Source organism: Streptomyces sp. NPDC050560, from assembly GCF_044457285.1.
In the GTDB taxonomy this organism is placed as follows: domain Bacteria; phylum Actinomycetota; class Actinomycetes; order Streptomycetales; family Streptomycetaceae; genus Streptomyces.
In genome coordinates, this window is record NZ_JBITGT010000008.1 from 304,819 (window position 1) to 362,489 (window position 57,671).

Annotated in this window: 44 protein-coding genes (1 of these 44 running past the window's edge); 21 read left to right on the forward strand and 23 right to left on the reverse strand. The window is 74.1% G+C overall.

Going from position 1 to position 57,671, the window contains the following annotated elements:
* Window positions 1–166 precede the first annotated feature (166 nt).
* Window positions 167–1,087, reverse strand: a complete 921-nt coding sequence (locus tag ACIBIW_RS20665; protein ID WP_399338145.1) for an EamA family transporter — start codon at window positions 1,085–1,087, stop codon at window positions 167–169.
* A 216-nt stretch (window positions 1,088–1,303) separates the two neighbouring features.
* Between ACIBIW_RS20665 and ACIBIW_RS20670 the strand changes: the two genes are divergently transcribed.
* The 4 genes from ACIBIW_RS20670 to ACIBIW_RS20685 all read left to right on the forward strand — a co-directional run bounded on the left by ACIBIW_RS20670 (window position 1,304) and on the right by ACIBIW_RS20685 (window position 6,770).
* Window positions 1,304–2,908, forward strand: coding sequence for an APC family permease (locus ACIBIW_RS20670; protein WP_399338401.1), 1,605 nt, complete (start codon window positions 1,304–1,306; stop codon window positions 2,906–2,908).
* A 100-nt stretch (window positions 2,909–3,008) separates the two neighbouring features.
* Entirely contained in the window at window positions 3,009–3,908 is a 900-nt protein-coding gene (locus tag ACIBIW_RS20675; RefSeq protein ID WP_399338147.1) for an LLM class flavin-dependent oxidoreductase, read from the forward strand.
* Between the two features lie 49 nt (window positions 3,909–3,957).
* Entirely contained in the window at window positions 3,958–4,656 is a 699-nt protein-coding gene (gene pdxH, locus ACIBIW_RS20680; RefSeq protein ID WP_399338149.1) for a pyridoxamine 5'-phosphate oxidase, read from the forward strand.
* Between the two features lie 716 nt (window positions 4,657–5,372).
* On the forward strand, window positions 5,373–6,770 hold the full coding sequence (locus ACIBIW_RS20685) for a PAS domain-containing protein (protein WP_399338151.1): 1,398 nt from the start codon (window positions 5,373–5,375) through the stop codon (window positions 6,768–6,770).
* Window positions 6,771–6,941: 171 nt separating this feature from the next.
* On the opposite strand, the gene ACIBIW_RS20690 is transcribed toward ACIBIW_RS20685, so the two are convergent.
* Window positions 6,942–7,706 carry an SIS domain-containing protein gene (locus ACIBIW_RS20690; RefSeq protein ID WP_399338153.1) on the reverse strand — a complete coding sequence of 255 codons (765 nt, stop codon included), beginning with the start codon at window positions 7,704–7,706 and terminating at the stop codon, window positions 6,942–6,944.
* Between the two features lie 238 nt (window positions 7,707–7,944).
* On the opposite strand from ACIBIW_RS20690, the gene ACIBIW_RS20695 reads away from it, so the two are divergent.
* Together ACIBIW_RS20695 and ACIBIW_RS20700 are read left to right on the forward strand one after the other, a co-directional pair.
* Window positions 7,945–8,637, forward strand: coding sequence for a metal-dependent transcriptional regulator (locus ACIBIW_RS20695; RefSeq protein ID WP_399338155.1), 693 nt, complete (start codon window positions 7,945–7,947; stop codon window positions 8,635–8,637).
* Window positions 8,638–9,347: 710 nt separating this feature from the next.
* Window positions 9,348–10,205 carry an alpha/beta fold hydrolase gene (locus tag ACIBIW_RS20700; RefSeq protein ID WP_399338403.1) on the forward strand — a complete coding sequence of 286 codons (858 nt, stop codon included), beginning with the start codon at window positions 9,348–9,350 and terminating at the stop codon, window positions 10,203–10,205.
* Between the two features lie 99 nt (window positions 10,206–10,304).
* Here ACIBIW_RS20700 and ACIBIW_RS20705 read toward each other — a convergent pair whose 3' ends face one another.
* The 3 genes from ACIBIW_RS20705 to ACIBIW_RS20715 form a co-directional block, all read right to left on the reverse strand.
* Window positions 10,305–11,870, reverse strand: a complete 1,566-nt coding sequence (locus tag ACIBIW_RS20705; RefSeq protein ID WP_399338405.1) for a transporter — start codon at window positions 11,868–11,870, stop codon at window positions 10,305–10,307.
* Between the two features lie 101 nt (window positions 11,871–11,971).
* Window positions 11,972–12,748 (reverse strand): ABC transporter ATP-binding protein, encoded by a 777-nt coding sequence (locus tag ACIBIW_RS20710; RefSeq protein ID WP_399338157.1) that lies wholly within the window; start codon window positions 12,746–12,748, stop codon window positions 11,972–11,974.
* 260 nt (window positions 12,749–13,008) lie between these two features.
* The gene (locus ACIBIW_RS20715) at window positions 13,009–13,701 is read right to left on the reverse strand and encodes a bifunctional DNA primase/polymerase (RefSeq protein ID WP_399338406.1); all 693 of its coding nucleotides are present in this window, start codon (window positions 13,699–13,701) and stop codon (window positions 13,009–13,011) included.
* A gap of 501 nt (window positions 13,702–14,202) precedes the next feature.
* On the opposite strand from ACIBIW_RS20715, the gene ACIBIW_RS20720 reads away from it, so the two are divergent.
* Together ACIBIW_RS20720 and ACIBIW_RS20725 are read left to right on the forward strand one after the other, a co-directional pair.
* Window positions 14,203–15,591 (forward strand): transcriptional regulator, encoded by a 1,389-nt coding sequence (locus tag ACIBIW_RS20720; protein WP_399338159.1) that lies wholly within the window; start codon window positions 14,203–14,205, stop codon window positions 15,589–15,591.
* A 394-nt stretch (window positions 15,592–15,985) separates the two neighbouring features.
* Window positions 15,986–17,671, forward strand: coding sequence for a hypothetical protein (locus tag ACIBIW_RS20725; RefSeq protein ID WP_399338161.1), 1,686 nt, complete (start codon window positions 15,986–15,988; stop codon window positions 17,669–17,671).
* A gap of 79 nt (window positions 17,672–17,750) precedes the next feature.
* On the opposite strand, the gene ACIBIW_RS20730 is transcribed toward ACIBIW_RS20725, so the two are convergent.
* The gene (locus ACIBIW_RS20730) at window positions 17,751–19,049 is read right to left on the reverse strand and encodes an ABC transporter substrate-binding protein (RefSeq protein ID WP_399338163.1); all 1,299 of its coding nucleotides are present in this window, start codon (window positions 19,047–19,049) and stop codon (window positions 17,751–17,753) included.
* Window positions 19,050–19,229: 180 nt separating this feature from the next.
* Between ACIBIW_RS20730 and ACIBIW_RS20735 the strand changes: the two genes are divergently transcribed.
* The 4 genes from ACIBIW_RS20735 (at window position 19,230) to ACIBIW_RS20750 (ending at window position 22,130) form a co-directional block, all read left to right on the forward strand.
* Window positions 19,230–19,679 carry a hypothetical protein gene (locus tag ACIBIW_RS20735; RefSeq protein ID WP_399338165.1) on the forward strand — a complete coding sequence of 150 codons (450 nt, stop codon included), beginning with the start codon at window positions 19,230–19,232 and terminating at the stop codon, window positions 19,677–19,679.
* Window positions 19,680–19,762: 83 nt separating this feature from the next.
* Window positions 19,763–20,635: a formyltetrahydrofolate deformylase gene (gene purU, locus ACIBIW_RS20740; protein WP_399338167.1), complete on the forward strand. Its 873-nt coding sequence runs from the start codon at window positions 19,763–19,765 to the stop codon at window positions 20,633–20,635.
* Between the two features lie 450 nt (window positions 20,636–21,085).
* Window positions 21,086–21,460 (forward strand): STAS domain-containing protein, encoded by a 375-nt coding sequence (locus ACIBIW_RS20745; protein WP_399338168.1) that lies wholly within the window; start codon window positions 21,086–21,088, stop codon window positions 21,458–21,460.
* A 151-nt stretch (window positions 21,461–21,611) separates the two neighbouring features.
* Window positions 21,612–22,130, forward strand: coding sequence for an EF-hand domain-containing protein (locus ACIBIW_RS20750; RefSeq protein WP_399338170.1), 519 nt, complete (start codon window positions 21,612–21,614; stop codon window positions 22,128–22,130).
* On the opposite strand, the gene ACIBIW_RS20755 is transcribed toward ACIBIW_RS20750, so the two are convergent.
* The 5 genes from ACIBIW_RS20755 to ACIBIW_RS20775 all read right to left on the reverse strand — a co-directional run bounded on the left by ACIBIW_RS20755 (window position 22,114) and on the right by ACIBIW_RS20775 (window position 26,868).
* Complete coding sequence (locus ACIBIW_RS20755) at window positions 22,114–22,647, reverse strand: hypothetical protein (RefSeq protein ID WP_399338172.1); 534 nt, start codon at window positions 22,645–22,647, stop codon at window positions 22,114–22,116. The genes ACIBIW_RS20750 and ACIBIW_RS20755 overlap by 17 nt on opposite strands.
* Before the next feature lie 5 nt (window positions 22,648–22,652).
* The gene (locus ACIBIW_RS20760) at window positions 22,653–24,362 is read right to left on the reverse strand and encodes an alpha/beta hydrolase (RefSeq protein ID WP_399338174.1); all 1,710 of its coding nucleotides are present in this window, start codon (window positions 24,360–24,362) and stop codon (window positions 22,653–22,655) included.
* Window positions 24,359–24,781: an amino acid ABC transporter permease gene (locus tag ACIBIW_RS20765; RefSeq protein ID WP_399338176.1), complete on the reverse strand. Its 423-nt coding sequence runs from the start codon at window positions 24,779–24,781 to the stop codon at window positions 24,359–24,361. The genes ACIBIW_RS20760 and ACIBIW_RS20765 overlap by 4 nt, the downstream gene beginning before the upstream one ends.
* Window positions 24,782–24,985: 204 nt before the next feature.
* A complete protein-coding gene (locus ACIBIW_RS20770) occupies window positions 24,986–25,423 on the reverse strand; it encodes an ATP-binding protein (RefSeq protein WP_399338178.1) in 438 nt (145 codons plus the stop codon).
* Window positions 25,424–25,857: 434 nt separating this feature from the next.
* A complete protein-coding gene (locus tag ACIBIW_RS20775) occupies window positions 25,858–26,868 on the reverse strand; it encodes a GlxA family transcriptional regulator (RefSeq protein ID WP_399338180.1) in 1,011 nt (336 codons plus the stop codon).
* Window positions 26,869–27,058: 190 nt separating this feature from the next.
* Here ACIBIW_RS20775 and ACIBIW_RS20780 point away from each other — a divergent pair, with 190 nt between their 5' ends.
* Entirely contained in the window at window positions 27,059–28,300 is a 1,242-nt protein-coding gene (locus ACIBIW_RS20780; protein ID WP_399338408.1) for an MFS transporter, read from the forward strand.
* A 51-nt stretch (window positions 28,301–28,351) separates the two neighbouring features.
* Here the strand turns inward: ACIBIW_RS20780 and ACIBIW_RS20785 are convergent, their stop codons facing one another.
* Window positions 28,352–29,620, reverse strand: coding sequence for a flavin-containing monooxygenase (locus ACIBIW_RS20785; RefSeq protein WP_399338182.1), 1,269 nt, complete (start codon window positions 29,618–29,620; stop codon window positions 28,352–28,354).
* Window positions 29,621–29,789: 169 nt separating this feature from the next.
* Here ACIBIW_RS20785 and ACIBIW_RS20790 point away from each other — a divergent pair, with 169 nt between their 5' ends.
* Both ACIBIW_RS20790 and ACIBIW_RS20795 read left to right on the forward strand, forming a co-directional pair.
* Window positions 29,790–30,437 (forward strand): GNAT family N-acetyltransferase, encoded by a 648-nt coding sequence (locus tag ACIBIW_RS20790; protein ID WP_399338184.1) that lies wholly within the window; start codon window positions 29,790–29,792, stop codon window positions 30,435–30,437.
* Window positions 30,438–30,445: 8 nt separating this feature from the next.
* Entirely contained in the window at window positions 30,446–31,369 is a 924-nt protein-coding gene (locus ACIBIW_RS20795; protein WP_399338186.1) for a GNAT family N-acetyltransferase, read from the forward strand.
* A gap of 80 nt (window positions 31,370–31,449) precedes the next feature.
* Here ACIBIW_RS20795 and ACIBIW_RS20800 read toward each other — a convergent pair whose 3' ends face one another.
* The 5 genes from ACIBIW_RS20800 to ACIBIW_RS20820 all read right to left on the reverse strand — a co-directional run bounded on the left by ACIBIW_RS20800 (window position 31,450) and on the right by ACIBIW_RS20820 (window position 37,014).
* Window positions 31,450–31,926 carry a nuclear transport factor 2 family protein gene (locus ACIBIW_RS20800; protein WP_399338188.1) on the reverse strand — a complete coding sequence of 159 codons (477 nt, stop codon included), beginning with the start codon at window positions 31,924–31,926 and terminating at the stop codon, window positions 31,450–31,452.
* 502 nt (window positions 31,927–32,428) lie between these two features.
* Window positions 32,429–33,121, reverse strand: coding sequence for a pyridoxal 5'-phosphate synthase (locus ACIBIW_RS20805; protein ID WP_399338190.1), 693 nt, complete (start codon window positions 33,119–33,121; stop codon window positions 32,429–32,431).
* 59 nt (window positions 33,122–33,180) lie between these two features.
* A complete protein-coding gene (locus ACIBIW_RS20810; protein WP_399338410.1) occupies window positions 33,181–34,635 on the reverse strand; it encodes an amino acid permease in 1,455 nt (484 codons plus the stop codon).
* 193 nt (window positions 34,636–34,828) lie between these two features.
* Window positions 34,829–35,785, reverse strand: a complete 957-nt coding sequence (locus ACIBIW_RS20815; RefSeq protein ID WP_399338192.1) for a hypothetical protein — start codon at window positions 35,783–35,785, stop codon at window positions 34,829–34,831.
* Window positions 35,786–36,366: 581 nt separating this feature from the next.
* Entirely contained in the window at window positions 36,367–37,014 is a 648-nt protein-coding gene (locus ACIBIW_RS20820; protein WP_399338194.1) for a TetR family transcriptional regulator, read from the reverse strand.
* A gap of 383 nt (window positions 37,015–37,397) precedes the next feature.
* Between ACIBIW_RS20820 and ACIBIW_RS20825 the strand changes: the two genes are divergently transcribed.
* Together ACIBIW_RS20825 and ACIBIW_RS20830 are read left to right on the forward strand one after the other, a co-directional pair.
* Window positions 37,398–38,375 (forward strand): VOC family protein, encoded by a 978-nt coding sequence (locus ACIBIW_RS20825; RefSeq protein ID WP_399338413.1) that lies wholly within the window; start codon window positions 37,398–37,400, stop codon window positions 38,373–38,375.
* Between the two features lie 194 nt (window positions 38,376–38,569).
* On the forward strand, window positions 38,570–40,972 hold the full coding sequence (locus ACIBIW_RS20830) for a PQQ-binding-like beta-propeller repeat protein (RefSeq protein WP_399338196.1): 2,403 nt from the start codon (window positions 38,570–38,572) through the stop codon (window positions 40,970–40,972).
* A 106-nt stretch (window positions 40,973–41,078) separates the two neighbouring features.
* Here the strand turns inward: ACIBIW_RS20830 and ACIBIW_RS20835 are convergent, their stop codons facing one another.
* Window positions 41,079–41,750, reverse strand: coding sequence for a hypothetical protein (locus tag ACIBIW_RS20835; RefSeq protein ID WP_399338198.1), 672 nt, complete (start codon window positions 41,748–41,750; stop codon window positions 41,079–41,081).
* A gap of 144 nt (window positions 41,751–41,894) precedes the next feature.
* The gene (locus tag ACIBIW_RS20840) at window positions 41,895–43,925 is read right to left on the reverse strand and encodes a serine hydrolase domain-containing protein (protein ID WP_399338200.1); all 2,031 of its coding nucleotides are present in this window, start codon (window positions 43,923–43,925) and stop codon (window positions 41,895–41,897) included.
* Window positions 43,926–44,109: 184 nt separating this feature from the next.
* Between ACIBIW_RS20840 and ACIBIW_RS20845 the strand changes: the two genes are divergently transcribed.
* The gene (locus tag ACIBIW_RS20845; protein ID WP_399338202.1) at window positions 44,110–45,354 is read left to right on the forward strand and encodes a sensor histidine kinase; all 1,245 of its coding nucleotides are present in this window, start codon (window positions 44,110–44,112) and stop codon (window positions 45,352–45,354) included.
* Window positions 45,339–45,983 carry a response regulator gene (locus ACIBIW_RS20850; RefSeq protein WP_399338204.1) on the forward strand — a complete coding sequence of 215 codons (645 nt, stop codon included), beginning with the start codon at window positions 45,339–45,341 and terminating at the stop codon, window positions 45,981–45,983. Before ACIBIW_RS20845 ends, ACIBIW_RS20850 begins: the two co-directional genes overlap by 16 nt.
* A 236-nt stretch (window positions 45,984–46,219) precedes the next feature.
* Here ACIBIW_RS20850 and ACIBIW_RS20855 read toward each other — a convergent pair whose 3' ends face one another.
* From ACIBIW_RS20855 to ACIBIW_RS20870, 4 genes are all read right to left on the reverse strand, one after another.
* Window positions 46,220–46,408, reverse strand: coding sequence for a hypothetical protein (locus ACIBIW_RS20855; protein WP_399338206.1), 189 nt, complete (start codon window positions 46,406–46,408; stop codon window positions 46,220–46,222).
* A gap of 235 nt (window positions 46,409–46,643) precedes the next feature.
* Entirely contained in the window at window positions 46,644–49,595 is a 2,952-nt protein-coding gene (locus tag ACIBIW_RS20860; RefSeq protein WP_399338208.1) for a BTAD domain-containing putative transcriptional regulator, read from the reverse strand.
* Between the two features lie 156 nt (window positions 49,596–49,751).
* On the reverse strand, window positions 49,752–51,290 hold the full coding sequence (locus ACIBIW_RS20865) for a CehA/McbA family metallohydrolase (protein WP_399338210.1): 1,539 nt from the start codon (window positions 51,288–51,290) through the stop codon (window positions 49,752–49,754).
* A 178-nt stretch (window positions 51,291–51,468) separates the two neighbouring features.
* A complete protein-coding gene (locus ACIBIW_RS20870) occupies window positions 51,469–53,445 on the reverse strand; it encodes an N-acetylmuramoyl-L-alanine amidase (protein ID WP_399338212.1) in 1,977 nt (658 codons plus the stop codon).
* Window positions 53,446–53,785: 340 nt separating this feature from the next.
* On the opposite strand from ACIBIW_RS20870, the gene ACIBIW_RS20875 reads away from it, so the two are divergent.
* Window positions 53,786–55,492, forward strand: a complete 1,707-nt coding sequence (locus ACIBIW_RS20875; protein WP_399338215.1) for a serine/threonine-protein kinase — start codon at window positions 53,786–53,788, stop codon at window positions 55,490–55,492.
* A 119-nt stretch (window positions 55,493–55,611) separates the two neighbouring features.
* Window positions 55,612–57,671, forward strand: partial view of a bifunctional FO biosynthesis protein CofGH gene (locus ACIBIW_RS20880; protein ID WP_399338217.1) — the 5' portion only. Its footprint extends 556 nt past the window's final position; only the first 2,060 of its 2,616 coding nucleotides appear in the window; its start codon is at window positions 55,612–55,614; its stop codon lies off the right edge, out of view.

The following is a 57,671-nucleotide window of genomic DNA, read 5'->3' on the forward strand; positions in this document are numbered from 1 at the left end:
GGGGGCCCGGGCGCATGTTTCCGGCCCCGCCACCCCTTGCGTCGTGGGGGGCCTCGGCCCCGGTGGGGGGTCTGTGCGCGGTACGTGGGTGTGGGCTTGGGTGCGTTGGCGGGCCTCGGGCCCAGTGGGGTGGGCGTCACAGATGGGGGCGTGGGGGAGGAGGAGATCAGTGGCGTTGGGTTTTTACTGCGCCCATGCTGGCTGTGATGACCAAGGTGATGGCCAGGGCGTCCGTGGGGGCGAGGGACTGGTTCAGGACCAGGAAGCCCGCTGTGGCGGCGATGGCCGGTTCCAGGGCCATCAGGACGGCGAACGTGGGGGCCGGGAGGCGGCGTAGGGCCATCAGTTCCAGGGTGTACGGCAGGACCGACGAGAGGATCGCCACCGCGCCGCCCAGGGCGATCGTGGTGGGGTCGGTGAGCCTGCTGCCCGCCGCCGCCACGCCGATCGGCAGGGAGAGCACCGCCGCCACCCCCATCGCCATGGCAAGACCGTCGGCCTGCGGGAAGCGGCGGCCCGTACGGGCGCTGAAGAGGATGTAGAGCGCCCACATCGCGCCCGCCGCGAGGGCGAAGCCGGCGCCGAGCATGTCGAAGGCGGTGAAGTCGCCGCCGCCGAGCAGGGCCACGCCGCCGAGGGCGAGCGCCGCCCAGAGCACGTTCACCAGGCGGCGGGAGGCGATCACGGAGAGGGCGAGCGGGCCGAGTACCTCCAGGGTGACCGCCACGCCCAGCGGGACGCGGGCCGCGCCCTGGTAGAAGAGGTTGTTCATGGCGGCCATGACGACGCCGAACGCCAGCACCGTCCCCCAGTCCGCGCGCGAGTGCCCGCGCAGCCGGGGACGGCACACCGCGAGCATCACCACGGCGGCCACCAGGAGCCGCAGCGCCACCACCCCTGCGGGTCCGGTACGGGGCATCAGGGAGACCGCGAGCGCGCCCCCGAACTGCACGGACACACAGCCGGACACCACCAGCGCCACGGGCCCTAGCCCACCGCGCCGCCCGCCCTCCGCGCCGTCCGCGCCCCCCTCCGACACCACCACGGGCGCGGCAGCCTCGGCCCCGCCCGCCAACCGCTCACTCATCCCCTCACGTCCAATCCACTAAACTCCACGTGCAATATAGTGCACCCCCATGCCGACTCCCACCCCGCCACCGTAGAAGCCCAGAATCCGCCCCCCACCACCGCAGCCAAGGTTCACCCCCCACCCCTCCAGGGAACCCCTTCCCCCGTGCCGAACACCCCCCGAGCCCCCCAATCCCCCCAGTCCTCCCACCCCCTCCAGACCCAGGAATCGCGCCTGCGCAAAGACCTGGGCTTCTGGGCCCTCACCTCCATCGGCTTCTCCAACATCGTCGGCAGCGGCTGGCTCTTCTCCGCCCTCTACGCCGCCCAGACCGCCGGCCCCGCCGCCCTGATCTCCTGGGTGGCCGCCGGCCTGCTCTGTGCCCTGATCGCCCTGGTGATGGTCGAACTCGGCGCCACCCGCCCGGAGGGCGGCGGCACCGTGCGCTGGCCGCTCTATGCCAACGGCCGCCTCGTCGGGACGATGATCGGCTGGTCGGTGCTGCTCTCCGTGGGCGGCACCGCGGCCGAGATCAGCGCGATCATGCAGTACGCCGCCCACTACATCCCCGGCCTCTACGAGGACGGCGGCATCACCGCCTCGGGGCTCGGCGTGGCCGCCGCGCTGAGCGTCGTGCTCACCGCCCTGAACTGGTTCGCGGTGCGCCTCTTCGCGCGGCTGAACAACCTGGTGTCGCTGCTGAAGATCGTGATCCCGGTGGTGACGGTGGTCGCGCTGTTCCTCTCCGGCACCCACGGCGGGCGCCTCACCGACCACGGCGGCTTCGCCCCGTACGGCTACGCGGCCTGCCTCACCGCGCTCGCCGGCGGCGGCATCGTGTACTCCGTCAACGGCTTCCAGGCCCCCCTGGACTTCTCCGGCGAGGCCCGCAACCCGCGCCGTACCGTGCCCGCCGCCGTCCTCACCGGCATCGGGCTCGCCGTCGCCCTCTACCTGGCGCTCCAGCTCGCGTTCCTCTTCACCGTGCCCGAGTCGCTGCTCGGGCACGGCTGGCAGGGCGTGAACTTCGACTCGCCCTTCGGGCAGCTCGCGCTGATCCTCAACCTGCACTGGCTCGCCACGCTGCTCTACGCGGACGCGGTGCTGTCGCCCGGCGGCTCGGCGTACGTCGGCGTCGCGATCGACGCGCGCCACACCTACGCCCTCGCCAAGAACGGCCTGCTGCCGCGCTTCTTCATGCGCATCGACCCCCGCCAGGGGATGCCGCACCGTGCGCTGCTGCTCAACCTGGCGGTGATCGTCGTCTTCATGCTGCCGTTCCGCGGCTGGCAGGACATCGTCAGCGTGATGGGCGACATGTACCTGCTGATCTACTCGTCGTCGGCGGTCGCCGCCGCGGCCTTCCGCGCGCACGACCGGCGCAGGGGCGTCGCGGGGGCGGTCGGACGGGTGCCGGGGGTGCAGTGGATCGCGCCGCTGAGCTTCGTGGTCGCGAGCGAGTTCGTGTACTGGTCGGGCTGGCACGACCTGCGGCTCGCACTGCCCCTCGTGCTCGCGTCCGTGCCGCTCTTCCTGTTCCTGCGGGACTCCGGGTCGTCCGGCGGCGGCGGCGCCGCGCGCGGCCGCGACCTGGCGGCCGAACTGCGCAAGGGCGCCTGGCTGGTGGTCCACCTCGGGGCGCTGACCCTGCTGTCCTGGCTCGGCACGTTCGAGGGCTCGGGGCGGCTGCGGGCGCCGTACGACTCCGTGGCGGTGGGCGCGGTCTCGCTCGCGGTCTTCGTATGGGCGCGGCGCTCGGGCGCCGCGCACCTGCGCGACACCGCCGGTTCCGAGCCGCTGCCCGGCGGCGCAGCGGCCGCGGCGGGCCCGGCCGTGTGAGGCGGGCGGCGCCGCCGTGTGAGATCGACGGGGAAGGGAAGTTGAAAAGGGTACGAACCGCGCCCGCGCGCAGCGCGCCGACCGCGGACGCGTCGCCCCCGTGAACACGCACCACCAGAAGGACGGCACCATGCGCATCGGCATCGCCCTACCGAACACCACCACAGGCACCACGGGAGCGCTGATGCTCGACTGGGCGCGGCGGGCGGAGGAGCGGGGGTTCGCGTTCGTGTCGACGATCGGGCGGATTCCCTACCCGTCGTACGACTCGCTGACCGCGCTCGCCGCCGTGGGCGCCGCGACCAGCCGCATCGGGCTCGTCACCAACGCGGTCCTGGCGCCGACGTACCCGACCGCGGTGCTGGCGAAGATCAGCGGGACGGTCGCCCAGCTCACCGGCGACCGGCTCACCCTCGGGCTCGGCGTGGGCGCGCGCGAGTCCGACTACGCGGCCGGGGAGCGTGACTGGGCGGGCCGCGGCGCCGTCTTCGACCGGCAGCTCGCCTACCTGGACGCGGCCTGGCGCGGCGAGCCCGTCGAGGACGGCGACTTCCCCGGCGAGCGCAGGCCCGTGGTGCCGCCGGGGCGGCCGGTGCCCATCCTGATCGGCGGGCACGGCCCGCGCGCGGTGCGCCGTACCGCGCGCTGGGCCGCGGGCTGGACGGGCGCGGGCGGCGGCCCCGCGCGCGCGGAACCCACCGTCGGACAGGTGCGGGCCGCCTGGCGGGAGGCGGGCCGCGAGGGCGAGCCGCGGCTGCTCGGGCTCGCGTACTTCGCCGCCGACGAGCGCCACGAGGCCGAGTCCGACCGCTATGTGCGCACGTACTACGCGTACGCGGGGGACCACGGGGACACCATCGCGCGGGGCGTGGTACGCGGCCGGGACCAGGTCAGGGGCATCGTGCGGGACTTCGAGGCGATCGGCATGACCGAGCTGACGTTCACCCCGACCGTCGCCAGGATCGAGGAGGTCGACAGGCTGGCGGACCTGGTGCTGTAGCGGGCGGCCTCCCGACCGCCGCCGCGCTCGGGTACGGCAGGATGACGGCGTGACAGACCGCGCCCGTGCCGCAGCCCAGAGCCCGAACGACCGCCCGGACATCTCCGCGATGCGCGCCCAGTACGAGGCCGAGGGGCTGGCGGAGGAGGATCTCGCGCCGGAGCCCGCGGAGCAGTTCGGGCGCTGGTTCGAGGACGCCGCGCGGGCGGCCGGGCGGCGGGTGCTCCACGAGCCCAACGCGATGGTGGTCTCGACGGTGGACGCGGCCGGGTTGCCCAGCTCGCGCACCGTCCTGCTGAAGCACTACGACAGCCGCGGCTTCGTCTTCTACACGAACTACACCTCGCGCAAGGCCCGCGACCTGGCCGCGAACCCCCGGGTGGCGCTGCTCTTCCCCTGGCATCCGATCGGCCGCCAGGTGCTGGTGACGGGGGTGGCGGAGCGCACCGGGCGGGACGAGACGGCCGCCTATTTCAGGACCCGTCCGCACGGCTCCCAGCTCGGCGCCTGGGCGAGCGAGCAGTCGGCGCCTGTGGCCTCGCGCGAGGCGCTCGACCGGGCGTACGAGGAGCTTGCGGCGCGCTACCCGGAGGGCGAGTCGGTGCCGGTGCCGCCGCACTGGGGCGGCTTCCGGGTGGCGCCGGACACCGTGGAGTTCTGGCAGGGCCGGGCGAACCGGCTCCACGACCGGCTGCGCTACGAGGCCCGGGAGGGCGGCGGCTGGACGGTGACACGGCTCAACCCCTGAGGGGCGGCGGCGCCGGGGGCTTCGAGGACGGCCCTCGGCAGGGGGCGGCGGGCGGCCCCGGTGCGATACGGGGTCGTTCCCGTGTGGCACGCAGTGGCGGCCGCCGGGAACGCAGACGACCCGCGGACCATAGTCCCCCCGTCGCAACGGGGAGAACCGGCCGGACGTACCGGCGATCCGCGGGTCGGGTGACTGCGTGAGATTGGCCGGCTGCGCACCAAGGTCATGCGCTGGTCCGGCACCGCACTGAGTGTGATGACGGGCCGCTAGCCCGCAGTCACCTCTCGCGTCCGGTATGCATACATCTGCCGAACCACCTCCTTTCCCGAGTGGTGCCAGCCTAGGCACGCCCCCCGGCGTCGCTCAAGGGGTTTTGTGCGACTGCTCCGTCGCCGGTCGCACGGCCTTTCCCCGCGGTGGACGGTTGTTCATCGAGGGTGAACGGAGCCATCATCGGGGGTGGCGGACGCCCGCGGCCCCCGGCCACCCCGGGGCACACACGTGCGCCGCAGAGCAGGACGGCCGGACGGAGCGTGACCACGCGGCCCCTCGTGACAGGGGGGCCGGGGGGCCCGGCCGGGGCAAGCCGGAGAAACCTCCGGAGAACCCCGGCGAACTTGCGGGAACCCGATGTGGGTTGCGTCACGTTCGAGTTGAATGAGGCGGGGCGCGGCACACCGTGCCTGATGTGGAAACGGCCCGGCAGGGGGTGCCTGGTGAGTGCTTCCCGGCGCAGTGGGACCACCGACGAGGTCGGCCCGTCAGAGCCGGAGCGGGACGGCGGCGATCTGCTGGCCGCGCTGCTCGACGGCATGGACGCGGCCCTGTGCGCCTTCGACGCGGACGGCGTGCTGACGCACTGGAACCGCGAGGCCGAGCGCATCCTCGGCTGGACGGCCGCCGAGGCCGTGGGGCGCCGCGGCTTCGCCGGCTGGGCGGTGCGCAGCGCCGACGCGGGCGAGGTGGAGCGCAGGCTGCTGTCCGCGATGCGCGCGCCCGGCCGCCAGGTGCACGAGTTCGCGCTGCTCACCAAGGACGGCGGCCGGGTCCTTGTGCGCACCCAGTCCGCGGCCGTACGGGGCGCGGACGGCGAGCCCGCGGGCGTGTACTGCGCCTTCAGCGAGGTGCACGCGCAGATCGACCTGGAGCGCTCCATCGCGCTCAGCGAGGCCCTGTTCGAGGACGCCGCCTGGGGCGTGGTCCTCGTGGACGCCGACCTGCGCCCCGCGGTGGTCAACGCGCACGCGGCCCGCGCGCTGGGCACCGGCCGCACCGCGCTGCTCGGCAGGCCGCTCGGGGAGCTGATCCCGCAGGGCGTCGAGGAGTTGGAGAGCGCCCTGACGCATGTGCTCGCGGAGGGGGCGCCGCCCGCGCCCGCCGAGATGTGGCTGACGGTGCGCACCCCCGAGGGGGAGCGGCGGCGCTGCTGGCGCAGCGGCTTCCTGCGGCTCGCCTCGCCGCTCGCGGAGGAGCCCGTGCCGCTCGGCGTCGGCTGGCTCTTCCTCGACGTCACGGAGGCCAAGCTGGCCCAGCAGGAGGCCGACCAGCTCCGCTTCCGCGCCAACCAGCTCCACCGCGCCGCGCGGGCCGCCGCCGAGTGCGAGGACCCCGCGGAGGCGGCGGCGGTGCAACTCGACTTCGCGCTCGCGGGCTTCGCCGACCACGCCCTGGTCGACCTGCTGGCGCCCGGCGAGGAGTACAGCCCCGACAGCGGCCCCGTACGCCTCGTGAGGACCCTGATGACGCCGTCGGGCGACCCGGGCCCCGCCGTGGCCTCAGGCGCCGCGGGGCTGCCCGTGGGGTACGGCTCCGGGCACCCCGCGGTGCAGAGCGTGGAGCGCGAGGGCTCGGTGCGCGCCTCCGCGCCCGCGGCGGGCGTGGACGCGCCGGGGCGGCAGGAGGCGGACTGGGCGGCGGCGCGCCAGTGGCCGGAAGACGCCGCGCACGCGCTCTGCGCGGTGCTGCGCAGCCGCGGCAGGACGCTGGGCGTGGTGACCTTCCTGCGCGGCCGGAGCCGCACCCGCTTCGAGCGCGCCGACGCCGTCTACGGCGAGAGCGTCGCCGCCCGCGTCGCGGTCGCCCTCGACCTGTCTCGCCGCCGCACGGCCGACTGACACCCGCCCGCTCGCGCTACGCGCGAATACCGGCCGCGGCGGCGGCACTCGTCGGTATGCGTTGCGGCCTGTGTGTTGCGGCATGTGTACGGAACGCGCGCGCACGCGCGCGTGGGGCCGGGCGGGCGGTACGCGCGCGTGGGGCGCGGCCGGGGCGGGACGGGGCCGCGCTCAGCGCCGGTAGAAGATCCGGTCCCCGTACTCCTCCATGACCTGCTCGTTCCACGCCGTGCCGCCGTCCACGTTCCCGGAGCGCAGCAGCGGCGGCTCCGTGCCGCGCTCGGCGAGCAGCCCCGCGGCCGTCGCCAGGGTGGCCTGGAGGAGCGCGCTGGTGACGACGGTGGAGGCGGGGGCGAACGGGGCCGCGACGCCCTCGGCGGTCAGCACCGTGTCGCCGATCGGGATGCCGCTGTCGAGCACCACGTCGGCGTGGTCCTTCAGGAAGGTCCCCGAGGCGTGCCGGGACTCGGTACGCGACGCGTACGAGACCGAGGTGACCGCGATCACCCGCAGCCCGAGGGAGCGCGCCTTCAGCGCCATCTCGACCGGGAGCGTGTTGCGCCCGGAGAGCGAGATGACCACCAGCACGTCGCCCGCCCGCGCGGGGCTCGACTCAAGGGCGGCGGAGGCCAGCCCGCCCACCCGCTCCAGGGCGGAGCCCAGGGTGGCGGGCATCACGTCCACGCCCACGGTGCCCGGCACGTTCAGCAGGTTCATCAGCGCGAGCCCGCCCGCCCGGTAGACGGTGTCCTGCGCGGCGAGCGAGGAGTGCCCGGCGCCGAACGCGAACAGCCTGCCGCCCGCCTCCACGGTGTCGGCTATCAGCGCCGCCGCGGCGCGCATGTTCTCCGACTCCGCGTCCCGTACCCGCTGGAGCAGGGATATCGCGGCGTCGAAGAAACGCCCGCCCAGTTCCGAAGCCACGCTGTCCGCCATGCCGCCCCGCCCCTTCTCGGTCGATGTCGCCCACACGCTGCGGCCCACCGCCCCGCCCTGTCAAGGTCCAGACCAATCGCGGAGCGTATCGGGGAGACCCCCGAGCGTCGTGCCCCGGAGCGGAACCGGGGCCGGGAAACCTGTCTGGGCCCGGATGTCACTGGGATGCGTCAGTATGGGGGGCAGGGCGCGCACAGTCCGGTGCGTCGCACCGGCACGGCTAAATCGAGGGGCACGTATGTCCGGACTGATCGACACCACGGAGATGTACCTCCGCACCATCCTTGAGCTGGAAGAGGAAGGTGTGGTCCCCATGCGCGCCCGGATCGCCGAGCGGCTCGACCAGAGCGGGCCCACGGTGAGCCAGACGGTGGCCCGCATGGAGCGCGACGGCCTGGTCGCGGTCGCGAGCGACCGCCACCTTGAGCTGACCGACGAGGGCCGCCGGCTGGCCACCCGCGTCATGCGCAAGCACCGCCTCGCGGAATGCCTGCTCGTCGACGTGATCGGTCTGGAGTGGGAGCAGGTGCACGCGGAGGCGTGCCGCTGGGAGCACGTGATGAGCGAGGCCGTGGAGCGCCGCGTCCTCGACCTGCTGCGCCACCCCACCGAGTCGCCGTACGGGAACCCGATCCCCGGCCTTGAGGAGCTGGGTGAGGAGGACCAGGCCGACCCGTTCCTCGACGAGGGCTTGGTCTCCCTCGCCGACCTCGACCCGGGCGCCGACGGCAAGACGGTCGTGGTGCGCCGCATCGGCGAGCCGATCCAGATGGACGCCCAGTTGATGCACACGCTGCGTCGCGCCGGTGTCCAGCCGGGCTCCGTCGTCAGCGTCACCGAGGGGCCCAGCGGGGTGCTCGTCGGCAGCAGCGGCGAGGCGGCCGAGCTGGAGACGTCCACCGCGTCGCACGTGTTCGTCGCCAAGCGCTGACGTCCCGCGCCGGGGCCCGCCCCACGGCGGCGGCCCCGGAGCGGCACCCCCCACCCGCCACGCGCCTGTGCCTCGACGGAATTCGGCCGATTCGGCGCCCCCGGGGGCCCCGTTGGGCCGTATCGCGTGCAAGGCTTGGTGCGACAGGCATATGACCTGAGGATGACTCCGGCGGTGCTGCGCACCGGTCCTGCCGCGCGCTCGGGAGGGGGTAGGGGGATGTGCCGTGAGGTCCAGCGCTTACGACCCGTCAGGGCCGTGCCCACCGCGCCCGTGGCGGCCACGTCCGGCGGGCACCGGGCGGCGCGCTGTGCCGGGCGGCCGGTCTTCCCGTGTGAACGGCGAGAAGGTCCCGGCTCCGTGCGGTGCCGGGACTTCTCCTCCCCCTTGCTGACCCGGAGCCCCGAGCGCCCAGGGTCACTCCCGTCGGGCCAATTTCCCCGAGCGGCCCGCCTCCCGCTGAAGATCTCCCCCCGGCCGCGTCCGCCAACCCTTGACCATGGTCACTCGAACGAGGGGTGCTACTGCCGGAACCCCCGATATCGAAAACAGGTTCGATAGCGTGGTGGTTGTTCCCGGACAGGCGGCGCGTTACCGCCGCCCCGGGGCGCGCAGGGCGACCGGTGCCCGCTTCGCAAGGCCCGGTAGCGGGCGTGGATGACGTGGACCAGAGCACGAGCGGCGAGGAACTTCCCCAGGGGGTGCCATCGATGGCGCGGCGTATCGACGTGCGGGGCGCGGACGGCCTTGGCCTCGCGGCCTGGGAGTTCGCCGAGGGGCCCAAGCCCGACGACGGGCGGCGCCGCGGCGTCCTGCTGCTGCACGGCCTCATGGGCAGGGCCTCGCACTGGGCGGCCCCCTCCCGCTGGCTCGCCGAGCGGCATCGCGCGGTGGCGCTCGACCAGCGGGGTCACGGCAGAAGCGGTGAGCCGGGTCCCGGCGGCTATACGTCGGAGGCGTTCGTGGCCGACGCGGAGGCCGCGCTCGAACAGCTCGGGCTCGCCCCCGCGGTGCTCGTGGGGCACGCGATGGGAGCGCTCACCGCCTGGCGCCTCGCCGCCCGCAGGCCTGATCTGGTGCGCGGCGTGATCAGTTGCGACATGCGGGCCTCCGCGCAGTCCGCCGCCTCCCAGCGGGAGTGGGAGAAGTGGGTCGCCTCCTGGCCGGTCCCCTTCGCCACGCTCGCCGACGTACGGAAGTGGTTCGGCGAGGACGACCCCTGGGTGGAGCGGCCGAGCGCGGCGCGCGGGGAGTTCTACGCCGAGGTGATGGCGGAGTCCTCCGACGGCTGGCGCCCCGTCTTCTCACCGGAGCGGATGGTGGAGGCACGTGCCTCCTGGTCGCGTGACGCGCACTGGGACGAGCTGGCGAAGATCTCCTGCCCGGTCCAGGTGCTGCGCGGCGTGGACGGCGAGCTGGGCCGCGCGGAGGCCCAGGAGATGGTGCGCGTGCTGCCCAGGGGGGAGTACGCGGAGGTCGCGGGCGCGGGCCACCTCGTGCACTACGACAGGCCGCGGGAGTGGCGGGCGGCCACCGAGCCCTTCCTCGACCGGGCGTTCGCCGACTGAGACCCGCCCGCACCCCGCGCCCGCGCGCCCGCCCGTGCCCACCGCGCCGCCGTGCTGCGCGCCCCGCGCCCGCGCGCACCCCGCGCCCGTCCCGCACTCCTACCGGGTGACCGCCGTCAGGATCTCCGGCAGCCGCTGCGCCGTCCACCGCGCCGCCACCCGCAGGCCGCCCCAGCCGCACAGCGCCCCGTAGCAGGCCCCCACCGGCAGCAGCAGCCAGGTCAGCCGGGTGCCGGAGGACGCGTGCAGCCAGATCGTGCCGGCGATGAGCGGCGCGCAGAGCACCGCGGACGCGAACATCCCGCCGAAGATCGAGACCGCCGCGAGCATGCCCTGCCCCGGCGCCACGTTCTTGTACCCGCTCTGCGGCATCGCGTACGGCACCCGCGCCGAGGCACACGCCCCCGTCGCCACCAGCGCCCCGAGCAGCGCGTAGGACAGGCCAAGCACCTCGGGCAGCGCGCCCAGGTCGCCGAGCAGCCCCGTCGTCAGCACCGTCACGAGCGTCGCGTACGGCAGCGTGACCAGCACCGTGGCGCTCGCCCTGCCGAGCAGTTCCAGATACGCGTCGCGGGGCGACGAGACCGTCATCGCGATCATCCAGAACGCCGACGTGTCCTGCCCGAACTGGTTGTACATCTGCGCGCCCAGCATCCCCGCCGCGAAGCACGCCAGATACGGCGACGAGGAGTTCTGCACCGCGTTGAGCACCGGCACGATCAGCCCGATCGCCAGTGCCGTCACCCACGCCGCCTTGGTCTTCGGGTCCCGCCACACATAGCGCAGGGCGCGCTCCATCGACGCGCCGACCCTGCCCGGCGGCAGCAGCCGCGCGAGCCCCGCGCCGGAGCGCCCGCCCCGGCCGCGCGCCCCCTCGGCGGTCTGGAGCGTGGAGCCGTCGGGGGCGGTCATCAGCCGGGTCAGACCACGGCGCCAGTACCCGAGCAGCGCCACCAGCAGCGCCACGGCCAGCAGGAACTGCGCCGTGCCCGCCCCGTAGGAGCCGTCGGAGAACGCGTCGACGGAGCCGAGCGCCGACGCGGGAGGCAGCCACCGTATGACGTCCGCGACCGGGTCGAGACGGCCGAGGCCCGCAGAACCGAGGCGCTGCGCGCCGAAGTTGAGCACCTGGGCGCCCACCGCGATGACCAGGCCGCTCAGCACCGCCAGATCCTTGCCCCTGCGGGAGCTGAGCAGCCGGATGTTGGCGACGGCGACGGACCGGGACAGCGCCACACAGCTCAGCAGCAGCACCGCCACCGCGGGCACCGCCAGCACCGCGGCCGCCGCGCCGTGCGCCACGGTGACCGCGGCTCCGGCCGCGAGGCAGAGCGCGAACAGCGGCCCGATGCCCACGAGCGACGCCACGAGCAGCGCCCGGACGAGCGGCTGCGGGCGCAGCGGCAGCATCACCAGGCGGCCCGGGTCCAGGGTCTCGTCGCCGCTCGGGAAGAACAGCGGCAGCACCGCCCAGCCCAGCGCGAGCAGCATCGCGAGCAGCAGCGCGAGCGACCCGGCGCCCGAGACCCCGCGCAGCGCGATCAGCCCGATCAGTTGGAGCACGGCGAACAGCACCACCACGACCGCCGAGACCACGTACGCGGCCTTGCGCCCCGAGGAGCGCCGCAGGCCGTTCACGAGCAGGGCCAGCTTGAGCGACACCATCACCGCGGTGAGCGACGGCACCCGCGGGCCGCCGGAGCCCTCCGCACCGGCCGCCGGGGCCCCGCCGCCGGTCTCCGCCGCGGGCGCCCTGTTCCCGGCGCTCACGCGCCGCTCCCGCCGCCGAGCCAGTCGAGCGAGGAGCCGCGGTCGCGGCCGGTGGCGCCGACGAGGCCGAGGAAGGCGTCCTGGAGCGAGGACGCGTCGCCGCGCACCTCGGCCAGCGTGCCCTGCGCGCGGATGCGGCCCGCGGCGAGCACCGCGACCCAGTCGCACAGCGACTCCACCAGCTCCATGACATGGCTGGAGAAGACGACGGTGGCGCCCGATCCTGTGAAGCGTTCGAGCACGCCCCTGATGGTCTGCGCGGAGACCGGGTCCACGCCCTCGAACGGCTCGTCGAGGAAGAGGACTTCGGGGTTGTGCAGCAGGGCGCAGGCCAGCCCGATCTTCTTGCGCATCCCGGTGGAGTAGTCGACGACCAGCTTGTGCTGGGAGCCCGCCAGGTCCAGTACGTCGAGCAGTTGCACGGCGCGCTTGTCGGCCTCGGCGCCCGGCAGGCCGCGCAGCCGCCCGGTGTAGCCGAGCAGTTCGCGCCCCGACAGCCGCTCGAACAGCCGCAGCCCCTCGGGCAGCACCCCGATACGGGCCTTGACCGCCGCCGGGTCCCGCCACACGTCGCGGCCCGCTACCTCGACCGTCCCCGCGTCGGGCCGCAGCAGCCCGGTGACCATGGAGAGCGTGGTGGTTTTGCCCGCGCCGTTCGGCCCCACAAGGCCGATGAAGCGGCCCGCCGGCAGTTCGAGATCGATCCCCGCCACAGCGGTCTGCTGCCCGAACGTCTTCCACAGCCCCTCGACCCGGACCGCGACTCCGCTCATCCCCCGTGCCCCTTTCCCTGGATTTCCCCAGATTTCCCCTGGTTTCCCCAGGCTCCCTGCACCCGTGCCACCGTGTACCCGTGGCACCGCCGCGCCCGTCGCTCTGGTGATCCCCCTGCCCGCGTCGGCCCGGCACAACCCCGGCCGCTTTCGGCCGACCGGGGCCGGGGCGCAGCCGCGTCACCGCCGCGCGCCCGGTGGGAGCGTAGTGCGGTGCGATCCGGTCCTGGACGAGGCACGGGCGGCGCGGCCCCGGTTCCCTACCGGGGGCAGGCGTACCGCAGCGTCGGCGCGATGTGCTCCGCGTCCGGCAGCCAGTGGGCGGCGGCGGAGGGCGGCAGCGCCCACTGGACGACGCCGCGCCCGCCGACCCGGGTCGGCGGGGCCGCCACCCAGCCGCCCTCGCCGCGCACCACGAGACCCCGGCGCGGCGAGGGACCGCCACCGGCGGCGCGTGGGCGCGGGGGGCGCGCGGGCGTGCGCAGCCGTGCGCCGGTGCCGGGCAGGACGAGGAACTGCGTCCGGCCCGTCGGCGTGTGCAGGACGGGGCCGAGGGCGATCCCCATGCGGTCGAGACGGGCCAGCGCCAGGAGGCCGGCGTCCTCCGGGACGTCGAGCACGTCGAACGTCCGCCCCGTGGGCAGGAGCACGGATGCCCCAGGGCGTTCCGCCCAGAGTCTGCGCGCCCCGCTCGCGCTCCCCGTCACCAGCGTGGGCCAGTCCCCGGCCACCGGGTGCGCGCCGGGCGCGGGGCAGTGCGCGACACCGCAGGAGCACCGCGGGACGCCGTCCACCATCTCAAGGCGGGTCCCCGGGAGTACGTCCCAGTGCCACCGGCGCACGTAGCCCGCGGCGGCCTCCGCCATGTCCGCGGCGCCGGAGCGGGGGAGCGCGGCGGCGTCGGGGCCGCCGCGCCCCTGTGCGTTCGGGACCGCGGCGGCGGGCAGCCGCATGGCGGGGATCTGTCCTGGAGAGATGACGGCTTCGGTGACTCCTGGGGATTCTTCCACGCACTCCTCAACTTCCTTTGTCACGCGGGGTTACGGCCCCGGGACGCGCGGGGGAGGAGCATCGTTCCTCCGGTCGGGGCGCATGGGTGCACGTCCGGGGGCGCGTACGGGCGGCGGGCCCGGGCGCCGGGTAGCCATACACCTGGCGGGGAGCCGCCGCCGTACCGGGTGAGGCACGGCGGTCCGGGACTCCGCCCGGGGGCTCCGTGGGGAACGGGGGCCGTGTCGGCGCCCGTTCCGTTCGGAGTTCTTACCCGGGTATTTCACGTATGTCCCGCATTGGGTGTTTGTCCGCTGGGCATCGATGGACCCGGGAAGCCTCTTCGGTGACCGCCGAGGGGTTCCCCTCGTCCGTGACGGCGATCCCCTGGGAGCGCCGGGCCGTGCGGGGACACATACCGACCGGTGCAGGGCAGGCACCGCAGCCTCAGGGGGTAGGACGCCATGGCCGCAAGGCCGCTCGTGGCGCGGCAGCCGAACGAACGGTTGCAGGCGCTCATCCAGGAAGCCGCGTGCTCCAACGCGGGACTGGCCCGCCGGGTCAATCTCTGCGGCGCGGAGCGCGGGCTCGATCTGCGCTACGACAAGACATCCGTGGCCCGCTGGCTGCGCGGCCAGCAGCCGCGCGGGCGGGCGCCCGCGATCATCGCGGAAGCCCTCGGCCGCAAACTCGGCAGAACGGTCACCATCGACGAGATCGGCATGGCCAACGGCAAGAACCTCGCCTCCGGGGTGGGGCTCGCGTTCTCCCCGACCGTGCTCGGCGCGATCGAGCAGGTCTCGGAGCTGTGGCGCAGCGACGTGGGGCGGCGGGACTTCCTGACCGGCTCGACGGTGGCCGCCTCGGCCCTCGTGGAGCCCAGCAGGGACTGGCTGATCTCCATGCCGGACGCGCAGGTCGCGCGCTCGGCGGGGCCCCGGGTCGGCCCCTCCGACGTGGCGGCGCTGCGCGCCATGACCGAGGCGCTGGTCGCGCTCGACCACCAGTACGGCAGCGGGCAGGTGCGGCCCGTCGTCGTGCACTACCTCAACAGCGTCGTCTCGGGGCTGCTGTCCGGCTCCTACCGGGAGCCGGTGGGGCGCGACCTCTTCGCCGCCGCCGCCCGGCTGACCGAACTGGCCGGGTACATGGCCATCGACACCGGGCAGCCCGGACTCGCCCAGCGCTACTACATCCAGGCGCTGCGGCTCGCCCAGGCGGCGGGGGACCGCGGTTACGGCGGCTATGTGCTGGCGGCCTCCATGAGCCATCTCGCCGCGCAGTTGGGCAACCCACGGGAGATCGCGCAGCTCGCGCGGGCCGCCCAGGAGGGCACGCGGGGGCGGGTCACGCCGCGCGCCGAGGCCATGTTCCACGCGGCGGAGGCGCGCGGGCACGCGCTGCTCGGCGACGCGCGCGAGACCCACGCGGTGGCGGGGCGGGCGCTCGCGGCGATGGAGCGCGCGGCGACGCTTGAGGACTCGGGCGACGACCCGGCCTGGATCGCGCACTTCGACGAGGCGTACCTGGCCGACGAACTCGCCCACTGCTACCGGGACCTCGGCCAGGCGGACGCCGCGGCCCGCTGCGCCGGCGAGGCGCTTGAGGGCCATCCGGAGACACGGGCGCGCCGCCGCGCGATCGGCTACGTCCTGCTGGCCTCGGCGCAGGTCCAGCAGCGCGAGGTGGAGGCGGCCTGCCATACGGGCCTGCGCGCGGTGGACCTCCTCGCGTCCCTGCGCTCCAACCGCGGCTCCGAGTACGTGGAGGACCTCCAGGAACGCCTCCAGCCGTTCAAGGAGGAGCCGGTGGTACGGGAGTTCGCGGCGAGGTTAGAACTCCAGGCGGCGTAGGCCGCGCAGGGGCGAAGCCGACGCGCGTGATCCTGGGGCCCTTCCTTGGGCGGGAGGGGCCCCAGGGCCACCCTGAGGACCCCGGGGCCGCCCTGAGCCTTCACAGCCACCGTGGGCCCTCGCCGCAGCCACCGTGGGCGTTCAACTCCGGCTCGGGGCGCGGGGGGCCCGCTCCGGGCGTCGTGAAGCGAGGCGGAGGCGGGGGCGCGGGGGCCGTTCCGCCCGTGACGAACGCCACTTGCCGGCCGTGGGCCGTGCCCCTCACTTCGGGTGCTGCCGCGGGCCGGGCCCGCCCCCGCGCGCGTACCACCAGAGCCGTATGGCCCTGGCGAGCCATCACCGGGTAGCGTGACCCGTCGTTCGAGAGGTCCCCCTTGGCTACATAGGAGTCCCGGTGACGCAGAGCGGACAGGGTGACGATCCGCGGCATCCCCAGGCACGGCAGGCACGTGAAGGCATCGTGCTGCCCGCCGACGGAAGCGCCCCCCTGATGCCCGGCACCGCCGGTGTCCCCGCCCCGGCCGCGCCCGCCGCACCCGGCGCCGCGCCCGCGGAGGGCAGCCCCTGGGGCGGACCGTGGGGCCCGGATGCCGGGGCCCCCGGCACCCACGGCGGCGCCGTACCCGGGCAGTCCTGGGGCGGCGGGCAGTGGAACGACGCCGGGTACGCGGGCGAACTGCCGCCCGAGGCCCCCGGGCAGCAGCCCGGCGTCCCCCCGGCCCCGCACGCGGCGCCCCTGCCCCCCGCCGCCGAGGCGCCCCAACTGCCGCCCGTCCCCGAGCCCATACCGGGGCCCCCGGGCCACTACGACTACGGCATGCCGCAGCAGCAGGGCGCGTACCAGCAGGACGCCTACCAACAGCTCCCGTACCAAGGGGACCAGGGCGACCAGGGCTACCCGTCGCTCCCCGCGCCGCGGCAGGGCGGCGCCCGGCACCGCGCCCCCGCGCAGCCGCCCGGGGGCCACGCGGACGAGGCCGCCACCCAGTACATACCGCCGGTCGGCGGCGGCGCGCTGCCGCCCGAGATGCCGGCCGCCGCGGACCACGGCGCCGACGCCACCGCCTACCTCGGCCGGGTCCCCGGCCACGCCAAGCACTCGGCGCCGCCCCAGCAGCCCGCGCAGCCGTACGCCCCCCAGCACTCCGACAGCGAGGCGACCCAGTACCTCGCGCCGGTGCAGGGCGCGGGCCCCGACGAGCAGCCGACGCAGTACATCGCCCCGGTGCCCACGCAGCCCGAGGGCCCCAGGCAGCCGCCGCCCGAGTTCGACAGCCTCTTTCGCACCCAGGCGCCTGGAGGGGGCGACGGCGGCTCCACCCAGCAGTTGCCCCGCTTCCAGCCCCCAGGACCCCAGGGCGGCCCCGGGCCGCACCCCGGATACGGCGCGCCGGGCCAGGACGACGGCGCGGGCCGCGACGGCGGCGGGCGCGGGCGCCGCGGCGGCGGTGGCGGGCGCTCCAAGGGCCCGCTGATAGCCGTCGCCGGGGTCGCCATCGTGGTCCTCGGGGTCGGCGCCGGGGCCCTGTTCAGCAGCGGCGGTGACGACGACGGCAAGGACGACAGCAAGACCGTCTCCGCGACCGCGCCCGCGAGCGAGGACGCGTCCCCCTCGCCCGACCCGGCGAAGACGCAGGCCACCGCGCTCGACGAACTGCTCGGCGACAGCAACAGCAGCAGGGCCGCCGTGATCAAGGCCGTCGGCAATGTGAAGAGCTGCACCGACCTCGCCCAGTCCGCCAAGGACCTGCGCGGCGCCGCCAAGCAGCGCTCGGGACTCGTCACCAGGCTCTCCAAACTCTCCGTCGACCGGCTGCCGGGACACCAGGCGCTGACCGACGCGCTCAACGACGCGTGGAAGGCGTCGGCGAGCGCCGACAACCACTACGCGGCCTGGGCCGACCAGGTCGCGGGCAACAAGAAGAACTGCCCGAAGGGCCACGCCCGCAACACCTCGCAGGCCGGAAAGGCCAACACGGCAAGCGGCGACGCCACCAAGGCCAAGAACACCGCCTCGAAGCTGTGGAACACCATCGCCGAGAAGTACGGGCTCACCAGCAGGCAGCCGTCCCAGCTCTGAACCCCCGCCGAGCCGCGCCACCGGGCCCCCACCCCGGTGGCCGGGACCGCCCCGCCGCGGGCCCGCCCGGCCCGTGCCGTCAGAACGCGTCCTCCAGCGTCTTCTCCATGTTCACGAACCCCTTGTGCACCGGCACGAGGCGCCCGTCGCGCACCACCTGGTAGGTCACGTCCGCGTTGACGAGGCGGGGGAAGCCCTTCGCCGCGATCAGGTCCTCGAACCGCCAGCCGAGGCGCGGCGTGAGCCCCCCGGTGCCGACCCTGAGGCCGTTGTCGAAGGAGTGCCGCAGGGCCTCGGGGGTGACCTCGTCCTTGCCGAGGGAGCCGATCGCCTCGCGCAGCACCGTGTACGCGATCCACGTGGTCTGCACCCCGGCGTCCGCCGTGTCGATCCTGTTGTCCCCGAACGCGTACTCGTTGACCACGTCGCGCATCGGCTTCCAGCGCGCGTCGCCGATCACCGGGTACCAGCCGGTCACGTACGCGCCCTCGTACGGGCTGTTCGCGCCGCCCGTGCGGTCCACCGCTGACTGGTCGACGCTGCCGAACACCGAGGCCACCTTGACCTTGTCGAACTGGTTCCTGGTGCGCCGGAACGAGTCGAAGAAGGTGTCGTTGCGGTCGCCGAGCGACACGGAGACACAGCCGTCGCCCGTGCCCTCCTCGGTGGCCGTCTTCAGCGCCTCCGCGGACTGGGCGGTGTACTCGGAGGCGTCCTCGGGGGCGCGCAGGTCCGTCGCGGGGCCGTGGCCCTCCGCGTCGAGCCCCGAGTCGAGCAGCCGCGGCAGGTCCTGGCCCGCGGTGGTGTCGGGCCGTACGAGCGCGACCGGGCCGCAGGTCTTGGCGAGCTGCCGCCCGTTGCCCGCGACCAGCGCGGCGAGGCCGCCGTTGACCGGGTACGACAGCGGGCTCGTGTACTCCTCGTCGGTCAGGCCGTAGCCGCCTATGTAGGGAATTCCCGCGTTTTCCAGCGGGCTCAGGAAGGCGCGGCTGTACTGGCTGTACGATCCGACGACCGCCACGACCTTCTCGTCCACCGCGCGCTGGGCGCACGCGGCGGCGCCGTCCGACTGGTTGTGGTCGTTGCAGGTGAGCACCTTGAGCCGGTGGCCGTCGATCCCGCCGTGGTCGTTGGCCCAGCGCGCGTACGCCTGCGCCATGGCGGGTACACCGGGCTTGTTGGTGGCCTTGGTGCCCTCGGGCGCCCAGGTCATGACGGTGACGGTGGAGTGGGCGTCGTCCGGGCCGCCGGAGAGCACGCCGCAGCCCGCGGTGAGCGCGGTGCACGCGGCAAGCGCCAGGGCCGCGCGCGGCCCCGTGCGGCGCCTGGCAGGTGGTGCCGGACGGGAGGAGGCGCGCTTGCTGTGCAAACCGGTCATGTCGTCGCACGATTCCGGTGTCTTCCAAATGTCCGAGTGCTCCTTGGCCAACGAGGGGTGACGCCCGGGTGAATAGCGGGCTTTGGGGGCCTGTGCGCGGCGCCGGCACGGCGGAACGTACGATCAGGCGTCGTGCAAGGTTCGGAGAGGTCTTCCCGTCGCGCCCGTCGCTCCTCCACCATGGGCGGCATGCCACTCAACGACATGCCGTGGTGGCGCTGGCGCAGCAATGTGCGCTCCGCGCTGCACATGCTTTCCGACCCCGTGTTCCAGCGGGAGTGCTGGCTCGCCGGCCGCACCGAGTACGGAGACGTCACCGACGCCGTGTACCGGCTGGTCGAGGACACCTGGCTGGACAACTGGTCGGCCGAGAAGTACGTCGGCACGATCTTCCGTGACTCCCAGGAGGCGTCCCTCGTGGACGTCGCCGTGCTGCGGGTGCTGCGGATCATGCACCAGGTCGGCCCCGACGCCCCGGTCTCCGCCTACCTCGACCACCACGGCTGGGACGAGGCGGTGCGGGCCGCGCGCGACGCCCATGTGCGGCTCGCGGTCGCCGACGGCGACGACCCGGAGGCGCCGCCGCGCACCCTGGAAGTGCTCCAGATCATGAACGCCAACGGGGGCTGACCGGGGCCCCCGACCGGCCGCCGCGCGGTTTCGACCCGTGGACGCGCGCCGCCGCCGCGCGCCGCGTGTGCCACCCTGACGGGATGAGTACGCCGCCTCCCGCCGCCGTCGAGCAGTATGTGCTGACCCTCTCCTGCCCTGACAGGAAGGGCATCGTGCACGCCGTGTCGAGCTACCTCTTCATGACCGGCTGCAATATCGAGGACAGCCAGCAGTTCGGCGACCACGACACCGGGCTGTTCTTCATGCGGGTGTCGTTCTCCGTCGAGGAGCCGGCCGACGTGGACAAGCTGCGCGCGAGCTTCGCCGCCGTGGGCGACTCCTTCCACATGGACTGGCAGATCGACAGGGCCGCGGCCCTGACCCGGGTCGTGCTCATGGTCAGCAAGTTCGGGCACTGCCTGAACGACCTGCTCTTCCGCGCCAGGAGCGGCGCCCTGCCCGTGGACATCGCGGCCGTGGTCTCCAACCACACCGACTTCGCCGAGCTGACCGCCTCCTACGGCGTTCCCTTCCGGCACATCCCGGTCACCGCCGACACCAAGCAGGCCGCCGAGGCGGAACTGCTCGGCCTGGTGCGCGAACAGGGCGTCGAACTCGTCGTCCTCGCCCGCTATATGCAGGTCCTCTCGGACGACCTCTGCAAACAGCTCAGCGGCCGGATCATCAACATCCACCACTCCTTCCTGCCGAGTTTCAAGGGCGCCAAGCCGTACCACCAGGCCCACGCGCGCGGGGTGAAGCTGATCGGCGCCACGGCCCACTACGTGACGGCCGACCTCGACGAGGGCCCGATCATCGAGCAGGAGGTCGAGCGGGTCGCGCACGACGTCACCCCGGCCGGTCTCGTCGCGCTCGGGCGCGACGTCGAGTGCCGGGCGCTGGCCCGCGCGGTGAAGTGGCACGCGGAGCGCCGCATCCTCCTCAACGGCCGCCGCACGGTGGTCTTCTCCTGACCCAGCAGGTCCGTACCGCCTGATCTCCGCCATTCCGCGGGCGCCCGGGCGGCCGTCCGTGCGCCCCCAGGGACCCGTGTCGTCCCGGCGGACCCGTGCGCGGCGAGGTGTCCCTGGCCCGTGCGCCCCCTGGGGGCAGTGCAGCGCCGACGGTGCCTCACTCTTCGTGACGGTGCCGGAGCGCCCCGGCTCCGCGGTCGTTGCGGTGGCCAACGGTGCTGGGCATGCCGCCCGCATGTGCCTGGGGCGGTGGCCAAGTACGGCGGTTCGCTGCTGCGAATTTCCGCTCCCGCCCAACAATGTCCGAGGAGCACCGTTTACGATTCGCATTTCGGCGTTTCACGGGAGCGCGGCCTGGGAAGCTGCCCGCATACGGAAGCGAAGGAGGGGCTTCCGTATGCCCGGGTGGTGTCGCGCCGCGGGTGACGGCCGAGCGGGAGGCAGAAGAGGGTGACCCTCAAGGTGACCGGCGACGAGCAGGGCGGCTGGGCCGTGCTGTGCGTATCGGGGGAGCTTGACCTGCTGACCTCGCCGACGCTGCGCCAGTGCGTCCACGAGGCCGTCGCGGACGGCCGCCACCGGCTCGTGCTCGACCTGTCGGACATGATGTTCTGCGACTCCAGTGGCGTGGGGGTACTGATCGCCACCCGGCGCCTGATGCGCTCCTGCGACGGTTCGCTGCGCGTGGTGCTCCCCGCCCACGGCGCCGAGGACGGCTCGCACGTGAACCGCGTGCTGTCCGCGCTCGGCGTGCGGCGCCTCTTCGACGTCTATCAGGACCTCGCCGCCGCCGTCGACGACACCGCCACCCCGCTGTCCGCCTGACCGCTCCGCGCGCCCCCGGCGCCCCTGTGCGCCCCCGTACCTCCGTGCCCTGGGAGGAAGCCCTACGGCACGGTCACCGCTTCGGCCTGACGACGTACGCTCCCGGTGGACACACGCACCCACCGGACTATGTGAGGCGGCCGGACACACCATGGTCAGTAGCGAGTACGAACGCAGGATCGCCGCCCGGTTCGCCGTCTTCGACCAGGACGGCAACGGCTATATCGACCGTGAGGACTTCAGCCAGGCGGCGAGGTCGCTGCTCGCCGAGTTCGGGGTGACCGCGCGCTCGGACCGCGGCCAGGCGCTGTTCATCGGCGCGGAGGCGTTCTGGCAGGGCATGGCCGGGATCGCGGACCGGGACGGCGACCAGCGCATCACCAGGGACGAGTTCGTCACCGGCGCCGTCAAGCGGCTGCGGGACAACCCGGAGCGGTTCACGGCCATCGCCAGGCCCTTCCTGCGGGCCGTCCTCGCCGTCGCGGACGAGAGCGAGGGCGAGGGCGAGGGCACCACCGTGACGTCCACGGGGCGGGTGCTGCGGGTGCTCGGCATCCCCGCCGACATCGCCGACACGGCCACCGCCGCCCTCGACCCGGACCACGACGGCCGCATCACCGAGGACGATCTCGTGGCGGCGTTCGGGGCGTACTTCACGGTCCGGGAGTAGCCTCCGGCGCCAGGGGGTGCCCGTCTGCGGTGCGCAGCACCCCGGAGACGACGTTGACCAGGATCAGCGGCGGCTGGTCCGGCACGAGCGGCCCCGGCAGGCGCAGTTCGGCGTTGACCGCGAACCTGGCCCGCTCATGGTCGGCGGTCAGCTCGGGATTGCGCGCGGGGCTTCCGGTGGGTCCCCGGTCCGTGATGCGCCAGTGCCGCCGCGGCAGCAGCTCCGCGAGCCGCAGGAAGCCGCGTTCGAGCGCGTCGTCGGGGACGTCGTAGACCGACCACGGGTGCAGTGTGGTGAACAGCCGCTCGGGATCGGCCTCATGGGGCACGATGCCCGGTCCCGGCTCGGTCACCTTGCCCCTCCGGATGCCGATCATGTCCAGGATCTCGCTCGACACGGCCCTGGTCCTGGAGACCGCCTCGGCGGGCGTGAGGACCTCGGGGACGTAGCCGAGCCCGTCCGGCGGCCCGCCGCCCGCCACTCCGCCGGCCTCGGCCCCGGCCCCGTCTTCTGGCATCCCGTTCACCACTCCCTCTTCGCCTGTTTCGGATGGTCCACGACGACCGCCCCCTGGTTCTTGAGGCTCTGGGAGCCGGGGTCCCAGTAGCCGCTGTGGCCGTCCGTGTCGGAGGTCAGGCGGTGGCCGCCGAACTCGCGGTCGCTGGGGACGTGGGGGACGCCGTCCTTGTCGCCGGGGCCGGTGAGGGCGGGGTCGATCCCGCCCCCGTCCGGGACGAAGTCGTTGGAGTTCTTCTCGGCCCAGACGTGGTCGGCGCCCACGCCAAGGTCCTTGGCGTGCGGTGTCGTCATCCCGGGGCTGCCCGCCACCACGACGTCGTCCGCCGGGAGGTGGCCGTGGGTGGCGGCGGAGCCCACGGTGGTCGAGCCGTAGCTGTGGCCGATGACCGTGGTGTGGCTCGCGGACGGCCCTCCCTGGGCCGTCTGTAGGCCGCCCATGAAGTCGTTGAGCTTCCTGCCGCCCTTCTCCGCGTCGCTCGCGGACAGGACGTCCGCGCTCTGCGGCGCGTCGTATCCGAGCCAGGTCACCGTCGACAGGCTGTGCTGGGGGTCCTGGGCGTGCGCCTCCCGCCACAGGTTGCCCATGCGGTTGATGTCGCCTCCCGCGCCCTCCAGACGCGAGGTGAAGCCGGGCACGTAGACCGCCGTGTTCTGCGCGGTGTCGGGGTTGCCGTTGGCGACGATGGCGTGCCCGTTGCCCTTGGTGTCGAAGCCCAGCAGATACGCGCGGGGCATGCCCCGGTCGCCGGTCTCGTCGAACCGCCGCTGGATGCTGTTCATCCCCTTCAACTGCTGCTGTAGGCGCGTGCGCGTGTCGTGCCACTTCTGCCAGGCGGGGTTGATGACCGTGGCCGGGTAGTTGCCGCTGGGGTTTTTCATGTACTTGGTCGGCTCCGCCGAGTCCAGCTTGTTCAGGTCCGTCTGCGCCTGCCCGTGCCGCTCCGCCAGCACCATCCGGTTCGCGTCGTCCCGTGCGTCGCTGGGGATGCCGTTCATCGCCCCGATCACGTCCGGGTACAGCGCCTTGTACTCGGCCCGCTCCTCGGGCGTGAGGCCGTCCCACCACTTCTTGTTGACGGCGGGGGACTTCCCCATCGGGATGTCCTTCTTGCTGAGGAAGTTCTTGGCCGCCTGCCGCGCGAGGCGCATGTCGTGCCCCGCGTCCGCCAGCATCGCGTCGGTCACCTCAAGGCCCTTCGGGGCCTTTATCTGGCCGAGCGCACGGGAGTAGCGGCCGTCGATCTCGTTCGCGTCGCGCAGCGCGGTGGCGATGTCGTCGGCCAGGGCCTCCGCCTTGCCCTTCAGCGGGTTGGGCTCCGTGCCGCGTTTGCCCGTGCTCTTGTCGTCGACGGGATAGGTGATCGATCCGTCGTCGTGCACGGTGAACTTGAGCGCCGCCGCGTCCTGGAGCGCGTTCTTCAGCTTGCGCTGCGGGGCGGCGAGTTCGCCCGCGAGCCCGTTCAGCAGCGTGCGTACCAGGCCGCACTCGGTGTGGATGTACTGGAAGTTGCGGCCGAGCCGGTCGATGCGCTTCACGGCCGCGCCCGCCGCCGCGCCCCGCTGGGTCTTCGTGAGGGAGCCGGACATCTCGGACTCGACGCGGGTCAGCGCGCCGCGCGCGCGGTTGCTGACCTTGCCCCAGCCGTCCGCCGCGTCCTCCAGCTCCGAGCGCTTGAGGTCCCGTAGCTGCTGCCACGTCAACACGGCGGTCACTCGCCTATCTTGTGGTGCGGCAGCCGGACTCCCGCGCTCTGCTTCCCGAGGCCGCCGTCCACCTCGCCCAGCGTCTTCGAGACGCCGAGGAGGGCCGGGTTGAGGTTGCGGCACTCGCCCTGGACGGCGGTCAGCCGCTCGTCCCATGAGGCGAGGACCGTGGTCAGCGAGCCCAGGCTCGCGAGCCCCTGCAACCCGGCCGAGACGCCCTTGTCGGCCGAGTCCAGGTCGGACTTGGCGGTGGTCATGGACCGGCTCAGGTCGGAGGCGGCGCCCGCGGCCCTGGCCCACGGCCCGCGCGAGTGGTTCAGATCGCCCTCGCCGTCGTTCTTCCTCTCCGGTGCGTGGTCGAGCGTCATCCCCGCGGAGCGACGTTCCGCCACGTCAGCCTTGATCTGTTCCCATTCGTTCCATGTCATGCGGATTGACTTCCCCCGGTGTGACGACATCGGATTCAGCCACGGCGGTGTGGGGGAGCCCGGCCGTTGTGCGGCCGGATCGCCCTGAGGGAGGGACGTCGGCGGGTGGCCGATCCGTTCCAGCACCGCAGGGTTTCACGTCATGAACAGAGCAACAACAGGGTGTCGGGGAAGAGCGGGCGGATCGGGGTCACGGCCCGGTCCTCAGCGGAACACCGGTACCGTCAGGGGCTGTTGGAGGCTGGGCGGGGATGTGCGGGTGCGGTTCAGCTCGCACCAGACCCGTTTGCCGTCGTGGTCGGGCTCCCAGCCCCAGCGGTCCGCGAGCCCGTCGACCAGTTCCAGGCCACGGCCGCCGGTCTCGTCGCCCTCCGCGTGCCGGGGCCGGGGCGGGCGTGCGCTGTCGTCCACCACCTCGACGCGCACCATCTCGCCCGACACCAGCAGCCGCAGCACGGAGGGGCGCCTGGTGTGCACCACGGCATTGGTGACCAGCTCGGAGACGATGAGTAAAAGAGTCTCCGCGACCGCCTCCTCCTGATTCACCCCGGCGCGGCTCAGCCGGCCGCGCGTCCACCGCCTGGCCCGGCCCACCTCGGTGGGATCGGGCAGGACATCGAGCTGAACCTGCAACATCTGCACCGCTCACACCATCCGAACCGGCGGACACATCGCCTCACGCCTCTCACGGGTCACGGAATGTGAGACCCACGGGAAACAGCATGGTTGACATTGAGTGACCTCAACAAGCGCTTCGGGCATATTCCCGCGCGAAGGAGTGCACGTGCGTCATACTGTGCGACCCTCCGCAGGGCCCGGTTGACGCCCGATCACGGTGCGCCTTGTCCCATCGGCCTGAAATGCGGGGGCGGTTCGGGCAGTGCGGAGGGGAAGCGTGCCCGTATGAGCACGTTTTACGGATCATCAGATTCAAGCCGTGGCTGATTGCCGACGGTGACGGACCTCTCCGAAAAAGACGTTACACTCCGTGACCGCTTCCGTAAAGCCCCCGCCGGCGCACGGGGCGTGCAGCCTGGTCCCGAGCCGGTGCGGACCCCTCGGCCGGGTGGCTACGGTCACGTCGTGGAGCGGAAGGTGCTGCGGTAGTGCGACGGGGTCACCCCCACCGACGCCTGGAGGTGCTGGCGCATCGACTGGGCCGAGCCGAAGCCCGCGTCCCGCGCCACCTGGTCCACCGAGAGGTCGGTGGTCTCCAGCAGCCGCCGCGCCCGCTCCACCCGCCGCTGGACCAGCCACTGCCCCGGGCTGATCCCGGTCTCGGCACGGAAGCGGCGGGTGAACGTCCGTACCGACATGGCCTCCCTGCGCGCCATGTCGCGGAGCTGGATCGGCTCGTGCAGCCGCTCAAGCGCCCACGCCCTGGCCGCGGACGTCGCCGCGGAGCGCGGCTCGGGCACCGGGCGGTCGACGTACTGCGCCTGCCCGCCCTCCCGGTGCGGCGGCACCACGGTGCGCCTGGCCACCTCGTTGGCCACCGCCGCGCCGTGGTCGCGGCGCACCACGTGCAGGCAGAGGTCGACGCCCGCGGCCACCCCCGCCGAGGTCAGCACGTCGCCGTCGTCCACGAACAGCACGTCGGCGTCCACCCGCACCCGCGGGTAGCAGCGCTGGAAGTGCGCGGCCGACGACCAGTGCGTCGCCGCGGGCCGCCCGTCCAGCACCCCCGCGGCCGCCAGCACGTACGAGCCCGTGCAGATGGACATCAGCCGCGTCCCCGGCCTGATCCTTTCGAACGCCGCCGCCAGTTCGGGGGTGAGCCGGCCCTCCTCGAACATCGGGCCGAGTTCGTACGACGCCGGCACCACCACCGTGTCCGCCGTGGCCAGCGCCTCCGGGCCGTGCTCAAGCAGGATGCTGAAGTCCGCCTGCGACCGGACCCCGCCGGGCGCGCAGACCCCGCAGGTCACGACCTCGTAGAGCCGCCGGCCCGCGGCATCCTTCGCGAGGCCGAAGATGCGGTGCGCGATGCCCAGCTCGAAGGGGATCAGGCCGTCGAGCGCCAGCACCACGACCCGGTGGCGGGCGGGCGCCTGGCCGCTTCCCGCCGGGGAGGATGAGGTGCGCATGGCCCGATCATAATCAATGATGTCCTTCGGGCCACTCGTCGCGGACGCCGCCGCGACGGACGCTTTCCCGGTGACACACAACACGCAGCTCGACACCGCCGAAGGCGCCCCGGGCGGCGGGGCCCCGGCCGACGAGGCGCCCGCGCCCGCCCCGGTCCCGGCTCCGGCCGAGGCCGGGGCCAGGCGCCGGATGCCCCACCGTGCGTGGGCCGTCGCCGCGGTCACCTTCGTCACCATCGTCGGCGCCGCGGCCTTCCGCTCCCTGCCCGGGCTGCTGATCGACCCCCTGCACCAGGAGTTCCACTGGTCGCGCGGGACGATCGGTCTCGCCGTCTCCGTCAACCTCGCGCTCTACGGGCTCACCGCGCCGTTCGCCGCCGCCCTCATGGACCGCTTCGGCATCCGCCGGATCGTCGCCGCCGCGCTCGTGGTGATCTCGCTCGGCTCGGGCCTCACCGTGTGGATGAACGCCGCCTGGCAACTCGTGCTCTGCTGGGGGCTGCTGGTCGGCCTGGGCACCGGCTCGATGGCGCTCGCCTTCGCGGCCACCGTCACCAACCGCTGGTTCACCGCGCGCCGCGGCCTGGTCACCGGCATCCTGACCGCGGCTAGCGCCTCGGGCCAACTGATCTTCCTGCCGGTGCTCTCCTGGCTGGTGGAGCACCACGGCTGGCGGCCCGCGGCCGTCACCGTCACGCTCGCCTCCTTCGCGGTGGTGCCGTTCGTCTGGCTGCTGCTGCGCGACCACCCCGCCGACGTGGGCCTGCGCCCGTACGGCGCCCCGGCGTTCGTGCCCAAGCCGCCGCCGCTGCCGGGCGCGGGCAGGCGCGCGCTCGCGGTGCTGGCCTCCGCGGTGCGCACCGGTCCTTTCTGGCTGCTCGCGGGCAGCTTCGCGATCTGCGGCGCGTCCACCAACGGGCTCGTACAGACCCACTTCGTGCCCGCCGCGCACGACCACGGCATGCCGGTGACCACGGCCGCCTCGCTGCTCGCCGTGATCGGCCTGTTCGACGTGGCGGGGACGATCGCCTCCGGCTGGTTCACGGACCGCTTCGACGCGCGGCGGCTGCTCGCGCTCTACTACGCCTTCCGCGGCATCTCGCTGCTGTTCCTGCCGGTACTGCTGGGGCCCGCGGTGCATCCGCCGATGCTGTTCTTCATCATCTTCTACGGGCTCGACTGGGTGGCGACCGTGCCGCCCACGCTGGCCCTGTGCCGCGAGCACTATGGGGAGGACAGCGCCATCGTCTTCGGCTGGGTCCTCGCCTCGCACCAGGTCGGCGCCGCGCTCGTCGCCTACCTCGGGGGCGCCGCCAGGGACACCTTCGGGTCGTACGACGTCGTCTGGTACGGCGCGGGCGCGCTGTGCGCCGCGGCGGCGCTGATGGCCCTGGTCATCAGGCGCGGGAGGAGCGCCCCCGCGCCCGCGTGAGGGACGAGCCCCCCGGCGCCGCCGACCGTCCCGGCGCGCCGGGGAAGGGGTTCAGTGGGCCGCTGCCCGGGCGATGGAGCGGGCTATTCGTTTTGCCTCGCGGCCCGTTTCGCGCAGGGCGCCCGAGACCGGGTTCGTGAAGCCGGTGAAGAAGAGGCCGGGCGCGGTCTTCGGGGCCCGGCCGCCGCGTACTGCGGGGCGGCCCTGGGCGTCGAGGACGCCGAGGTGGCCGACCAGCGGCTCCAGCGCGCGCCGGTAGCCGGTGGCGGCGACGACCACGTCCGGCTGGAGCCGGGTGCCGTCCGCGAGGACCACCGAGGCGCCCTCGAAGGACTCCACCGCGGCGACCGGCTCCACCCGCCCGGTGCGTACGGCCTTCACGATGCCGGTGTCGATGACCGGGATCGCGCCCTGCCTCGCCCGGGTGAACAGGCCCTGGCGCGGCCTCGGCAGCCCGTGCGCGGCGAGGTCGGGCACGCTGACCGCGGCGGCCAGGCGCGCCAGCCGGTTGGCGACCGGGCGTGGCAGCCTGCGGCAGAGGATCGCGCTGCGCTGCACCGGCCAGCCGAGCGTGGAGCGGCGCACGATGTGCGGCGGGGTGCGCACCGCGAGCCGCACCCGCCCTGCCCCGCCCTCCGCGAGGTCGGCCGCGATCTCGGCGCCGCTGTTGCCCACGCCCACCACCAGCACGTCCCGGCCGCGGTGCGGCTGCGGGGTCCGGTAGTCGCGGGAGTGCAGCAGCTCGCCGGTGAAGCCGTCGCCGCCCGGCCAGTCGGGCAGCCGGGGCGTGTGGTTGTAGCCGGTGGCCACCACCACGGCGCTGCCGAGGAGTTCACGGCCGCCGGTGGCGTGCAGCAGCCAGCCCGAGTCGTCGGCGCAGCGCTCGATGCGGGAGACCGCGACGCCGGTCACGATCTCAAGGCCGAGGTGTTCCGCGTACTTCTCCAGGTAGCGCACCATCTGCTCGCGTGGCACCCAGCGGCCGAAGGAGCGGGGTATCCGCAGCCCTGGCAGGGACGAGAGGCGCCGGGTGGTGTGCAGCCGCAGTCGCGCGTAGTGCCCGCGCCAGGACGCCCCGACGGCGGGGGACTTCTCCAGGACGACCGTCCGCACGCCCCTGCTGCGCAGCGCGTGCGCCGCCGCGAGGCCCGCGGGCCCGCCGCCGACCACGTACACCGGGCGGTCCTGCGGGGGGCGTGGGGGATCGGGGCGCGGGGCGGACTCGGCGTCGGACGCCGCTTCCCGCGGCGGTCCTTCCTGGGTGCCGGCGGGGCCGCCACTGCGGTCCGCTCCGGCTGTTCGGGTCGATGTGGGGGCCATGGGCGCGAGCCTAGTGAGCCCCTTGGGTGATGGGTATCGACGTAGATCGGAATCGGTTCCAATTTGATCACAGTGCGTTGTGATCTGTGGGGGTTGTGGCTTTTCTTCCCTGGTCGGAGGGCGATTTGTGTTCCAAAGTGATTGTCCGGACGGGTGTTTCAATGAAGAAATGAGCGACATAGACGTGACCGTCGTCAGTGTCCCGCCCGCCGCCGAGATCTCGGGCCGTGGGCTGCTGTTGCGCCCCTGGCGCGCGGACTCCCGCGCGGACGCCGAGACCTGGATGCGCGGCCACCAGGACCCCGACTTCCAGCGCTGGAACACCCCGCTGCGCGCCATCCGCACGGTGGACGACGCCAGGGCCTCGCTGCGCTCGCGGGTGCGGGACGTGCTGCGGGGCGCCGCGGTCGCGTTCTGCGTCAGCGACGGGGCCACCGGTACGGCGCTCGGGCACATCGGGCTCAACAACATCGACCCGGTGGTGCGTTCCGCCCGGGTCGGCTATTGGGTGCTGCCCGAGGCGCGCGGCGGCGGGGTCGCACGGCGCGCCCTCGCGCTGCTCAGCGACTGGAGCTTCACGGACGTCGGCCTGTTCCGGGTGGAACTCGGGCACGCGCTCGGGCACGACGCGTCGTGCCGTATCGCCGAGCGCTGCGGCTACGCGCTCGAAGGCACGCTGCGCGGCGCCATGTTCGAGACGGGGCGCCGCGACGCGTTCCGCGACTGCCATCTGCACGCGCGGATCGCCACCGATCCGGCGCCAGAACCGCCTACGGGCGGGGAATTCGGTGGCGCCGCCGGGTCCCGCGGTCGATAGTCGGGCCCATGACTGCCGACCGGGCCCCGTCGGGGGCGCATCCGAAGCCGTCCGGTGTCTCCGGGGCCGCCGGGGGCTGGCGGCTGATCGCCGACGTGCACGAGTTCCTGGCCGGGGCGGGGGAGTTCCTCCGCTCGGACCCGGCCACTCACACCCTGCTGCTGACGGTCACCGACGTCGTACTGCGCTCCGGGCCCGACGCCTTCGGCGGGGCGCCCGCGCACTTCGGGGTGTTGAGCGAGGGCGGGGCCGTGGTGGGCGCCTTCGCCCGTACGCCCCCGTTCGGGGTGCTGCTGAGCGCGCTGCCCGCGGGCGGCGCCGCCCGGCTCGCCGCCGTACTCGCCGAGACGCACCCGGACGCCGCGGGGTGCACAGGCGACGCGGACACCGCCGTCGCGTTCGCGCGGGCATGGCACCGGCGCACCGGCACCCCCACGAGGGTCGAGGCCCGCGAGCGCCTGTACCGGCTCGGCGCCCTCACCCCGCCGAAGCCCGCGCCGCCGGGACGGGCGCGGACGGCCACCGAGGCGGATCGCGACCTGCTGGGCCGCTGGTACACGGAGTTCGGCGAGGCCGTCGGGCGCGGCGCCGGGCGCCCGGCGCTCGACTGGGCGGACGACCGCATCGCGTACGGCGGCGTACTGCTGTGGGAACTGGACGACGGAACCCCGGTCGCGATGGCGGGCGCGTCCCGGCTGATCGCGGGCCAGGTGCGGGTCGCCCCCGTCTACACGCCGAAGCCGCTGCGCGGCCGGGGCTACGCGGGCGCCGCCACCGCCGAACTCAGCGCCAGGCTGGCCGCGTCGCCCGCCGAGGAGGTCCTCCTCTTCGCCGACCTGTCCAACCCCACGAGCAACGCCCTCTACCAGCGCCTCGGCTACCGGTCGGTGCGGGACTTCACGGTGGTCGCGTTCGGAGCGGACGACGGCTGACCCCGCGCGGCGCGGCACCCGGCACGGCGCGGCACCCGGCACGGCGCGGCACCCGGCGCGGGTCGGGCCCGGCGGGGGCGTCACCGCCCGGCGTCCGCCTCCCCCGGCCCCGCCTGCGCCGCGGGCGCCGCTTGCGCGGCGGGCACGCCGGGGGCGCGGGCCACGCCCAGCGCGTCCGTGTAGTCCCGTGCGTGGGTGATCAGCCCCTCGTGGACGCGCAGCGTGAGCAGCCCGGGGGCGGCGAACTGTTCGCCCGTGTCGGCGTCGGTGCCGGTCACCCGCTGCTCCACGATGATGACCTCGGGGTCGTCACTGCGGTGCACGGCGATCTCCTCGACGGTCTCGGGCCGTGCGGAAGAGGCGGCCCACGCCGCCGCGCACCCGGCCCTGACTTCCTCGCGCCCCTCGTAGCGCGCGGGCGTCCCGGGAAAGACGAAGGGAAACTCATGGACGGCGTCCACGGCGTAGAGACCGGCGAGATCGTCCGCGGACTTGTCGAGCACCGCCTGCCGGTAGCGCCCCAGCACGTCGAGCGGGCCCGGTACGGACGTGGTCATGATGACCCCCCTGTTCTCCCGCGGCCCGCTCGGGCCGCGCGGCCGAGCCCCCACCCTCTCACCCGCACGGGCACCGGAGCCCGCCGCCCACGGCGCCGTCGGGACCGGCCGGAACACCACACGGAGGACATGTGACAACGGCGGACACGGACGCCAGGCACGGTTCGCGCGCGCGGGCGAGCGGATCGAGACGTACGACGGCGGGCGCCCCGGGCGCGACGCGTCCATCGGGCGCGGCGCCGCCCGCCCCGCGGCCGAGATCCGCGCCCGCCTGGACGACGGCCTCACCGACGTGGAGACCTCCTGGGCCGCGCTCGCGCCCGGCGACTGGGAGCTGCCCTGCTCCTTCCGCGACTCCCCGACTCCCCGCTGCGCGCGACGCGGTTCGCCTGGTGGCGCGAGACCGGTGTGCGCCACGCCGACCTGGGCGCCGACTACACGCCCGCGGACTGGGGCGGCGCGCTTCCCGGACTCGGCCCCCGGCCGTGACGGACGCCTCCCCTCAGGGCCACAGCAGCTCCCGCCGCCACCCCTGCCCCTCGCGCGCGTAGCGCAGCCGTACATGCGCGCGGTGCGCGTCGCCCTGGAAGAACTCGGCCTCGCGCGGGTCGAGCGCGTAGCCGCGCCAGGTGGGCGCGGGCGCCGTCGGGTCGTCCTCGGCCTGCCCGAAGGCGGCCGTGAGGGCCCCGGTCAGCGCGTCGCGGGAGGGCAGCGGCTCGCTCTGGCGCGCCACCAGGGCCGCGGCGAGCGCGCCGGGGGAGCGGGCGTGCAGGTCGTCCTGCGCCTCCTGGGCGGGCAGCGGTACGACGGGCCCGCGCACCCGGACCTGGCGGGCCTGCCGGCGCCAGTAGAAGCAGAGCGCGGCGGCCGGGTGCTCCTGGAGCTGGCGCCCCTTGCGGCTGGTGGTGTGGGTGGCGAAGTGGAAGCCGCGCTCGTCGGCGCCGTGCAGCATGACGACGCGGGCGTCGGCGGTGCCCGCGGCGTCGGAGGTCGCCAGCGTCATGGTGTGCGGCTCGGGCTCGCCCGCCCGCGCGGCCGCGGCCAGCCACCGGGTGAACAGGGGCAGCGGGGCCTCGGGCGCGGTGTCCGGGTCGAAGCCGGGCAGTTCGGGTACGTCCCAGACGCGCAGGGAGCGCAGCAGCGCGCCGAGGTCGGGCGTGTCGTCGGCGGGGCCGCCGGTGGGTTCGTCGCTCATGGGGCAAGTGAAGCCGCCGCCGGGCCGCGGTGTGCCGCGACCCGGCGGCGCGGCACGCCCTAAATGAGGTCCATGGCCGCCACCTCGTCCGGGCTTCCGTAGCTGACCGGGCCCTGGAAGCGCCGTCTGGCGGTGGCGAACCACCACACGGTGGCGACCAGCAGCACCGCGCCGAGCGCGAGCGGCGCGTAGTTGAACGAGCCGGCGCTGATCGGGGACGCCTGCGGCAGCATGAACAGGACGCTGCTGAACACGATCCACAGCACCGCGACCGTCGCCACCACCCGGCTCCAGCGGCCCAACTGCCAGGGCCCCGGCTGGAACTCGGCGCCCAGCCGCAGCCGCAGGAAGATCGGGACCGCGTAGGCGAGGAAGAGCCCGACGACGTTCACACTGACCACGGCGGTGAAGGCGGTGTGCGACCACCAGCCGGGGATGACCAGCACCAGCGCGCACACCGCGGCCAGCCAGACGGCGTTGACCGGGGTACGGGTGCGCGAGGAGACCGTGTGCCACCAGTGCGAGCCGGGCATGGCGCCGTCCCGGGAGAACGCGAAGATCTGCCGGGCGTTGCTCGTCATGTTGGCGAGGCCGCAGAAGAGCATGCAGCCGATGACGATCAGCAGGAGCAGCTTGGCCGTGGTGCCGCCGAGGCCGTCCACCAGGATCTGCACCGGGGGCGCCGCGGCCGCCGCCTCTGCCGCGTAGTCCCTGATGGCGAAGACCAGCGCCAGCATGAGGACGAGCCCGGTGAGCGCCGAGTAGCCGATGGCGCGCATGATGCCGCGCGGGGCGTTGACGGTCGCCTGGACGGTCTCCTCCGACATGTGGAAGCTGCCGTCGAAGCCGGTGAACGTCCAACTGGTGACGAGCAGTCCGAGCATGCCCGCGTACACCCCGTTCTGGAAGCCGGTGTTGTTCGCGAACGAGGTGAGCGTGGACACCGGCTGGTGCCCGTCGGGCATGACGACCAGGCAGACCACGATGACCACCATGCCGATGAGCAGCCACCACACGGAGATCCGGTTGAGCAGCGCGACCAGTTGCACCGTGTAGGTGTTGGCGAGTGCCTGGAGCAGCAGGATCGCCCCGGTGATGAGGACGGTGTGCTGCAAGGGCGCGTCATAGGACGGCCACTGCATCGAGACGAATGCCTGGATGAACGTGGCGGCGGCGAAGCCGGTGGCCGCCGTGCCCCCCACCTGGCCCACGAAATTCAGCCACCCCGTGTACCAGGACCATGCGCCCTTGTGCCGTTTGGCCAGCTTGCCTGCGGAGAAGTAGAGCGCGCCACTGGTCGGGTAGGCGGAGGCGATTTCGGCCATCGAGGCGCCGACGAACAGCACCATCACGGAGACGCCGATCCAGCCGAAGACGAGTATCCGGGGGCCGCCCGCGTTCATTCCGAATCCGAAAGACGAGAAAATTCCGGAGATTATGTTGATGATGGTGAAGGAAATGGCGAAGTTGTCGAACGCCTTGAAGCGACGGGTGAGTTTGCGGGGATAGCCCATCGCGTGGAGCGTGGCGTCGTCGTCGAGCGGTCCTGGCGGCCCGGGTGGCGCCGCCGTCGGCCTGGTGCCCGTCCGGCTCGCCGAGCCGGTACGACCAAGGGGTGCGGAGTCGGACACGGTCAACCTTCCTTGTGGGGAGCGGGGGGGGGCCGGGTCGGGGCCCCCGGGGTCTGTGCGGACGGCGCCCGGTGGCTCAGGGGCTGCCGGGCACCGGGAGTCCGCAGGCGCGTCTCGCCCTGCTCAACTGCTCGCCCGGGTCGCCGAACACGCTCCAGGGCATCCGGCTCGCGTACGGGCCCATGGCGACGAGAACGGCGCGGGCCTCGAAGCCGCAGCCCGCCATCATCAGGGCGTGCGCGAGGTAGGCGAGGTCGAGTACGGGGGTGAAGCGGTAGCCCGGTACCTCGGGCAGCCAGTTCTGGTAGACGCCGAGCGCGGTGGTGCGCCACTGCGGCTGCTCCCAGATCCGCTCGGCGAGCAGCGCGCTCGGCTTGTAGCCCTCCACGAGCGTCACGAGCGGCAGCAGCCGCAGCGGCGAGGACGCGGGCGCGCGCTGGGCGAGGAACGCGGCGACGTCCCAGGCGGCGTTGGCCGAGCCGCCGTACCGGGTGAAGAAGAAGGCGAGCAGCCGGTGGTGGGCCTCCCGGTGCCAGGGGTCGAGGCGCAGGATGTGGCCGAACAGCGCCCAGGGCCCGGTCGGCGCCGTGAGCAGCCCCTGCGGGGCGGGGTCGCGGGGCCGCAGCAGCCGGGCGAGGGTGAGCCTGACCACCGGCGGGGTGGGGTCCTCGGGCGCCACGGCGGCGGCACGGTCGCACGCCGTGAGCGCTATCCGGACGAGTTCGCCGGCCCGGGCGTCGCGGGTGTCCGCGGCGTGCAGCGCACGGGAGGCGGCGACCCGCGCCCACAGCAGCGCGGCCTCGGGGCCCGGCTGTTCGTCGAGCCAGCGTTCGGCCAGGTCGGAGTCGGCGGCCACCGAGCCGAGGACCAGGGAGCGGTGGGCGCGCAGCCCGTAGTCGGTGCGGGAGTCGGTCAGGACCTCGCGTGCGCTGAAGTACCGACCCGCCTTGACGTCCACGCAGGCACGCGCGAGCGCACGGTCGTCGGCCGCGGGATGCCACACGTACTGTCCTTCGAATAAGCCAGCGGCCATGGTCTCCTGCCGATTTCACCCCGTGCTGACCGCACCCGATCGCTTGGGACCGTTTCTGTCTCGTTCTGACTCTCCGCGCGGCGGTTTTCCGTATACGTCATGCCGATTTACGGACACCCACGTCCGCCGTGCCGGAATTCCCCGGCTGTTTGGCAGGCCACACCCTACCCAGTGCCCCCGTGAATCAAAACGTGCCCCCCGGGCACCGGCATTCGTCCCCTCGGGCCGCGCCTCGAACGGTGGTGCGGCCACACGGATTTCCCCGGACAGGGGGTGCGTAGCGGACGGAACTCGCGGCGGCATATTCCGCGGGCCTATCCAAGAATTACGGAAGTGTGAACGAGCGGCGGTGCGAGAAGCGGAATGCGGGACGCGCGTGCGGATTGTGGTGAGTTCGCGCACGAGTTGTGGCCACCGTATGGACGTACGGGCGTATGGGCGTACGGGTCGGTGCGGCGGGCGCGGGCGGGGACGGTGCCGGAAACGCGGCAGCGGCGGGCGCGGAGCGTGCCGCGCCCGCCGCTGGGCAGACAGGAGTGGGGCAGGGCCCGGGGCCGCGAGCGGCCGGGAACGGGCCGCGCTTACCGGGTGGGCTTCCTGCCGGTCACCCCCAGGTGTACCAACAGGGCGAGGTTCGGGCGCAGTTCGGACTGCTTGACGCCCCAGGTCTGAAAGCCCTTCTGGTGCGAGGCCACCGCGGACAGCATCGTCACCAGCGAGCCCGCCATCGCCGCCGGGCTCACGTCCTTGTCGAGACGGCCCTTGGCCTTGAGGTCCTTGACGCTCTCCACCAGCGAGTTGTGGACCGCGCTGAGGATCTTCATCCGAATCCGGTAGAAGCGCTTGTCGCCCTCGGCGGCGCCCAGGTCGATCACGCGCAGGATCGCCTCGTTCCTGCGCCAGAAATCGATAAAGCCGTCCACCAGGTCCTGGGCCGTCTGCCAGCCCGCCTTGCCCGCCCAGGAGCGGCCCCTGATCAGGTCGGCCAATCCGGCGCCCTCCGCGGTCATGTGGTCCGCGATCTCCAGGACCGCGCCCTCCACGTCGGGGAAATACTGGTAGAAGGTCGCGGGTGAAGTGCCCGCGCGGCGGGCCACATCGATGACTTTGACATCCCGGTAGGGCGAGGAGCCGAGCATCTCGCCCAGGCACTCCAGCAGTTTCTGACGTGTCGCCTGACCTCGTCGCCCGGCAACGCGGCCGTCGACGGTACGCACTTGTCCTGTCATGTGCGCCAGCTTACCGACGGGTGATCGGCGCGCGATTCGGCCGACTGCAAATGGGCTTACCGCCCATGTCAGCGGGGGTTCGCGCCGGGGCGTCCTGGTGAATAGGCGCGGTGGAATTCGGCGCCGTAATGGCCCGCGGGGCGCGGGCGCCGCCGCCCGGCCGCAGCACCCCGGGGTGCCGCCAGGGCGCCCTGCGGTTAGCTTGGCCGAAGGCGTACGAACACCGGCAGAGCAGGCGAAGAGAGCGAAAAGCACGAAGCGTGCGCGACGGCCGAGGCGAGCGGGCTGCGGCCGTACGCGTGCGCGGGTCGCGACGGTCGGCGAAGGAGCGCGGTGGCGTGAACAGCGAGGTCAGCGGGGTCGGCGGGGGCAGCCAGGACCGGGTGGTCTCCTATCCGGAGGGCACGCCCTGCTGGGCCGACGCGGCCCTGCCCGACCTGCGGGCCGGGCAGCGGTTCTACGGGGAGCTGTTCGGCTGGACCTTCAGGGAGGCGGGAGCCGCCGACGGCGCGGCGGGCGCCGAGGGCGCGGCGGACGCGGGGGGCGGCGGCCGTACGGGCGTGTTCGCGCAGAGCGAGGGCAAGCTGGCCGCCGCCCTGCTGCACAAGCGGGACGGGCGGCTGCCCACCGTGTGGACCGTGTACTTCGCCACCCCCGACGCCGCCGCCCTGGCCGCCAGGATCAGGGCGCACGGCGGCACCGTCATCAGCCCGCCGGGGCCCGTGCCCCCGTACGGCACCGCCGCCCTCGCGGCCGACCCCGAGGGCGCGGTCTTCGGGCTCTGGCAGGCCGCGACCAGGCCGGGCTTCGAGAAGATCGGCGAGCCGGGCGCCTACTGCTGGACCGAGGTGTACTCGCGGGACAAGGCCGTGGTCGACCCGTTCTACGAGTCGGTCTTCGGCTTCGGCGGGCATGACCTGGACTCCTGGGAGCCGGGACTCGCCGGGTTCCGCACCTGGTCGCCCGCGGGGGCGGAGCCGGGGCCCGAGACCGCGATCGGCGGCCGCACCCTCGCCGTCGACGCCTGTCCGCAACTGATGCCCGCCCGCTTCCTCGTCTACTTCACCGTCGAGGACTGCGACGCCAGCGCCGAGACGGCGGCCAGGCTCGGCGGCCGGGTCAAGGCGGCGCCCTTCGACATCCCCTACGGCCGCATCGCGGTGCTCCACGACGACCAGGGCACCGAGTTCGCGGTGCTCCAGGACCGGAGCGCGGCGTCCGGCGCGAACGCCGAGGAGGCCGCAGGGGCCGGGGAGACCGCGGGGGCCGCGGTCGCAGGGGAGGGCGCGCGGGGCGCACGGCGCGGCGGGGACGGCGGCGACGAGGCTTCGGCGCGGGGGGACGCGGCCGTCGCCGAGTAGAGGGAATTGCTGCGCTATGTCCCCGAATGGTTCTTCTATCCTCTCTGTTGGCTGACACCCCGATCCGGCCCCGGGTTCGCCACCGCCGCCCCGGGCGTGAAGAATCGGGGTGTGTGCCGCGACGGCGGTTCTGTGGTGAGACGCTGCGCGGGGCGCCGGGAGACACGCGGCCCGTACGGGGAGGTGGCAGGCAAGTGGTGGATCAGCTGACGCAGCACGATCCGCGGCGCATCGGGCCTTTCGAGGTGCTCGGCAGGCTCGGGGCGGGGGGTATGGGTCTCGTCTACCTCGCGCGTTCCGCCTCGGGGAGGCGGGTCGCGATCAAGACGGTGCGCACCGAGCTTGCCGAGGACCAGCTCTTCCGGGTGCGCTTCACCCGGGAGGTCGAGGCGGCCCGCGCGGTGTCCGGCTTCTACACGGCGGCCGTCGTCGACGCGGACCCGCGGGCGGCCGTGCCGTGGCTGGCCACGGCGTATGTGCCCGCGCCCTCGCTCGAAGAGATAGTGAACGAGAACGGGCCGCTGCCCGCCCAGGCGGTGCGCTGGCTCGCCGCGGGCGTCGCGGAGGCCCTCCAGTCGATCCACGGCGCGGGACTCGTCCACCGCGACCTGAAGCCGTCCAACGTGCTCGTCGTCGAGGACGGGCCGCGCGTGATCGACTTCGGTATCGCGAGCGGGGTGTCCAACACCCGGCTGACCATGACCAACGTCGCGGTCGGCACCCCCGCCTACATGTCACCCGAACAGGCGAAGGACTCGCGCAGCGTCACCGGTGCGAGCGATGTGTTCTCGCTCGGCTCCACCCTGGTCTTCGCCGCCACGGGCCACGCCCCCTTCCACGGCGCCAACCCGGTGGAGACGGTGTTCATGCTGCTGCGCGACGGCCCCGACCTGCGCGGGCTGCCCGAGGAACTGCGCGGCCTCATCGAGTCCTGCATGCAGTCGGGGGCGACCGGGAGACCCAGCCCCGCGGACCTCCAGGCCCAGCTCGGCCCCCATCTCTTCGCCGCGGGCGGCGACGACAGCGGCACCGCGTCGGCGTGGCTTCCCGAGCGCGCCGTCGCCCTGATCGAGGCGCGCCGCGACGGCCGCCCCCAGGTCAAGACGCCGCCCCCGCCGCCCAACGGCGGCCCGCCCGTGGGCCCGCCCCCGGTGGCGGCCCCCGACGTGGCGCCCCCGGGGCCCCACCACGTACCGCCGCCCCCGCGGCACGCCCCCGGCAGACACGCGCCGCCGCCGATGCCGGTCCCCGACGGCGGTATCGGCGTGGGCGACCCGGACGGCGGCCCGGTACGGCTCGCGGGCGCCAAGGTGCCGATCGGTCCGGGACCGCGGGTGGCCGACGCGCGCGCCGCGGGAGCCGGTGCCGCGCACACCGCGGGGCTCGCCGAGTCCTGGTCGCGGGGGCGCGCGGGGCTCGCCGCGCCCGCGCTGCCCGCGCAGCCGCCGCCCGCGCCCGACGCGGCGCCCACCGGCTGGCGGCCGTGGCGCTTCCGTATGTCCAACGACGTCTGGGGCACCCCGGTCGTCGCGGGCGACCTGGTGTACGTCACCTCGTTCGAGGTGCACGCGCTCGACGTGTCCACCGGGCGGCGCAAGTTCAAGACGCGGGACGTGGCCTGGTCGATGGCGGTCGCCGACGGCCGCATCCACGCCTCCGACGGGCCCGTGCTGTACGCGCTGGACGCCCGGGCGGGCGCCGAGCTGTGGCGGCAGCCGTCGGACGGCTGGACGTACTCCCTGAAGGTGGACCGCGGCACCGTGGTCACCGGCACCCGCGGCGGCGGCGTCCAGGCGTGGGAGGCGTCGAGCGGGCAGCAACTGTGGGAGACCGGCGGCGCCCAGACCGACTTCGAGACCCCGGAGGCCGGGCCCGCCGTCCACGACGGCACCGTCTACGTCTGGCGGAACGCCCGGCTGTGCGCCCTGGAGGCGCGTACCGGCGCCGAGCGCTGGTCGTACCCGATCGGCGACGCGGCGTCCTGCGGCGGCGTCCCGGTGCGGCTGACGCAGGCCCCCGACGGCTTCGTCTACGTCTGCGCGGGCACCAGGGCGCTGGCCATCGAGGCCACCTCGGGGCAGGTCCGCTGGCACTTCGAGGCCCCGGCGGTGTTCCTCTCGCCGCCCGCTTTCGCGCCGGGCCCCGCGGTGACCGGCGGCGGTGTCTACCTCGCGGACTACCTCGGCACGGTGTACGCGCTCGACGCCACCGACGGCCGCGACCGCTGGCGCATCGCCACCGAGGCCCGCAAGTCCCTGGAGCCCGTCCTGGTCGCGGGCGGCCATGTGCACGTCGGAAGCGGCAAGGGCCTGTACACCCTGGACGCGGTGACCGGCACCCCGAAGTGGCGCTTCCAGGCGGGCGGCGACGTCGTGGGCGCCCCCGTCGTCGCGGAAGGACGTATCCACTTCGGCTCCACCGACCACCTGCTGTACGCCCTCAAGTCCGACGACGGCAGGCTCCGCTGGAAGCTCGCCACCGGCGGCGAGATCACCGGTACCCCGCTGGTGGACTCCGGGGTGGTGTACGCGTGCAGCAAGGACCGCTGTGTGTACGCGCTGGACGCGGAGAAGGGCACCGCCACGGCACGCGGCTGAACCCCGGGCGCCCGGCGCCCGGGGGCCGCCCCGCAGAGGCCGCCCCCTGCCGGACGGGGCCGCGTCGCCCCGTACTCGCGCGGGCGGCTGCCGCGACGGCGGGCGGCTACTGCGACGGCCGCCGGTGCCACGCGGGCGGGTCGGACTCGCCGTGCCCGCCGGGGCGCTCCATCGTCGGCAGCGTCGCGGTGTCGGAGTTGCCGGTGCTCCCCGTGTTCTCGGTGCCCCCGGTGCGGTACGGGTCGGGGAGCCGGCCGGGGGCGCCCGCGCGCGGCCCGGGGCCGAACTCCGGGGGTCCGAACGAGCCGTAGTCGCCCTCGGACTCCTCCGCGCCCGCCGCGGTGCTGCGCACCCGCGCCGGGCCGCCGCCGCTCATCACCACCGCCGCGAGCAGCAGCGCTATCCCGCCGCCCAGTGCGAACGCGGTACCGATGTCGACGGCGGTGCCGTCGCCGTTCACCGTCAGCGAGTCACGCACCTGCGCCTCCCTGACCAGCCACAGCACCGTGAACCCCACGACCGCGACTCCCGCCACCGCGACCGGCCAGCGCAGCCGCAGCGCGATACCGGCCAGGGTCACCAGCGCGGCGGCCGCGAACGGCAGCAGCAGGGACAGGTACAGCTCGGGCCGCTCGGCCGTGATACCGCCGCCGCCGAACAGGTCGGCCACCCGGTAGTGGCGGCCCTCGCGGTCGCCGTACCAGTCCCGGTAGGGGCTGTAGACCGCCGACGCCGCTCCGGCGAGCGCGAGCAGCGACCCGAGCACATTCCGGACCATGACGCCCTCCTCCACAGGATCTTGGGACACCGGGGCCCTCCCGGGCCCGGGAGCGGCCCACGGCATCCCTTGGGGTACCCGCGCAGCCCGCTCCTCAGTCCTGCCGCGACCGCTACCGGCCAACTGCCGCCGGGACGGCAGCCGTTACCCCACCAGCCGGTACTGCCAGGCCACCGCGAGGAACGCGACCGCCGCCAGCACGCCCCCCGTGTGCAGCAGCCGCCCCGGCACCCCCCACAGGCGCCGCCGCCACACCGGCACCGTGCACACCGCCGCCCCCGCAGTGGTGCCGAGGGCGAGCGCCATCAGCACCGGCACCGCGTGCAGCAGCGCCGAGTCGTCCACCATGATCGTGCGGTTCAGCGCGTTCGCGTCGGACGCGAGCAGCGCGAAGCAGAGCGTCGCCGCCACGAGGAGCGCCCCGCTGCCCCAGCTCAGCAGCCCCGCGGCCCTGGCGAGCCCGGAGACGGGCCGCCCCCTGCGCACCAGCGCGCACACCGGCAGCGCGACCACGGCGACCAGCAGCACCGCGAGCGAGCCGAGCAGCACCCACTGGTGCAGCACGGGCGAGCGGTACCAGGGCTGGAGGGTGTAGAGGACGGTCGGGTCGGAGGCGAGGGCGAGCCGCATGGCGCCGCCGCGCTCGCGCAGCGCCAGCCGGTCCTGTCCGCCGTGCTCCGCGAAAAGACCGGGTCCGACGGGGTCCCAGCGCTGCTCGGTGACGTCCGGGTCGCGGGAGAGCCCGGTGGTGGTGAGGCCGCCGCCGGGTCCCGCGGCCACCGTGACCACGCCGGTCAGCGAGGCGGCCCTGGTCAGCTCGGTCTCGCTGGTGCGCGACGAGGCGTAGTGGCCCGTGTAGCCGCCGGTGGGGCGGTGCGCGGTGTCCTTCGGGGCGGCGGCGGGCGGGGGTGCGAGCCGGTCGGCGACCTCGTTCACCAGTTGCTGCCCCGCCCAGGCCGCGCCGCCGTCCTCCCCGTCGCCGTTGTAGACGACGTAGACGCCGGTACGGCGGTCGGGCAGCAGCGCCATGTTGCCGTGGAACCCCGGCAGGTCGCCGTCCTTCACCAGCATCCGGTGGCCGTCGCGTCGGCGCTCCTCCAGGACGAGGCCGATGCCGGGCAGCCGGGGGTCGTTGCCGAACTGCCTGCGCAGCAGGGCCGCGCTGCCGGCCGCGTCCAGCACGGGCCCGCCGCCGTCCAGCAGCGCGTTCATCAGCCGCCCCATGTCGGCGGCGGTGGTGACGGCCCCGGCGCCGGTCGGCGACCAGGGGCCGTACTGGCCGTCCTGCGCGCGCTGTCCCTTGCCGTCCGGCCGGTAGCCGACCGCGAGCGTGGTGTCGAGCCCGGCCGGGTGCGGCTGCGCGAACGTGGTGTGCCGCATGCCGAGCGGGTCGAGGACGTGCCGCTTCACATACGCCGCGAACGGGGTGCGGGCGACCGTCTCCACGAGGTGGCCGGCCAGCGCCACCCCGTAGTTGTCGTAGCTGGACACGGTGCCGGGGGGCCGCACCCTGCGGGGCTGGTGGGCGGCGAGGTCGGCGCCGAGCGGCCCCGCGCCCCGTGCGGTGGCGGTCGAACGGCCCAGGATCGCGTTGTCGAAGCCCCCGGTGTGGGTGAGCAGGTCGCGTACCGTCACCGGGTGCCCGGGATAGGTGTTCTTGATCTTGAAGTCGGTCAGATAGCGGTTCACGTCGGCGTCCAGGTCCAGGCGCCCCCGCGCCACCTGCTGGAGCACCGCCACCGCCGTGAACACCTTCGCGTCGGACGCCATGAAGAACCCCGTCCGCGACGGGTCGACCGGGGTGTGGTGCGCGCGGTCCGCGGTGCCGTATCCCCTGCTCAGGAGCGTGCGGCCGTCGCGTACCAGCACGACGGCCGCGCCCGGGACGCGGTGGTGGGCGAGCTGCCGCGGCACCAGCCGGTCGAGCAGCGCCCCGACGTCCTCGTCCCGCGCGCCGTCCGCGGCCCCGTCCGCGGCCCCGGCTCCGTCCTCGGCTCCGGGGGCCGAGGACGGGGCCGCTGTGGCGTTCGCGGCGGCGGCGGTGAGTACGGTCAGCGCCGTGAGCAGGGCGGCGAGCACCGCGCACACCGCGCGTCCCGCCCGGGAACCCGCGCCGCCCCGTTGCCGTTGGTGTGTCCCGGGACCGTCCGTCCCGGTGCGCTCGTTCGTCGTCATGGCTCAAGTCAAGATTCGGGCGCGGCACTTTTCGATGGACCCAGCAGGAGACCGGGGTGGAGCTGAGTACACCCCCGCAAGAGGGGGTGTGCGTCCCGTGTGCCGGGCCGCCCCGGCCAGCAGAATCGTCCGGAGGAAGCGGGCCGGGGTGGACAATCCCCGGTGAGGCGAAGGGACGACTGACATGCGATTCGTGGCGCGGAGCGTGCGCTCCCTGGGCCGGGGGCTGCGGCTTGCCGCCCTCGCCGTGGCGGAGTTCCTGCTGCTGGTCCCGCTGACGGTGGCGGTGACGGCGCTGGCCGTCGGGGTCGGCGTCTTCCTGGTGCCCGCCACGGTGGCCTGGGTGCGCGGCGCCGCGGGCGTCGGCAGGCGCCTCGCGGGGGAGACGACCGGTGTCCCCGTGCCGTCGCCCTACCTGCCGGAGCCGAAGCCGGCCGGGGGCGTGCGCGGCCACTGGCAGCGCACCCGCTGGGTGCTGAGCGATCCGGCCACCCTCCGCGACCTCGCCTGGACCCTGGTCGACTGCACCGCGGGCGTGCTGGTCGCGCTGCTGCCGCTCACCCTGGTCGCGTACGGCGTCTTCGGGTTCCTGCTGCCCCGGCTCTGGGACGACATCGCGCGGGCGGGCGGCAGCGACTGGTACGGCTTCATCCACGTCACGGGATCGGGCACCGCGTGGCAGGCCGCGCTGCTCGGCATCGTGTTCTTCCTGGCCGGGTTCGCGCTGGGGCCCTGGGCGGTGCGCACCCACGCCGCGATGGCCGGAAACCTGCTCAGGCCGGGCGAGACCAGCAGGCGCCTGCGGCACCTCGCCGAGACCCGCGCCGACGTCGTCAACACGTCCGCGGCCGAGCTGCGCCGCATCGAGCGCGACCTGCACGACGGCGCCCAGGCCAGGCTGGTGGCGCTCGGTATGAACCTCGGCGTCGCCGAGCAACTGCTCGCCGACGACCCGGCGGCGGTGGCGGCCATCCTCGCCGACACCCGCAAGGCGTCCGCGACCGCGCTGCGCGAGCTGCGCGACCTGGTGCGCGGTATCCACCCGCCGGTCCTCGCCGACCGCGGGCTGAGCGACGCGGTGCGCGCGCTCGCCCTGGACAGCCCGCTCGACGTCAGCGTCGACTCCCGGGTCGAGGGCCGCGCGGACGCCCCGGTGGAGTCCGCCCTGTACTTCGCGGTCTGCGAGGCGCTTGCCAACGCGGTCAAGCACGCGGACGCGGAGCGTGTCACCGTCGACCTCCGCCACGACGGCGGCAGCCTGCGGGCCCGGGTGAGCGACGACGGCAGGGGCGGCGCCGACCCCTCGCGCGGCACCGGGCTGCTCGGCATCCAGCGGCGGCTCGCGGCCTTCGACGGCTCGCTGACGGTCGAGAGCCCGGCGGGCGGTCCTACCACCCTCACCATGGAGCTGCCGTGCGCGTTGTCGTAGCCGAGGACCTGTTCCTGCTCAGGGACGGCCTGGTCAGACTGCTCGGGGCGCACGGCTTCACCGTCGTCGCCGCCGTGGACAGCGGCCCCGCGCTGCGGCAGGCCCTCGTCGAGGAGCGTCCCGACGTGGCGGTCGTGGACGTACGGCTGCCGCCCACCTTCACCGACGAGGGCCTGAAGGCCGCGCTCGCCGCCCGCCGGGAGGTGCCGGGGCTGCCCGTGCTGATCCTGTCGCAGTACGTGGAGCAGTTGTACGCGCGTGAACTGCTCGCCGACGGCGCGGGCGGGATCGGCTACCTGCTCAAGGACCGCGTCTTCGACCCCGGCCAGTTCCTGGAGGCGGTGCGGCGCGTCGCCGCGGGCGGCACCGCCATGGACCCCGATGTGGTGACCCGGCTCTTCGCCCGCCGCCGTCGCGTCACGGGTTCGCTGTCGCGGCTGACACCCCGCGAGCACGAGGTACTGGGTCTGATGGCGGAGGGCCGCTCCAACGCCGCCATCGCCGACCGTCTCGCGGTCACGGAACGCGCGGTGATCAAGCACACGTCCAACATCTTCGCCAAGCTCGACCTGCCGGTCTGCGAGGACGACAACCGGCGGGTGCTGGCGGTCCTGATGTTCCTGCGCTGAACGCCGGGAGTTCCGGCGGGGCCCGGCGCGCGGTGGCTCCCCCTCCGCGCCACCGCGGGCCGGCCCCGCCGGACTCCGACGCCCCGGGCATGCCGGGGCGTGGGCTCCCGGTGGGCTCCCGGGAGCCGGGAAGGTCCGGCCGGTCCCCCGGCCGACCGGACCTGCGTGTCACCAGAACCGCGGGGCTCCCCCCGTCCCCCCGCGGTCGTACGGGCCCACGTGGAACTGACGCTTCGTCAGGACGTGGTGGTGGGCTCGTCGGTGACGTGGATGTCGTCCGTGCCGACCTCGCCGTCGGTGGCGTCGGTGTTCTTGGTGCGGTCGGCCGGCTTCTTCTTCTTGACGGGCTCGTCGGTGACGTGGATGTCGCTCAGCGGCTCGTCGGTGACATGGATGTCGTCCGTGCCGATGTCGTCCTTGCTCATGGTGCGATCCCCTCCTGGCGGTTCGGTACTGCGGGGGTGTGCGAGCCCGGTCCTGCGGTTCCCCCATGGACCGTCGGACCGAGCACCCCTGGGCCGGTCACTCTAGGCGTCCGGGCCCCGCGTCGCGCCGCCTGCCCCCCGCGGTGACGGAACGACAACAACGAGGTTGCCCCACGCCCATAAACGTTTGATGAACGTGACAGTAGCCGGACCCGCGCGGGACCCCACCCGTCGCTCAGGCCACCGCGAGCGGCGCGAGGAGCTTGCGTACGGACTCCTCCTCGGGCGCCTTGAGACGCCGGAAGACCCCGAGCGCCTCCCGCCAGCAGACCTCGGCGCGCCCGCTCTGCCCTATGCCGTACAGGCCCTGCCCGAGCACCGTCAGCACGTTCGCCCTGCGCCAGTCGCCGCCGATGCCGCGCAGCACCGTCAGGGCCGACTCCGCGTGCTCCGCCGCCGGCGCGGGCCGCTCCTCCGCGAGGTCGATCTCCGCGATACGGAACAGCGTCATGCCCTCCCACAGCCGCTGCCTGCTGTCGCGGAAGACCGCGAGCGCCTGCCGCAGCTCGCCCACGGCCTGCGTGTAGCGGCCGTCCCTGGTCAGGGCGAGGGCCAGCGCGTAGCGCCCGTTGGCCCCGCGCAGGGTGTGGCCGCCCATCTCCTCGTACATCGCCGTGCCGCGCTCGGCGAGCGACACCGCGGTCGCGGTGCGCCCCGTGACCAGGTGCACCCGCGACAGGTTGCACAGGGCGCTCGCCTCGCCCGGCCGGTCGTCGAAGGAGCGGAAGCTCGCCACCGCGCTCACCAGGTGGCACTCCGCGTCCTCGTAGCGGTTCTGGTAAATCCCCGCCACACCGCGGATGTTGGTCTGCCAGCAGGCGGCGAACGGGTCGTCCGCCGGGTCGGAGACCTCGGCAGCCCGCGTCAGCATCTCCTCCGCCGGTCCGAACTGCCCCGCGAACAGGTGCGCGTACGCCAGCATCGTCAGTGCCCTCGCCTCGGCGCGCGCGTCGCCGGCCTCCTGGGAGGCGGCGACCGCGGCCCGGCAGACCGCCTCGAACTCCGGGGCGTTGGCGCCCGACTCGCCCAGGTCGTGCGCCACCCACAGCAGGTCGATCGCCCCGGCGCGCTCGGCCGTGCCCACGGCGAGACGCACGCACGCCAGCAGCGGCGCCGCCTCCGTGAACAGCCAGTCCCGCGCGGCGTGCCGGTCCTCCAGGGCGAGCCCGGGGTAGCGGGTCGCGGCCAGGTGGTCCACCAGCCGGTCGCCTGGGCGCTCTATGCCGTAGGCCCGGGACGCGGTGGCCAGGTAGAAGTCCACGAGCCGGGACACGGCCCGCTCGACGGACGCCGCGTCCTCGTCGCGCGCCGCGCAGGAACGGGCGTAGAGCCGCACCAGGTCGTGGTACCGGTAGCGGCCGGGCGCCGTGGTCTCCAACAGCGAGGTGTCCACCAGCGATTCGAGTACGTCCTCGGCCTCGGTGAGCGGCAGGTCGAGCACGGCCGCCGCAGCGGCGAGCGAGATGTCGGGGCCCTCCGCGAGCCCCAGCAGCCTGAACGCCCGCGCCTGCGCGGGCTCCAACTGCCCGTATCCCAGCTCGAAGCTCGCCGCGACGGCCAGGTCCCCCGCCTGCAACTCGTCCAGCCTGCGGCGCTCGTCGGCGAGCCGGTCGGCGAGGAACCGCACGGTCCAGGTGCGGCGGGCCGCGAGCCTTGACGCGGCGATCCTGATGGCCAGCGGCAGGAAACCGCACGCCGCGACGACGTCGAGCGCGCAGTCGCGCTCCGCCGCGACCCGGTCCTCGCCGACGATCGTGAGGAACATCCGCAGCGCCTCCTCGGGCGCCATCACGTCCAGGTCCACCAGGTGCGCGCCCGCCAGGTCCACCATGCGCGAGCGCGACGTCACCAGCGCCGCGCAGCCCTCGGCGCCCGGCAGCAGCGGGCGCACCTGCGCGGCGTCGTGGGCGTTGTCGAGGAGCACGAGGACCCGCCGGTCGTCCAGCATCGACCGGTAGAGCGCGGCCCGTTCCGCCGCGGAGTCGGGGATGGCGGACTCCGGGGTGCCGAGGGCGCGCAGGAACGCGCCGAGCACCGTCTCGGGCGCCGCGGGCAGCGCGCTGGTGCCCTGGAGGTCGACATAGAGCTGCCCGTCGGGGAACGCGGCGCGCGCCTCGTGCGCCACGTGCACCGCGAGGGTGGTCTTGCCGACGCCGCCGATGCCCGCGACCGCGGACACCGCCATCACCCGGCCGCCGTCCGACGTCAGACGCCCGGTCAGCTCGGAGACGAAGTCGCTGCGCCCGGTGAAGTCGGGGACCTGCGCGGGCAGTTGCGCGGGGCGCACCGCGCCCGTGGTCTGCTGGGCGTTCACCGCGGGCTGGGCGAGCGCCGCGTCGGCCTGGAGGATGCGGCGCTGCAACTCCCGCAGGCCGGGGCGCGGGTCGACGCCCAGCTCGTCGGTGAGCAGCTTGTGGGTGTCCGCGTACACGGCCAGTGCCTCGGCCTGCCGCCCGCTGCGGTACAGGGCGAGCATCAGCAGCTCGCGCAGCCGCTCCCTGAGCGGGTGCGCGGCGGTGAGCGCGGTCAGCTCCGACACGGCCTCCGCGTGCCGGCCCTGTTCAAGATCCATGTCAAGGCGGGATTCAAGCAGTTGGAGCCGCCACTCCTCAAGGCGGACGCGCTGGCCCTCCGCGAACGGGCCGGGCAGCCCCGCCAGCGCCTCGCCGTTCCACATCCCGAGGGCCCTGCCGAGCAGTTCCGTGGCCCGCGCGAGATCGCCGTTCTCCCGCGCCTTGACCGCGTCCGACTCCAGCTCCCTCGCGACCGCCAGGTCGAGGGCGCCGGGCGCGGCCTCGACCGCGTAGCCGCCCGCCACGCTCACCAGCGCGTCGGGGCCGAGGGTCTTGCGCAGCCTGGACGCGTAGGTGCGCACCGCGGACAGCGCGTGCGAGGGCGGGTCGCTCGCCCACAGCGCGTCGATCAGCTCGGCCGCGGTGGCGGTACGGCCCTCCCGCAGCAGCAGCGCGGCCAGCAGCGCGCGCTGCTGCGGGGAGCCGGCCGCGAGGGACTCGGCGCCGCGCCAGGCGCGCACGGGCCCGAGCACGGTGAATCGGAGCGCCGCTCCACCGAGCCCGGACTCCGCGGCCGGAGGCCGCTGTTCCGGATGTCCCGGTCCACCCTGCATCGTCGCTCCCCTGGTGTTCGAACAACCCCCGTCATTTTGCCTTGCGCATGCCGGATGCGTCAGGTCGGGGCAACGGCTCTCACAGGGTCCACGCACCTGGAAACGGCCGGGTTTCCAGGTACGTGGCGCGATTCTTGCCATCGAACGTGGCTCTCGTCAGCCACCGAGGAACACGGGGTTGGTGAACGCGGCGAGCGCTCCGGGCAGCCCCTCGACGGTCGCCGGATGCCGCACCTCCGCGCGCACGTACGCCGCGTACGACGGCGTGGTGTGCCACGCGGCGCTGCCGCTGCCAGAACCGTCCACGGCCTCGCTGGTGAAGAGGGTTCCCTGGTCGGTCACGAAGTGCAGGGTGCACCCCGGCGCGCCCTTCACGTCGAGCCGTACGGTCACCGGGGCGGCCGCGTCGACGGCGAGCCGCTCCCCGATCCCGGCGTGCCCGCCGCGCCCTCCCGTGGCGCCGAACGCCACCTCGACGGCGCTGGATTCGGCCACATAGCTGCGCCCGGCCCTGATTCCCTCCTGAATGGCCTGTCTTGACAGGTCGTCGGCCAGAACCACCGTCTGCGGCAGCCCCACGACGTCCGGGTCGCGGTGCGCGTCGCTGTTGCCCATGGCGGGCGTCCAGTCGGCGCGTCCGCCGCGCACGGCGGCCACCAGGGTGTTGTCCCAGTCCGCGAGCGACATCTCGTCGTCGGGCGTGTACGGGCCGTTCCACACCTCCACCGCGTCCGCCTCCGCCAGGCCGAACTTCCAGTTGCAGCCGATGCAGGTGCCGTGCGGATGCGCGGGCACCACGAGGCCGCCCCGCTTGCGCGTCTCGCGCGCGTAGGCGCCCCAGCGGTTGTCGCGCGCCCGGTAGCGCCAGTCGATCCAGGTGCCGGGGTCGGTGCCGAGGGCGAGCACGTGACCGTTGCGGGTGGTGATCTCCTCGCCGAGCACGATCAGCAGGTCGTCGCCCGCGAGGTCGGCCCACTCGGGGTGCGAGGACGACGTGTTGTGGTCCGAGGTGTTGATGAAGTCGAGCCCCGCGGCCCTGGCGAGCGCGGCGATCTCGGCGGGGGTGCGGCCGCCGTCGGAGTGCACCGAGTGCAGATGGCAGTCGCCCCGGTACCAGGCGCGGCCCCGGCCCCTGGCCCGCTCGGGTGGGAACGACGGCCTGGGGGTGCGCCCCTGCGCGCCCTTGGTCAGCGTGATGGTGATCTCGTACGCGAGGCCCTGCGGGGCCACCGTGTACGGGCCGAGCGCGATGTGCCAGGTGCCCGCGCGCACCGGGCCCGGGAGATAGCCGGGGGTGGCCTGCTCCGCGCTGACCGTGAACTCGGTGCGGGCGCCGCCCGACCAGCCCCGGAAGCCGTCGGAGCCGAGCCCGGTGCCCCGCTCGTCGAAGAGGCCGATGTCCAGCGCGTTGCCCTGGGTGCCCGCGGGCACCTGCGGCTTCTCGTAGCCGTAGGAGACCTTCAGCTCCCGGACGCCCCTGGGGACCTCGACCGGGATGTACACGAAGTCGGCCGCCCCGGGCTCCAGGGTGCCCGAGACCGTTCTGGACACGGTGGCGCCGTCCTGCTGCGCGCCGTCGTCGTCGGCCTCGGCGAAACTCACGCCGCCCAACGTAACCGCGGTGGCCGCGGCCGCCGTGAACAACGCGCGCCTGCCCACCCCCGCGCCGCCGCTCCCGCCCTGCTCTTCACACATGAGTGCCCCTTGGAGAGTTGAGGGTGACCTGTCACGGCCACCTTGGTAGTGAGCCGTGAACGGGGAGGGAACGGAAGGGGGCGGGGCGAGACGGCGCGGGCCCGCCCCTCCCGCGCGGGGAGGGACGGGCCCGTTCACGCCGTGGCGCGCGGCCCCCGGGGGCCGCGGCGCTGCGGTGTCAGTTGCCGCCTGTCGCGGTGACGTCGGCCGCGTCGACCTGGATGTAGCGGTGGTTGAACTGGACCGTGTAGTACGTCGCGGCCCCGGGCACCACCGTCTCCTCCCTGGTGTCGTTCGCCGGGAAGAAGTCGTCCGCCTGCGCGGGCGGCTGCGCCGCCACGTACGCCTGCCCCGTGGGGATGGCGTAGTTCTTCGCGGTCAGCGGCTTCTGGGCGGAGGGCGAGAGCCCGTCGGGGTACTCGGAAGCCTCCGGGTACGCGGTGCCGTACACCGGCGCGGGGTCGTCGCCCGCGGCGGTGACGATACGGGCGTCGGGCGCGGGGACGGTGTTCTTCCCGCCCGGGTTCTTGAACCAGCCCTTCTGGCCGTCGAACCAGATCGCCGTCCAGTCGCCGTCCTGTCCCGCCACCACGAACTGCTGGCCCTCCTGGACGGTGGTGGTCCAGTCGTTGACGCGGTCGGTGCCCGCGTCGGCGTCCGGGTGCACCGTCGGGTCGAGCAGCAGCGGCGCGTCGTCGGCGGGCGCGCTGCGCACGAACAGCGAGTTGGAGGGGCCGCTCAGCGGCCCGCACTCGGTGGTGGCGCCGGTCGGGTCGTCCTCGGGGCAGACGGTGTACGTCTGCTCGTTGTCGTCGAACCCGGGCGCGATGGTCACCGCGGTGCCGGTTTCGCCGACGCCGTGCGCGCCCTCGGCGGCCGGGGCACCCAGCATCGTCATGAAGCGGGCCCAGTCCCAGGCGTAGCCCGGGTCCCAGTGCTGGTCGGCGATCCCGTCGTCGGTCGGCGCCGGAACGTTGTCGTGGCCGACGACGTGCTGCCTGTCGAGCGGTACGCCGTACTTGTCGGCGAGGTACTTCACCAGGTCGGCGGTCTGCTGGTAGGCCGCGTCCGAGTACCAGTCGGCGCCGCGGGCCGAGTAGCCCTCGTGCTCGATCTGGACGGAGTGCAGATTGCTCCAGTAGTTGCCGTCGCCGAACGCGACGTCGGTGTTCGCGACCATCTGCGTCACGGCGCCGTCCGAGGAGCGCATCACGTACTGGGCGGACGCCTGACCCGGCGTCTGGAAGCCCTTGATGGTGTCCTCGTAGGACTCCTCGGTGGTGTGGATCACGATCTCGCTGATCTTCACACCGTTGGCGGGGCGGTGCGCCGCCTGGTAGTTCTCCGCGGCCGCGGGCACGAAGTCGCAGCTCATGTCGGACGGGCAGTCGGCGGCGGGCGCCGCGGCCGGGGCCCGCAGGCCCATCGTGTCCAACTGCTTGTCCGCGGGCTTCGCGGACGGGGCCGCGGACAGCGACACCGATCCGTCGCCCCCGGCGCGCAGCCGGTCGCCCTTCCTGAGGGTGTCGAACACGCCCCGCACGAACGAGGCGGCGGACTTCCGGTCGGAGCGCCCGCTGTACTTGGCGAGCGCGCCCGTCCAGTCGGCCGGGTCGTCGCTGGTGGCGTGCCCCAACTGCTTCTGGTAGGAGGCGAGCAGCGCGGCGCCGCCGCGGATGTTGGCCCGGGTGTCCGTGCGCAGTTCGTCGGCCGACAGGCCGGTCAGCCCGGCCGCGGTGCGCAGCGTGTGCGCGGAGGGCCGGGCCGCGGCCTTGTCCGCGTCGGCGCGGCCCGCGGTGCCCGCGGGCCCCTTCGCGACCATCGCGGGGGTGACGTCGGTGAGGTTCATCAGGCCCCAGCCGCCGTCCGCGCTGTAGCCCTTGTGGGCCACCCAGCCCGACTCCTCGTGCGCGAGGCCGAGCAGCACCGACTCGGGCACCCCGTACTCGGCGGCGGCCTTCGCGAAGTCGCCCTGGACGCCCGAGGGGCCCTCGTCCGCGTTGGCGTTCGGCAGCAGTACGAAGGCGCCGGCGGCCAGCGCGGTGCCCGCGGCGCAGGCGGCGATCCACCGTCTTCTCGTCTTGTGTTGTCCGGAAATAGGCCCTTCACCCCATCTGATCCGTCGAACGGCCGCGACCCGCTCCCCCTCCTGCACTGCTCGGAAGGGGGCGGGGCAGGTCTCCCGTGGTCGGCGGGCGGCGGTGCCCCGGTTCACCCGGGCGGGTGTGCGCGAGCCGTGTGGAACCAGGGATATCAGGTGATCGTCGACGGTTGGTGGAGGAGACGCGCCGACTGTCGTGGCGATTGCGTGTGCGTGGGGGGAACGGCCCCTTCCACGCCCCCCACACCCTCCACCCCGTGCACGCCGTGGGGACACCGGGGTGAAAAGAACCGGTACGGTACGCGCACCGCGGCCGTAGATTGGTGCGCCGTGCGCCCGCCCGCTCCGGGCCCGCGCCGTGACAGGGGACCGAGCACCGGGGGGGCGTGCCCGTATGACCGCGACCGTGATCAGGCCACTGCTGCCCGGCGACCCGGACGAGATATCCGGCTACCGGCTGCGCGGCAGGCTGGGCTCGGGCGGCATGGGCACCGTCTACCTGTCGCACACCAGGGGCGGGCAGCGGGTCGCGCTGAAGGTGATCAGGCAGGAGTTCGCGGCCGACCCGGAGTTCCGCCGCCGCTTCGCCCGCGAGGTGGCCGCGGCCGGGCGGGTGCAGGGCGCGTACACCGCGGCCGTGCTGGACAGCAACACCGAGGGCGAGCAGCCCTGGCTCGCCAGCGCCTACGTGCCGGGGCCCGCGCTGTCCAACGCCGTCGCCACCCATGGGCCGCTGCCGCCCGACACCCTGCTGACGCTGACCGCGGGCATCGCCGAGGCCCTCCAGTCGGTGCACGCCGCCGGGGTGGTCCACCGCGACCTGAAGCCGTCCAACGTGCTGCTGGCCTCCGACGGCCCCCGCGTCATCGACTTCGGCATCGCGCGCGCCGCCGACGCCACCGCGCTCACCGGGACCGACGTACGGCTCGGCACCCCCGCCTACATGTCGCCCGAGCAGGCGGAGGGCCGGGCCGCGGGCGCCCCGCTCGACGTGTTCGCGCTCGGCCTCGTCGCCTTCTTCGCGGCCACCGGGGGCCATCCGTTCGGCGACAGCAACGGGCACGCCCTGCTCTTTCGCATCGTGACCCAGGAGCCCGACCTGACCGCGTGCCCGCCCGAGCTGCGCCCGCTGGTCGCGCGCTGCCTCCTCAAGGACCCCGCGCGGCGGCCGCTGCCGGGCGAGGTCGTCGAGGAGTGCCGCCGTCTCGCGGATGCCAGGAACGTCGACCTGGTGCGGCGCGAGGGCTGGTGGCTGCCCGAGTCGCTGGCGCGGGAGGCGACGGCGCTTGAGGCGCCGCCACCGGCCGGGTCCGGGCCGTCGGCGCCCGTGCCGCCGCAGCGGCCGCCCCTGCCGCCGTCCCCCGCGACGGAAGAGGACCGCGTGGACGCGGCACCGCCCGCGGCGCCCCGCCGCGTCGGCTGGCGCGTGCCCGTGGCGCTGCTCGCGGCGGTGGCCGTCGGCGTGGGCGGCGCGCTGCTCGCCGAACGGCTGCGCGACGACGCGAGCGGAGGCGGCGGTGGCCGTGTCTCCGGGTCGCCCGGCTATGCGGTCAAGCAGAGCGACGTACCGCTGACGATCCCGGCGCCCTCCTACGACTCCGGGACCTACGTCGACGCGGGCGCCTGCGTCAGCAACCAGATATCCGGCAAGCTGGCGGGGAGCGTCTACGTCGACCTCGACGCCCTCAAGGTGTCCTCGCAGCAGCCGGACCAGACGGACGCCGACGTCGACGACGCCTACGACCTGCGGTACGCGGACTGCTCCGACAGCTCGGGCCTGGGGGAGTGGGGCGAGTCGGGCGGCGCGGGACCCACCAGCGGCCTGAAACTCCTCGACAACCGCGGCCGTTGGGGCACGATCGACGACAGGTCCCCCTCCCCCGAGCAGTGCCGCAGGGCGGCCGCCTCGGGCAACCTCCCCGCCAAGGTGTCCGTCGGCGACATCCAGAAGGGCGGCACGCTGAAGAAGGGCACCGGCGTCTGCGTCGAGCTGAAGAACAGGACGCTGGTCCTCCTCTGGATCGACGGCGTCACCCCGCACAAGGAGGACGACGGCCTCACCGACTTCGTCACCACCGCGGCCCAGTGGGTCCCGAAGTAGCCGCCCCGCCCTCCCGCCGGGGCCGCGTCGGCCGCCCGGCGGCGGAAGCCCCACGTCCGCATATGTCCGGGACGGGACGGGCCGCGGGGGCCGCGCGTACGGCCTCGTAAGCTCGTTTCATGACCGACAACGACCCCGAGAAGCCCACCGCCCACGAGGCCGCTCCCACCGCCAACGCCGTGCGGCGGGCGCTGCGGCGGGCGCGGGACGGCGTCGCGCTCGACCGCGCCGAGGCGGCAGTACTGCTGCGGGTGCGCGGCGACGACCTCAGGGAACTCACCGCGTCCGCCGCCCGCGTGCGCGACGCGGGACTCGCCCAGGCCGGAAGGCCCGGCGTCATCACGTACTCGAAGAAGGTCTTCATCCCCCTCACCCGGCTCTGCCGGGACCGCTGCCACTACTGCACCTTCGTCACGGTGCCCGGCAGGCTCAGGTCCGAGGGGCACGGCATGTACCTGTCCCCCGACGAGGTCCTCGACATCGCGCGCCGCGGCGCCGCGCTCGGCTGCAAGGAGGCCCTGTTCACCCTCGGCGACCGGCCCGAGGACCGCTGGCCCGAGGCCCGCGAGTGGCTGGACGCGCACGGCTTCGACGACACCCTCGCCTATGTGCGCGCGATGGCCGTACGCGTCCTGGAGGAGACGGGCCTGCTGCCACACCTCAACCCCGGCGTGCTCTCCTGGTCCGACCTCCAGCGCCTCAAGCCCGTCGCCCCGTCCATGGGGATGATGCTGGAGACCACCGCCACCCGCCTCTGGTCCGAGCGCGGCGGCCCCCACCACGGCTCCCCTGACAAGGAACCCGCCGTGCGGCTGCGGGTGCTCGACGACGCCGGCCGCTCCAGCGTGCCCTTCACCACCGGCGTCCTCATCGGCATCGGCGAGACCTACGAGGAGCGCGCGGACGCCCTCTTCGAGCTGCGCCGGGTCATGCGCACGTACCGCGGCGTGCAGGAAGTCATCGTGCAGAACTTCCGCGCCAAGCCGGACACCGCGATGCGCGGCATGCCCGACGCCGAGATCGCGGAACTGGCCGCCTGTATCGCCGTCGCCCGGCACATCCTCGGGCCCGCCGCCCGCATCCAGGCCCCGCCGAACCTCGTCGACGCCGAGTACGCGCTGCTCATCGACGCCGGCATCGACGACTGGGGCGGCGTGTCCCCGCTCACCCCCGACCACGTCAACCCCGAGCGGCCCTGGCCCCAGATCGACGAACTCGCCGCCCGCACCGCCGACGCGGGCTTCACGCTGCGCGAGCGCCTGACCGTCTACCCGGAGTTCATCACCCGCGGCGAGCCCTGGCTCGACCCCAGGCTGCTGCCGCACGTGCGCGCGCTCGCCGACCCCGACACGGCGCTCGCCCGCGAGGACGCGCGCCCCGAGGGGCTGCCCTGGCAGGAGCCCGACGAGGCGTTCACCGCCACCGGCCGCACCGATCTGCACCGCACCATCGACACCGAGGGCCGCACCGGGGACCGCAGGGGCGACTTCGACGCCGTCTACGGCGACTGGGACGCGCTGCGCGAGATGGCCGCCCCCGGCATGGCGCCCGAGCGCATCGGCGGCGACACCCGCGCCGCGCTGCGGCAGGCCGCCGACGACCCCACCCTGCTCACCGACGACCAGGCCCTGGCCCTGCTGCACGCCGAGGGGCCCGCGCTCGACGCGCTCTGCCGGGTCGCCGACGACCTGCGCCGCAGCACCGTCGGCGACGACGTCACGTACATCGTCACCCGCAACATCAACTTCACCAACGTCTGCTACACCGGCTGCCGCTTCTGCGCCTTCGCGCAGCGCCGCACCGACGCCGACGCCTACACCCTCTCCCTCGACCAGGTCGCCGACCGGGCCGCGCAGGCGTGGGACGTCGGCGCCGTCGAGGTGTGCATGCAGGGCGGCATCCACCCCGACCTGCCGGGCACCGCCTACTTCGACATCGCCCGCGCCGTCAGGGAGCGGGTGCCGGGCATGCATGTGCACGCGTTCTCCCCGATGGAGGTCGTCAACGGGGCCTCGCGCACCGGGATGTCCGTCAGGGACTGGCTCCTCGCCGCCAAGGAGGCGGGCCTCGGCTCGCTGCCGGGTACCGCCGCCGAGATCCTCGACGACGAGGTCCGCTGGGTCCTCACCAAGGGCAAGCTGCCCGCCGCGTCCTGGATCGACGTCATCACCACCGCCCA

Coding starts and splice junctions, on each gene's coding strand:
- ACIBIW_RS20815 (WP_399338192.1), bottom strand. CDS start 35,785: ATGGCCGCTGGCTTATTCGAAGGACAGTACGTGTGGCATCCCGCGGCC.
- ACIBIW_RS20860 (WP_399338208.1), bottom strand. CDS start 49,595: ATGCAGGGTGGACCGGGACATCCGGAACAGCGGCCTCCGGCCGCGGAG.
- purU (WP_399338167.1), top strand. CDS start 19,763: ATGAGTACGCCGCCTCCCGCCGCCGTCGAGCAGTATGTGCTGACCCTC.
- ACIBIW_RS20820 (WP_399338194.1), bottom strand. CDS start 37,014: ATGACAGGACAAGTGCGTACCGTCGACGGCCGCGTTGCCGGGCGACGA.
- ACIBIW_RS20875 (WP_399338215.1), top strand. CDS start 53,786: ATGACCGCGACCGTGATCAGGCCACTGCTGCCCGGCGACCCGGACGAG.
- ACIBIW_RS20840 (WP_399338200.1), bottom strand. CDS start 43,925: ATGACGACGAACGAGCGCACCGGGACGGACGGTCCCGGGACACACCAA.
- ACIBIW_RS20795 (WP_399338186.1), top strand. CDS start 30,446: ATGACTGCCGACCGGGCCCCGTCGGGGGCGCATCCGAAGCCGTCCGGT.
- ACIBIW_RS20805 (WP_399338190.1), bottom strand. CDS start 33,121: ATGAGCGACGAACCCACCGGCGGCCCCGCCGACGACACGCCCGACCTC.
- ACIBIW_RS20695 (WP_399338155.1), top strand. CDS start 7,945: ATGTCCGGACTGATCGACACCACGGAGATGTACCTCCGCACCATCCTT.
- ACIBIW_RS20705 (WP_399338405.1), bottom strand. CDS start 11,870: ATGGTGTCGCTCAAGCTGGCCCTGCTCGTGAACGGCCTGCGGCGCTCC.
- ACIBIW_RS20720 (WP_399338159.1), top strand. CDS start 14,203: ATGGCCGCAAGGCCGCTCGTGGCGCGGCAGCCGAACGAACGGTTGCAG.
- ACIBIW_RS20715 (WP_399338406.1), bottom strand. CDS start 13,701: ATGCGGCTGCCCGCCGCCGCGGTCCCGAACGCACAGGGGCGCGGCGGC.
- ACIBIW_RS20775 (WP_399338180.1), bottom strand. CDS start 26,868: ATGCGCACCTCATCCTCCCCGGCGGGAAGCGGCCAGGCGCCCGCCCGC.
- ACIBIW_RS20710 (WP_399338157.1), bottom strand. CDS start 12,748: ATGAGCGGAGTCGCGGTCCGGGTCGAGGGGCTGTGGAAGACGTTCGGG.
- ACIBIW_RS20735 (WP_399338165.1), top strand. CDS start 19,230: ATGGGCGGCATGCCACTCAACGACATGCCGTGGTGGCGCTGGCGCAGC.
- ACIBIW_RS20835 (WP_399338198.1), bottom strand. CDS start 41,750: ATGGTCCGGAATGTGCTCGGGTCGCTGCTCGCGCTCGCCGGAGCGGCG.
- ACIBIW_RS20755 (WP_399338172.1), bottom strand. CDS start 22,647: ATGCCAGAAGACGGGGCCGGGGCCGAGGCCGGCGGAGTGGCGGGCGGC.
- ACIBIW_RS20730 (WP_399338163.1), bottom strand. CDS start 19,049: ATGACCGGTTTGCACAGCAAGCGCGCCTCCTCCCGTCCGGCACCACCT.
- ACIBIW_RS20810 (WP_399338410.1), bottom strand. CDS start 34,635: ATGGGCTATCCCCGCAAACTCACCCGTCGCTTCAAGGCGTTCGACAAC.
- ACIBIW_RS20665 (WP_399338145.1), bottom strand. CDS start 1,087: ATGAGTGAGCGGTTGGCGGGCGGGGCCGAGGCTGCCGCGCCCGTGGTG.
- ACIBIW_RS20780 (WP_399338408.1), top strand. CDS start 27,059: ATGCCCCACCGTGCGTGGGCCGTCGCCGCGGTCACCTTCGTCACCATC.
- ACIBIW_RS20690 (WP_399338153.1), bottom strand. CDS start 7,706: ATGGCGGACAGCGTGGCTTCGGAACTGGGCGGGCGTTTCTTCGACGCC.
- ACIBIW_RS20790 (WP_399338184.1), top strand. CDS start 29,790: ATGAGCGACATAGACGTGACCGTCGTCAGTGTCCCGCCCGCCGCCGAG.
- ACIBIW_RS20765 (WP_399338176.1), bottom strand. CDS start 24,781: ATGACATGGAACGAATGGGAACAGATCAAGGCTGACGTGGCGGAACGT.
- ACIBIW_RS20845 (WP_399338202.1), top strand. CDS start 44,110: ATGCGATTCGTGGCGCGGAGCGTGCGCTCCCTGGGCCGGGGGCTGCGG.
- ACIBIW_RS20750 (WP_399338170.1), top strand. CDS start 21,612: ATGGTCAGTAGCGAGTACGAACGCAGGATCGCCGCCCGGTTCGCCGTC.
- ACIBIW_RS20800 (WP_399338188.1), bottom strand. CDS start 31,926: ATGACCACGTCCGTACCGGGCCCGCTCGACGTGCTGGGGCGCTACCGG.
- ACIBIW_RS20865 (WP_399338210.1), bottom strand. CDS start 51,290: ATGTGTGAAGAGCAGGGCGGGAGCGGCGGCGCGGGGGTGGGCAGGCGC.
- ACIBIW_RS20785 (WP_399338182.1), bottom strand. CDS start 29,620: ATGGCCCCCACATCGACCCGAACAGCCGGAGCGGACCGCAGTGGCGGC.
- ACIBIW_RS20700 (WP_399338403.1), top strand. CDS start 9,348: ATGGCGCGGCGTATCGACGTGCGGGGCGCGGACGGCCTTGGCCTCGCG.
- ACIBIW_RS20855 (WP_399338206.1), bottom strand. CDS start 46,408: ATGAGCAAGGACGACATCGGCACGGACGACATCCATGTCACCGACGAG.